Annotated in this window: 56 protein-coding genes (1 of these 56 cut by a window edge); 46 read left to right on the forward strand and 10 right to left on the reverse strand. The window is 57.0% G+C overall.

The genetic code is table 11. The annotated features are described in order from the left end of the window. The 9 genes from ACSEXW_RS11430 to ACSEXW_RS11470 form a co-directional block, all read left to right on the forward strand. On the forward strand, positions 1–649 hold the 3' portion of the coding sequence (locus tag ACSEXW_RS11430; RefSeq protein WP_438446271.1) for an ABC transporter ATP-binding protein. 68 nt of this gene lie to the left of the window's left edge; only the last 649 of its 717 coding nucleotides appear in the window; its start codon lies off the left edge, out of view; the stop codon is at positions 647–649. Then, entirely contained in the window at positions 646–1,860 is a 1,215-nt protein-coding gene (locus ACSEXW_RS11435) for an ABC transporter permease (protein ID WP_438446272.1), read from the forward strand. Before ACSEXW_RS11430 ends, ACSEXW_RS11435 begins: the two co-directional genes overlap by 4 nt. A 45-nt stretch (positions 1,861–1,905) precedes the next feature. Continuing rightward, positions 1,906–2,760, forward strand: coding sequence for a hypothetical protein (locus ACSEXW_RS11440; RefSeq protein ID WP_438446273.1), 855 nt, complete (start codon positions 1,906–1,908; stop codon positions 2,758–2,760). Positions 2,761–2,874: 114 nt separating this feature from the next. Continuing rightward, positions 2,875–3,357, forward strand: a complete 483-nt coding sequence (locus ACSEXW_RS11445; RefSeq protein WP_438446274.1) for a hypothetical protein — start codon at positions 2,875–2,877, stop codon at positions 3,355–3,357. 105 nt (positions 3,358–3,462) lie between these two features. Then, positions 3,463–5,304: a translational GTPase TypA gene (typA, locus tag ACSEXW_RS11450; RefSeq protein ID WP_438446275.1), complete on the forward strand. Its 1,842-nt coding sequence runs from the start codon at positions 3,463–3,465 to the stop codon at positions 5,302–5,304. Between the two features lie 50 nt (positions 5,305–5,354). Continuing rightward, positions 5,355–5,645, forward strand: a complete 291-nt coding sequence (locus tag ACSEXW_RS11455) for a YlaH-like family protein (RefSeq protein WP_438446276.1) — start codon at positions 5,355–5,357, stop codon at positions 5,643–5,645. 27 nt (positions 5,646–5,672) lie between these two features. After that, positions 5,673–6,116, forward strand: a complete 444-nt coding sequence (locus ACSEXW_RS11460) for a hypothetical protein (RefSeq protein WP_438446277.1) — start codon at positions 5,673–5,675, stop codon at positions 6,114–6,116. Between the two features lie 3 nt (positions 6,117–6,119). Beyond that, complete coding sequence (locus tag ACSEXW_RS11465) at positions 6,120–6,392, forward strand: hypothetical protein (RefSeq protein WP_438446278.1); 273 nt, start codon at positions 6,120–6,122, stop codon at positions 6,390–6,392. 239 nt (positions 6,393–6,631) lie between these two features. Further along, complete coding sequence (locus ACSEXW_RS11470) at positions 6,632–7,084, forward strand: pyridoxamine 5'-phosphate oxidase family protein (RefSeq protein WP_438446279.1); 453 nt, start codon at positions 6,632–6,634, stop codon at positions 7,082–7,084. Positions 7,085–7,149: 65 nt separating this feature from the next. Here the strand turns inward: ACSEXW_RS11470 and ACSEXW_RS11475 are convergent, their stop codons facing one another. Next, positions 7,150–7,695, reverse strand: coding sequence for a YhcN/YlaJ family sporulation lipoprotein (locus tag ACSEXW_RS11475; protein ID WP_438446280.1), 546 nt, complete (start codon positions 7,693–7,695; stop codon positions 7,150–7,152). 103 nt (positions 7,696–7,798) lie between these two features. Here ACSEXW_RS11475 and ACSEXW_RS11480 point away from each other — a divergent pair, with 103 nt between their 5' ends. After that, complete coding sequence (locus ACSEXW_RS11480) at positions 7,799–9,130, forward strand: PhoH family protein (protein ID WP_438446281.1); 1,332 nt, start codon at positions 7,799–7,801, stop codon at positions 9,128–9,130. A gap of 85 nt (positions 9,131–9,215) precedes the next feature. On the opposite strand, the gene ACSEXW_RS11485 is transcribed toward ACSEXW_RS11480, so the two are convergent. Next, the gene (locus ACSEXW_RS11485) at positions 9,216–9,713 is read right to left on the reverse strand and encodes a hypothetical protein (RefSeq protein WP_438446282.1); all 498 of its coding nucleotides are present in this window, start codon (positions 9,711–9,713) and stop codon (positions 9,216–9,218) included. A 136-nt stretch (positions 9,714–9,849) separates the two neighbouring features. Between ACSEXW_RS11485 and ACSEXW_RS11490 the strand changes: the two genes are divergently transcribed. Next, the gene (locus tag ACSEXW_RS11490) at positions 9,850–11,166 is read left to right on the forward strand and encodes a sugar ABC transporter substrate-binding protein (RefSeq protein ID WP_438446283.1); all 1,317 of its coding nucleotides are present in this window, start codon (positions 9,850–9,852) and stop codon (positions 11,164–11,166) included. A gap of 58 nt (positions 11,167–11,224) precedes the next feature. Here the strand turns inward: ACSEXW_RS11490 and ACSEXW_RS11495 are convergent, their stop codons facing one another. Further along, the gene (locus ACSEXW_RS11495) at positions 11,225–12,298 is read right to left on the reverse strand and encodes a coiled-coil domain-containing protein (protein ID WP_438446284.1); all 1,074 of its coding nucleotides are present in this window, start codon (positions 12,296–12,298) and stop codon (positions 11,225–11,227) included. 102 nt (positions 12,299–12,400) lie between these two features. Further along, positions 12,401–13,381: a hypothetical protein gene (locus ACSEXW_RS11500; protein ID WP_438446285.1), complete on the reverse strand. Its 981-nt coding sequence runs from the start codon at positions 13,379–13,381 to the stop codon at positions 12,401–12,403. Between the two features lie 82 nt (positions 13,382–13,463). Between ACSEXW_RS11500 and ACSEXW_RS11505 the strand changes: the two genes are divergently transcribed. Next, complete coding sequence (locus ACSEXW_RS11505; RefSeq protein WP_438446286.1) at positions 13,464–14,612, forward strand: class I SAM-dependent methyltransferase; 1,149 nt, start codon at positions 13,464–13,466, stop codon at positions 14,610–14,612. 42 nt (positions 14,613–14,654) lie between these two features. Here ACSEXW_RS11505 and ACSEXW_RS11510 read toward each other — a convergent pair whose 3' ends face one another. Next, a complete protein-coding gene (locus ACSEXW_RS11510; RefSeq protein WP_438446287.1) occupies positions 14,655–14,885 on the reverse strand; it encodes a DUF2626 domain-containing protein in 231 nt (76 codons plus the stop codon). Positions 14,886–15,203: 318 nt separating this feature from the next. Between ACSEXW_RS11510 and ACSEXW_RS11515 the strand changes: the two genes are divergently transcribed. From ACSEXW_RS11515 to ACSEXW_RS11555, 9 genes are all read left to right on the forward strand, one after another. Further along, entirely contained in the window at positions 15,204–15,851 is a 648-nt protein-coding gene (locus ACSEXW_RS11515) for an RsfA family transcriptional regulator (protein WP_438446288.1), read from the forward strand. A gap of 128 nt (positions 15,852–15,979) precedes the next feature. Then, complete coding sequence (locus ACSEXW_RS11520; protein ID WP_438446289.1) at positions 15,980–16,978, forward strand: ketopantoate reductase family protein; 999 nt, start codon at positions 15,980–15,982, stop codon at positions 16,976–16,978. Beyond that, positions 16,950–17,333, forward strand: coding sequence for a DUF3397 family protein (locus tag ACSEXW_RS11525; RefSeq protein WP_438446290.1), 384 nt, complete (start codon positions 16,950–16,952; stop codon positions 17,331–17,333). Before ACSEXW_RS11520 ends, ACSEXW_RS11525 begins: the two co-directional genes overlap by 29 nt. A 40-nt stretch (positions 17,334–17,373) precedes the next feature. After that, entirely contained in the window at positions 17,374–17,646 is a 273-nt protein-coding gene (locus ACSEXW_RS11530) for a late competence development ComFB family protein (protein ID WP_438446291.1), read from the forward strand. 500 nt (positions 17,647–18,146) lie between these two features. Continuing rightward, positions 18,147–19,808: a peptide ABC transporter substrate-binding protein gene (locus tag ACSEXW_RS11535; protein WP_438446292.1), complete on the forward strand. Its 1,662-nt coding sequence runs from the start codon at positions 18,147–18,149 to the stop codon at positions 19,806–19,808. Positions 19,809–19,906: 98 nt separating this feature from the next. Beyond that, entirely contained in the window at positions 19,907–20,839 is a 933-nt protein-coding gene (locus tag ACSEXW_RS11540) for an ABC transporter permease (RefSeq protein WP_438446293.1), read from the forward strand. Between the two features lie 3 nt (positions 20,840–20,842). Then, positions 20,843–21,763: an ABC transporter permease gene (locus ACSEXW_RS11545; protein WP_438446294.1), complete on the forward strand. Its 921-nt coding sequence runs from the start codon at positions 20,843–20,845 to the stop codon at positions 21,761–21,763. Between the two features lie 12 nt (positions 21,764–21,775). Continuing rightward, positions 21,776–22,807 carry an ABC transporter ATP-binding protein gene (locus ACSEXW_RS11550; RefSeq protein WP_438446295.1) on the forward strand — a complete coding sequence of 344 codons (1,032 nt, stop codon included), beginning with the start codon at positions 21,776–21,778 and terminating at the stop codon, positions 22,805–22,807. After that, a complete protein-coding gene (locus ACSEXW_RS11555; RefSeq protein ID WP_438446296.1) occupies positions 22,800–23,753 on the forward strand; it encodes an ABC transporter ATP-binding protein in 954 nt (317 codons plus the stop codon). Before ACSEXW_RS11550 ends, ACSEXW_RS11555 begins: the two co-directional genes overlap by 8 nt. 63 nt (positions 23,754–23,816) lie before the next feature. Here ACSEXW_RS11555 and ACSEXW_RS11560 read toward each other — a convergent pair whose 3' ends face one another. From ACSEXW_RS11560 to ACSEXW_RS11575, 4 genes are read right to left on the reverse strand one after another with little or no spacing between them, the layout of a single operon-like run. Beyond that, positions 23,817–24,299 carry an AbrB/MazE/SpoVT family DNA-binding domain-containing protein gene (locus tag ACSEXW_RS11560; RefSeq protein WP_438446297.1) on the reverse strand — a complete coding sequence of 161 codons (483 nt, stop codon included), beginning with the start codon at positions 24,297–24,299 and terminating at the stop codon, positions 23,817–23,819. Continuing rightward, a complete protein-coding gene (locus ACSEXW_RS11565) occupies positions 24,299–25,231 on the reverse strand; it encodes a polyprenyl synthetase family protein (RefSeq protein WP_438446298.1) in 933 nt (310 codons plus the stop codon). The genes ACSEXW_RS11560 and ACSEXW_RS11565 overlap by 1 nt, the downstream gene beginning before the upstream one ends. Beyond that, a complete protein-coding gene (locus ACSEXW_RS11570; protein ID WP_438446299.1) occupies positions 25,216–25,890 on the reverse strand; it encodes a response regulator transcription factor in 675 nt (224 codons plus the stop codon). The genes ACSEXW_RS11565 and ACSEXW_RS11570 overlap by 16 nt, the downstream gene beginning before the upstream one ends. Next, positions 25,887–28,208 carry an ATP-binding protein gene (locus ACSEXW_RS11575; protein WP_438446300.1) on the reverse strand — a complete coding sequence of 774 codons (2,322 nt, stop codon included), beginning with the start codon at positions 28,206–28,208 and terminating at the stop codon, positions 25,887–25,889. Before ACSEXW_RS11575 ends, ACSEXW_RS11570 begins: the two co-directional genes overlap by 4 nt. 74 nt (positions 28,209–28,282) lie before the next feature. Between ACSEXW_RS11575 and ACSEXW_RS11580 the strand changes: the two genes are divergently transcribed. The 4 genes from ACSEXW_RS11580 (at position 28,283) to ACSEXW_RS11595 (ending at position 31,953) form a co-directional block, all read left to right on the forward strand. Then, complete coding sequence (locus ACSEXW_RS11580) at positions 28,283–28,465, forward strand: hypothetical protein (RefSeq protein WP_438446301.1); 183 nt, start codon at positions 28,283–28,285, stop codon at positions 28,463–28,465. Positions 28,466–28,668: 203 nt separating this feature from the next. Continuing rightward, on the forward strand, positions 28,669–28,830 hold the full coding sequence (gene sda / locus ACSEXW_RS11585) for a sporulation histidine kinase inhibitor Sda (protein ID WP_438446302.1): 162 nt from the start codon (positions 28,669–28,671) through the stop codon (positions 28,828–28,830). 178 nt (positions 28,831–29,008) lie between these two features. Beyond that, positions 29,009–30,637, forward strand: coding sequence for a bacillithiol biosynthesis cysteine-adding enzyme BshC (gene bshC, locus ACSEXW_RS11590; protein ID WP_438446390.1), 1,629 nt, complete (start codon positions 29,009–29,011; stop codon positions 30,635–30,637). 53 nt (positions 30,638–30,690) lie between these two features. Next, positions 30,691–31,953: an adenosylhomocysteinase gene (locus ACSEXW_RS11595; protein ID WP_438446303.1), complete on the forward strand. Its 1,263-nt coding sequence runs from the start codon at positions 30,691–30,693 to the stop codon at positions 31,951–31,953. A 72-nt stretch (positions 31,954–32,025) separates the two neighbouring features. On the opposite strand, the gene ACSEXW_RS11600 is transcribed toward ACSEXW_RS11595, so the two are convergent. Next, the gene (locus ACSEXW_RS11600) at positions 32,026–32,598 is read right to left on the reverse strand and encodes a nitroreductase family protein (RefSeq protein WP_438446304.1); all 573 of its coding nucleotides are present in this window, start codon (positions 32,596–32,598) and stop codon (positions 32,026–32,028) included. A 218-nt stretch (positions 32,599–32,816) separates the two neighbouring features. On the opposite strand from ACSEXW_RS11600, the gene ACSEXW_RS11605 reads away from it, so the two are divergent. The 21 genes from ACSEXW_RS11605 (at position 32,817) to ACSEXW_RS11705 (ending at position 57,584) form a co-directional block, all read left to right on the forward strand. After that, a complete protein-coding gene (locus tag ACSEXW_RS11605) occupies positions 32,817–33,926 on the forward strand; it encodes a DUF4349 domain-containing protein (RefSeq protein WP_438446305.1) in 1,110 nt (369 codons plus the stop codon). 171 nt (positions 33,927–34,097) lie between these two features. Continuing rightward, positions 34,098–34,529 carry a division/cell wall cluster transcriptional repressor MraZ gene (gene mraZ, locus ACSEXW_RS11610; protein WP_438446306.1) on the forward strand — a complete coding sequence of 144 codons (432 nt, stop codon included), beginning with the start codon at positions 34,098–34,100 and terminating at the stop codon, positions 34,527–34,529. Positions 34,530–34,685: 156 nt separating this feature from the next. Next, a complete protein-coding gene (rsmH, locus tag ACSEXW_RS11615) occupies positions 34,686–35,660 on the forward strand; it encodes a 16S rRNA (cytosine(1402)-N(4))-methyltransferase RsmH (RefSeq protein WP_438446307.1) in 975 nt (324 codons plus the stop codon). Next, on the forward strand, positions 35,660–36,073 hold the full coding sequence (ftsL, locus tag ACSEXW_RS11620; protein ID WP_438446308.1) for a cell division protein FtsL: 414 nt from the start codon (positions 35,660–35,662) through the stop codon (positions 36,071–36,073). Before rsmH ends, ftsL begins: the two co-directional genes overlap by 1 nt. 34 nt (positions 36,074–36,107) lie before the next feature. Continuing rightward, a complete protein-coding gene (locus ACSEXW_RS11625) occupies positions 36,108–38,504 on the forward strand; it encodes a penicillin-binding transpeptidase domain-containing protein (RefSeq protein WP_438446309.1) in 2,397 nt (798 codons plus the stop codon). A gap of 113 nt (positions 38,505–38,617) precedes the next feature. Further along, entirely contained in the window at positions 38,618–40,546 is a 1,929-nt protein-coding gene (locus ACSEXW_RS11630) for a stage V sporulation protein D (RefSeq protein WP_438446310.1), read from the forward strand. A 52-nt stretch (positions 40,547–40,598) separates the two neighbouring features. Continuing rightward, positions 40,599–42,086, forward strand: a complete 1,488-nt coding sequence (locus ACSEXW_RS11635) for a UDP-N-acetylmuramoyl-L-alanyl-D-glutamate--2,6-diaminopimelate ligase (protein WP_438446311.1) — start codon at positions 40,599–40,601, stop codon at positions 42,084–42,086. After that, positions 42,086–43,474, forward strand: coding sequence for a UDP-N-acetylmuramoyl-tripeptide--D-alanyl-D-alanine ligase (locus tag ACSEXW_RS11640; protein WP_438446312.1), 1,389 nt, complete (start codon positions 42,086–42,088; stop codon positions 43,472–43,474). Before ACSEXW_RS11635 ends, ACSEXW_RS11640 begins: the two co-directional genes overlap by 1 nt. 94 nt (positions 43,475–43,568) lie before the next feature. Continuing rightward, positions 43,569–44,531, forward strand: a complete 963-nt coding sequence (gene mraY, locus ACSEXW_RS11645; RefSeq protein WP_438446391.1) for a phospho-N-acetylmuramoyl-pentapeptide-transferase — start codon at positions 43,569–43,571, stop codon at positions 44,529–44,531. A 3-nt stretch (positions 44,532–44,534) separates the two neighbouring features. Continuing rightward, positions 44,535–45,962, forward strand: a complete 1,428-nt coding sequence (gene murD, locus ACSEXW_RS11650) for a UDP-N-acetylmuramoyl-L-alanine--D-glutamate ligase (protein WP_438446313.1) — start codon at positions 44,535–44,537, stop codon at positions 45,960–45,962. Positions 45,963–46,017: 55 nt separating this feature from the next. After that, a complete protein-coding gene (gene spoVE, locus ACSEXW_RS11655; protein ID WP_438446314.1) occupies positions 46,018–47,115 on the forward strand; it encodes a stage V sporulation protein E in 1,098 nt (365 codons plus the stop codon). Between the two features lie 8 nt (positions 47,116–47,123). Further along, entirely contained in the window at positions 47,124–48,203 is a 1,080-nt protein-coding gene (murG, locus tag ACSEXW_RS11660; RefSeq protein WP_438446315.1) for an undecaprenyldiphospho-muramoylpentapeptide beta-N-acetylglucosaminyltransferase, read from the forward strand. Between the two features lie 173 nt (positions 48,204–48,376). Next, a complete protein-coding gene (murB, locus tag ACSEXW_RS11665) occupies positions 48,377–49,282 on the forward strand; it encodes a UDP-N-acetylmuramate dehydrogenase (RefSeq protein ID WP_438446316.1) in 906 nt (301 codons plus the stop codon). A 55-nt stretch (positions 49,283–49,337) separates the two neighbouring features. Then, the gene (gene murA, locus ACSEXW_RS11670; protein ID WP_438446317.1) at positions 49,338–50,651 is read left to right on the forward strand and encodes a UDP-N-acetylglucosamine 1-carboxyvinyltransferase; all 1,314 of its coding nucleotides are present in this window, start codon (positions 49,338–49,340) and stop codon (positions 50,649–50,651) included. Positions 50,652–50,776: 125 nt separating this feature from the next. Continuing rightward, complete coding sequence (locus tag ACSEXW_RS11675) at positions 50,777–51,625, forward strand: cell division protein FtsQ/DivIB (RefSeq protein ID WP_438446318.1); 849 nt, start codon at positions 50,777–50,779, stop codon at positions 51,623–51,625. A gap of 252 nt (positions 51,626–51,877) precedes the next feature. Continuing rightward, positions 51,878–53,116: a cell division protein FtsA gene (gene ftsA, locus ACSEXW_RS11680; protein ID WP_438446319.1), complete on the forward strand. Its 1,239-nt coding sequence runs from the start codon at positions 51,878–51,880 to the stop codon at positions 53,114–53,116. A 66-nt stretch (positions 53,117–53,182) separates the two neighbouring features. After that, entirely contained in the window at positions 53,183–54,298 is a 1,116-nt protein-coding gene (gene ftsZ / locus ACSEXW_RS11685; RefSeq protein ID WP_438446320.1) for a cell division protein FtsZ, read from the forward strand. A gap of 189 nt (positions 54,299–54,487) precedes the next feature. After that, positions 54,488–55,399, forward strand: a complete 912-nt coding sequence (gene spoIIGA, locus ACSEXW_RS11690) for a sigma-E processing peptidase SpoIIGA (protein WP_438446321.1) — start codon at positions 54,488–54,490, stop codon at positions 55,397–55,399. A 51-nt stretch (positions 55,400–55,450) separates the two neighbouring features. Further along, positions 55,451–56,173 (forward strand): RNA polymerase sporulation sigma factor SigE, encoded by a 723-nt coding sequence (sigE, locus tag ACSEXW_RS11695; protein WP_438446322.1) that lies wholly within the window; start codon positions 55,451–55,453, stop codon positions 56,171–56,173. Between the two features lie 156 nt (positions 56,174–56,329). After that, the gene (sigG, locus tag ACSEXW_RS11700) at positions 56,330–57,112 is read left to right on the forward strand and encodes an RNA polymerase sporulation sigma factor SigG (RefSeq protein WP_438446323.1); all 783 of its coding nucleotides are present in this window, start codon (positions 56,330–56,332) and stop codon (positions 57,110–57,112) included. A gap of 148 nt (positions 57,113–57,260) precedes the next feature. Continuing rightward, positions 57,261–57,584, forward strand: coding sequence for a YlmC/YmxH family sporulation protein (locus tag ACSEXW_RS11705; protein WP_438446324.1), 324 nt, complete (start codon positions 57,261–57,263; stop codon positions 57,582–57,584). Positions 57,585–57,671 lie beyond the last annotated feature (87 nt).

The raw sequence follows: 57,671 nt of genomic DNA on the forward strand, positions 1-57,671 counted from the left end.
CCCCGAGTGGACCGTCCGGGAGGGGGAGCGCTTGGCACTCCTCGGCCCCAGCGGATGCGGCAAGAGCACGCTTCTTCATCTCTTGAGCGGCATCTTGACCGCCGACGGGGGAGAGATCACGGTTTGCGGCATGCCGCTTCACCGGATGGGGGAGGCGGAGAGGGACCGGTTCCGCGCCTCGAGAATCGGGTACATCATGCAGGACTTTCACCTCATCGGTTCCCTGACGGCCCGGCAAAATGTGGAGCTGACGCTGGATGTCCGCCTGAAGGGCAAGTCGCGCCGCCGGCTGCTGGAGGAATGGTTCGGCCGGGTGGGTCTGGAGGAGCGGATGGACCACCTGCCATCGCAGCTCTCCCGGGGCCAGCAGCAGCGGGTGGCCATGATCCGCGCCCTCATCAACAGGCCGGCACTGGTGCTGGCCGACGAGCCGACGGGAAGCCTGGATTGGGAGACGGCAGGGGAAACCATGCGTCTCTTGCTGGAGCTGTCTCAGACAGAGGGCGCCACGCTGGTCACGGTCACGCACGATCTTCATTTGGCGGAGCTGTACCCGGTACGGGTACAGATGGAGAGCCTGAACGCCGCGGTTCATCCGGGTAGGCGACAGCCGGTTCGGCTTTTGGAAGATGAGGTGGTCGGGGCATGAAGGCTGGACATTTGGTATGGCGCAATATGCTGCACCGCAAGATGCTTTCCCTCCTGACCGTTCTGTCTGTGGCGCTGATCGTGGCCCTGGTGGTCTTCCTGATGCAGGTGTCCGAAGGGGTGGAGAAGGGAGCCGAGACGGGCTACGGTCCCTTCGAGCTGGTGATCGGAGCTGACGGCAGTGAGACCCAGTTGGCCATGAACACCTTCTATCATGTGGGAACCCCGACGGGCAACATTCCTTATTCGGCCTGGCAGACGGCCTCGCGGAGCCCGGAAGCGGAATCGGTGTTCGCCATCACGACGGGCGATAATCTGAACGGGCTTCCCATCGTAGGCATCGAGCCCGGTTACTTCCCGGTCCGGTACGGGGACAAGAAGCTCCGGGCCGGCAAGCTCTATGCGGCAACGGGAGAAGCGGTGCTCGGTTCGTATGCGGCCAAGGAATCGGGACTCCGGGTTGGTGACACGTTCCATGGCGGTCATGGACTGGCAGAGGACTCCCACGCCGGTGAAGAGGAGGGGGAGGAGCACGAGGAGGAAGAGGCCCATGAGCGGTTTGCGTACCGGGTTGTCGGCATCCTGCCAGAGCTTCATACGCCGGACGACCGGGCGGTCTTCACCACGCTGGATTACGCTTGGGCCGTGCACCACACCGAGAGTGCGGAGAAGCGGGAGGTTACGGCGCTCATCGTCAAGCCGAAGTCCTTAACCGGCGCTATGGCCATGCGGAATCAATTCGAGGCCATGGATAATATTCAAGCCGTCTTCTCCAGTAAGGCCGTGGCGGATGTGGTGAACCTGGTGGACTCCGGGTCCCAGGTGCTGCAGGTCGTCACTGCCCTGTGCGTCGTGCTGGCGGCGATGACGCTTATGCTTTCTCTGCTGGCGGCCGCCAAGGAACGGAAGCGGGACGCCGGGCTGCTGCGACTGATCGGCAAGACCCGAGGCTTCGTCTGGGCCTCCTTCATGGGGGAAGGCATGATGCTGACTGCAGCGGGGCTCCTGCTCGGGCTCCTGGCTGGCCACGCGGGGAGCTGGATGAGCGTCGATGTGGTGTACGGCTTCTCAGGGGTTCGGCTGGAGGCCTGGAGCGTCGCCCCCGGGGAAGGCCTGCTGGCTGCGGGCGCCCTCGTGCTGGGAGCGCTGTCCGCTGCCGGTCCGGCCTTCGGCATGTACAAGACCGATCCGCTTCAGCTGTTCCGGGCGTAAGATGGCCCGGTACAGAAACATCATCATCAAGGAGGCTGAACGCCTATGCGACGCCCCATTCAACCGGCCTGGATCCTTTACACGGCTCTCGCCATTGGTCTAACCGCTGCCACAAGCGGATGCGGCGATAAAAACCGGGACGCCGATGCGGCAGGCACCTTCGCAATGGCCGCTGCGCCGGCAGCCGTACAGATCACCATGACGGCTCCTGCCCCTGTTAATGCCTCTCCGCCCGCCGGTACGTCCGCGTCCCAGCCGCAAGCCGCGGAGTCGCCTGCCACTCCTGCCGCCGCTCCGGCCGCGGACACGGCTCAGCCTACGGCAGCCGCTCTTCAGCCGGCCGCCGCTGATGCTCCCGCGGGCTCTAGCGGCGGTCCCTCTTCGGCTGCGCCTGCGGTCAGCCCGGCATCGGCCTCAACCGCTCCGGCCGCGGCATCGGCCGCCCCGGCCGCTCAAGCGCCAGCCGGGCCCAGAGCCGAAGCTCCGTCCGCCGGCGCACCTGCCCCGTCCGCCGCTGCCGGCTCTTCCTCGGGCTCCGGGGACATCCATTGGTCCGAGTTCTTCGACAACGAGCAGCAGAACCGCCCGTCGGAGAAGTTCTGGGATATGAACGGGAAGACCGTCACCATCAAAGGTTATATGGGGGAGGTGCTCAGCTTCGAGAAGCATTGGTTTCTCGTCATTCCCCAGCCGGGCGCCGAATGCCCGTTCGACAACGGGGACGAGACCTATTGGAACAAGATCATGATCGCCTTCACCGACAAGGGGGAGAAGCTGCGCTATACCTCCGGCGCCTTGAAGATAACGGGACGGCTGGATGTCGGCGTCAAGGTGGACGAATCCGGCTACAAAACCATGTTCCGTCTCTACGACGCCTCGTTCGAGAAGCTGAAGGAGTAGCGGCTTACCGTCAGTGGAGGACAGGCCGGTCAATCCGGTGCTGGTAATTTTACCCCATTTCAGATAAACTAAAGCTTGAAGCATGTCGCATTCTGTCTATCTGGAGGGACTGTTATGGCCCGGAACAATTATTCGATCGGACTCTTGCTGATCGGCATCGCCGTCATCCTGCTGTTGGGCAAGCTCGGCGTATTCGCCGCCTTGGGAGCCTTCTTATGGCCGGTATTCGTGCTGCTGCCCGGTTTGGTATTCCACTTTCTCTACTTCTCCCGGATTGTGCCCGTAGGGGTGTTGGTGCCCGGCGGAATTCTGATTACGTATTCCTTGATGTTCTTCTACTGCAACCTGTTCGGCTGGGATTCGATGGTCTACCTGTGGCCCGGCTTCATCTTCGGCGTGGCGGTGGGACTTTACGAGCTCCATATCTTCAGCGCCCGCAGCTCCAAGGGAGCCTTCACGGCCGCCATGGTGCTGTCCATCATCTCCGGCGTGTTCTTCGCCTTTACCTTCATGTTCACCGTAGGCGTCTATTTCATCGCATTCGTGCTGATTGCCGTCGGGCTGTGGCTGATGATGTCCCGCAGACGTTCCTGGTAATTCAGTTCGCTTGATTTTTCGGCTTATAGATCGTATAATTAGACAAATGTCAAGCGTCGGAGCTGTCCGGCGCTATTTTCTTGGAATTGAGAGGGAACCCATACCATGCATGCAAGAGAGAAAATCCGCAATATCGCCATTATCGCCCACGTCGACCACGGCAAAACCACGCTGGTGGATAAGCTTCTCCAGCAATCCGGCATCTTCCGCGAGAACGAGGCCGTTCAAGAGCGGGCCATGGACTCCAATGATCTGGAGCGGGAGCGCGGCATCACGATCCTGGCCAAGAACACCGCCATCGAATACAAGGATTACCTCATCAACATCGTAGATACTCCTGGACACGCCGACTTCGGCGGCGAAGTGGAGCGCATCATGAAGATGGTAGACGGCGTGCTTCTGGTCGTCGACGCTTTCGAGGGCTGCATGCCGCAGACCAAGTTCGTTACCCGCAAAGCTCTGGAGCACGGCCTTCACCCGATCGTCGTGGTGAACAAGATCGACCGCCCCAACGCCCGTCCGGCGGAAGTGGTGGACGAAGTGCTGGATCTGTTCATCGAGCTGGGCGCCAATGACGATCAGTTGGATTTCCAAGTCGTCTATGCGTCCGCCCTGCAAGGCACCTCCTCCAAGGAGCCGGACTCCCAGCAGGACAACATGGAAGCCATCTACGAGACCATCGTCGAGCATATTCCCCATCCGACCGAGAGTGTTGTGGACCCGCTGCAATTCCTCGTTACGCTGATGGACTACAACGAATACATGGGCCGGATTGCCATCGGCCGTGTGAACCGGGGCGTGCTGCGCCAAGGCCAGACCGTTGCGGTCTGCACCCGGGAAGGAACCATCCGTCAAGCCCGCATCGAGAAGCTGTTCGGCTTCCAGGGTCTGAAGCGGATCGAGATCGAAGAGGCAGGCGCCGGAGATATCGTAGCCATCGCCGGCATCAAGGAGATCAACATCGGCGAGACCATCGCGGACTTCGCCAACCCGGAGCCGCTGCCGGTTCTTGAGATCGACGAGCCGACCCTGCAGATGACCTTCGTCGTCAACAACAGCCCGTTTGCCGGCAAGGAAGGCAAGTTCGTGACCTCCCGTAAGCTTCGCGAACGTCTCTACAAGGAGCTGGAGACCGACGTCAGCCTCCGGGTGGAGGACACCGACAGCCCCGACGCATTCGTCGTGTCCGGACGGGGAGAGCTTCATCTGGGCATTCTGATCGAGAACATGCGCCGCGAAGGTTATGAGATGCAGGTTTCCAAGCCGGAGGTCATCATCAAGGAGATCGACGGACAGAAGATGGAGCCCATCGAGCGTCTTGTGATCGACGTACCGGAAGAGAACATGGGAGCCGTCATGGAGAGCCTGGGCACCCGTAAGGCGGAGATGATCAACATGACCAACAACGGCATGGGCACCGTCCGTCTGGAGTTCCTGATCCCGGCCCGCGGCCTTATCGGCTACCGGACCTACTTCCTGACCCTGACCCGCGGCTACGGCGTCATGAACCATGCCTTCGAGAAATACGGCCCGTTCCTGGGCGCCGGAGTCGGCGGACGCCACCAAGGCGTGCTGATCTCTACGGAGAACGGCACCTCCACCCTGTACGGCATTCTGTCCGTTGAAGACCGCGGCATCCTGTTCCTCCAGCCGGGTACCGAGGTGTACGAAGGCATGATCGTCGGAGAGCATACCCGCGATACGGATATAGTGGTCAACATCTGTAAGGAGAAGGCCGTCAACAACATCCGCTCCGCCACCAAGGAAGAGACCGTGCGCATGAAGACCCCGCGTCTGTTCTCCCTGGAAGCGGCGCTGGAATATCTGAATGACGACGAATACTGCGAGATCACTCCGAAGTCGATCCGTCTGCGGAAGAAACTGCTCAACCGCGGTGAGCGGGAACGGGCGGAGAAGCAGCGGAAAATGGCGGAATCCAACGCCTAATTATCGTCTTTCGATCGGCGGCATCTGATCAATGAACCGGAGGTGGCGTTATGACCGCGTGGTTACGGGAGCATTCCCTTCTTACCTACCTGCTGCTGTATATCAGCTTGGCATTCGTGTATATCAAGGTGTTCCGGGCCCGGCGCCTGCCGGTTCTTAAGGAAGCCATGATCTACCTCCTGATCGGCGTAGGAGCTCTCATCCTCTGGCTGTTCCAGCTGGACCTTCAGATGCCGGTGGTACAGAGCATGGCTGCCGCGCTGTCACTGATGCTCATCGTCCGGATCCGCATGTTTTTCGTGAACCGGACGAAGCCGCAGGGGCAGACGGAACGCAAATAATTCCGACCGCGACAGGAAGTGATGGGCATGTCCTATTTTTGGCTGACTCCCGTGGAGTCCGATGATCCGCTGGTGCTTGGCGCCGAACGGCTCCGGATTCCGGGGGGACCTCCTCTGGATGGGTTCCGCCAGCGTCTGGCCGAGCGCTTCCATGCCCGGTTGCTTCCCCTAGTCAAGGCGTCCATTCTTCCTTCCGATCCGGAGGAGGAAGCTGCCCAATGCGGGAACGGAGAGGCGCCGGACTTGAACACGGCGGTCTCCATCGTTTTCGACGGCAGCTCATTCGGCTTGTCGGAATGCGGAAGAGCCTTCGTCGACAGGCTCCCCGGCTCGAAGGAGCAGGAGGACGCTTGTGCGAAGGCGCTAGGAGGCGAAGTCGGGGATTGGAGCGCGGAGGAGCGCGAATGGCTGCTCCGCATGCTCGAATGGGCCCGAATGGGACAACCCACCATGCTGGTGAAGGAGGACTGAAGAATGCGTCTTCAGGATGCGCTTTTGAATTGGCTGCAGATTCATCTGGTTGCAGAAGCCCGGCCGGAGGATCAGGCGGCGAAGGAAACCGTACGGTTCTTCGAGGTCATTCTCCGGGAGGACCACCACCTGTCGGATTTTCAAGTGGATGCCGAGGATGAGACAATGCTTCACGTCCGCTATACGCTGGACGGCAAGACGAAGCGTCAAATGTTCGACAAGGAAACGGCCGGACAGCTACTGGCCGATATCAATGCCGACATCCGGTATCATTGATTCATCATCATATCGGCTCCGGTCTGCCCGTTGGGCGGCCGGGGCTTTTTTGCGTGAATCTGTCCCTGCGGGGGACATATCCTTGTTCACGGAAGGATAAGATACAATATACGTGTGCAAAAGGGACCGGTCCTTACGATTCGGTGGCTGGTATTTTCTGCATATGTTATAATGATTCCAAACCCAATAGGGTTCCCTGCACTTAACCTACACCAAGCGCTGAAGGAGGACCAGAAGGAATGGCAGAAACCGTGACAGCACTGAACGAACAGCTATTCTCGATCCTGCAAAATTCTAGCTTAGTCATCCTGAATACCATGGATGCCGAGACCGGAGCGCCGGGCGTCAACGCCATCTCTTGGGTATATGCCAAGGATCCCGGCACGATTCGGTTTGCCGTGGACGGCCGTTCCCGCATCATCGCGAACGTCAAAGCTCATCCCCGCGTGGCGGTGTCGCTTTTTGCTGCCGGGACGCTGCATGCGATTCATGGCGAAGCGGCGGTGGTGACGGAGGAGCTGGAGAATGTTCCGTTCAAGCTGGCCTGCATCGACATCGGCATCCGCGAGGTGCGGGACGCCATGTTCTACGGCGCCCGCGTTTCCGTAGAGCCGGAAGTGGAGAAGACATACGACAAACGCGCCGCCGACAAGCTCGACGGACAAGTGTTTGAAGCCATGAGAAAAGCCTAACTGCGTGTGCAGATAGGCTTTTCCCATTTTTTGAAGGAAATCCGCGGTTAAGTGAGGAGTTTGTCTTAAAGATTGTTATTTTGGAATTGTTCGGAGCTCGGGTCATCGTTCCGGTGGTCATCCATCGGCTGGATGTCCCGGGGCAGCTGAGGAGCCACCCGTCCGATAATATCGCCCAGCTCCTGGGCGAAGCCGGAGAACGGTTTCCCGTTGCGGATGTCCTCCCGGACCTGTCGAATCCGCTCGCCCAACCCCATATCCGCCGTGACGAATGCGTTGATGCCCGCCGGATCCTTGCGGAATGCTTCCGCCACCGAGTATTTGATGACATTGACCCGGGAACGTTCCAGGGCAGGGTCCACCGTGATCCCGACGATGGCGGTTTTACCGAGTATGACACACTTGGCATCGGTGACCTGGGGGATGCTCTTCGCCAGATCCTCCAGACGGGTCTGGGTATCGGCATTCTGACCTCCCTGAGTTTGGGCGGCCTGCTTCGACTGAAGTCTCTGCTCCGTTCCCCGGGCTTCGTCCGCCTGGTCGTCGTTCCGGCCGCAGCCGGCGGATAGCAGCATGACGGCCAACATGCAACCAGCTATTGGCTTACGCACTTCAACATCGTCCTTTCTGTTGTCCGTGGTACACGATATTTTGTCCATGCAAGCCTTATCTATGTATGGCCGATAGAAACCGACAATCGTGGAGGGGACCCATATGAAAAAGATCTATGTTCTGGATACAAACGTACTGCTGCAGGATCCCAATGCTGTGTTCGCCTTCGAGGACAATGACGTCATCATTCCCGCCATCGTGCTGGAGGAGATGGATACGAAGAAGCGGATGGCGGATGAGATCGGCCGCAACGCCCGCTACGCGTCCCGGCTTCTGGACGGCTTCCGGGCCAAGGGGCGGCTGCAGGACGGCGTCCTCTTGGAGAACGGCGGAACCTTGAAGGTCGAGCTGAACCACCGCAGCTTTACCAAGATGCAGGAAGTATTCGGGGAGATGACCAACGACAACCGGATTCTGGCGGTCGCCCTGAATTATCATATGGAGGAGCAGGGCAAGGAGCATCCCAAGCCTGTGGTCATCGTCAGCAAGGATACGCTGGTCCGGATCAAGGCGGATGTGCTGGGCCTGCCCGCGCAGGATTACATGTCGGACCGGGTCGTCTCCTATTCGGAGATGTATACCGGATGCGTAACCTTAATGGTGCACCCTTCCATCATCGATGAATTCTATTCCTTCCGGTTCCTGAGCGTGAAGAGCTTGAATCTGGGCTACCCCCTCTTCCCGAATGAATTCGTCATCCTTAAAGATGAGATGGGCACCTCGAAGTCGGCGCTCTTGAAGGTGAATGCGGAGGGGCAGAAGCTGGAGCCCCTGTTCCTGAGCAATGATCCCATCTGGGGCATCGGAGCCCGGAATGCACAGCAGCGGATGGCGCTGGAGCTGCTCTTGAACGATGAGATCCCCCTGGTCACCATGACGGGCAAAGCGGGTACGGGCAAGACCCTTCTCGCTGTCGCCGCCGGTCTCATGAAGGTCGAGGACGACCGGAAGTACAAGAAGCTTCTGATCGCCCGTCCGGTCGTCCCCATGGGCAAGGACATCGGCTACTTGCCGGGAGAGAAGGAGGAGAAGCTCCGTCCCTGGATGCAGCCGATCTATGACAACCTGGAGTTCCTATTCGACACTAAGAAGCCGGGAGATATCGACAAGGTGCTGGCCGGATTGGGCAGCATCCAGGTAGAGGCCTTGACGTACATTCGCGGACGGTCCATCCCCGGTCAATTCATCATCATCGATGAAGCTCAGAACCTGTCGCGCCATGAAGTCAAGACCATCGTCTCCCGGGTGGGCGAGGGCAGCAAGATCGTGCTGATGGGGGATCCGGACCAGATTGACCATCCTTACCTGGACGCTTCCAGCAACGGGCTGACCTATGTGGTGGAGCGCTTCAAGGAGGAGAGCATCGCCGGTCACATTATGCTGGAACGGGGCGAACGCTCCAAGCTGGCGCAGCTCGCCGCGGATCTCCTGTAGCTAGCTTATATATCCAGCAAGAATAAACAAGCATCCCATGGACCGCTGCGGCGGGCTAGGGATGCTTGTTTGTTCTTGACGGCTATTATTCTTCCATTAGGTAGCGGATGCCGAAGCCGTAGGCCCTTGCCAGGCCCTCCATAAGCTCCGTCAGGCTGCGGTCAGCTGCTAGTCCGTCCGGCGCATCCGGAGGGCCCCAGGAGGCAATGAGGTGCTCCTCGAGCTGAAGCAGCAGCTGATGGAGTTCGGTGCGTTCTCCGGCGCCCTCCGGGCGGAACAGAACGGTCTGCTCGGCATACAGATAAGAGCGCTCCTGCCGGGAGGTGAAGCCATAATCCGTGAAAGCGGGATAGAGCCGGACGTCCTCCGGCAGGGCGTACAGCTCCAGCTCCTCGGACGGGACCTTATAGTCCGACAGCACCTCCAGCACGGCGTCCCGGTCTCCGGGCTGCTCTAGAACCAGCAGCTCCTTGTCCCGGTCCAGCAGACGGATCCGGGCTGCCAAACCTTTGACAATCTGGGCGTAATACCCCGGTGTCTTGCCTTCGGGAAGGTGCATCAGGATTCCGAGCCTTTTCATCATTCTTTCACCAGCTTCGCCTATAATATCATCCTAAAGTCCTTATTTTTATCTTAGCATAGGTAAAATTATACGCCAAACGCCGCGAAACTTGTGATATGATAAAATGTGGGGGGTTGAATCGAAAGGAGAGTTGATTGTGACAAAGAAAAAGAGCCTGCTCGTGATCCTTTGCATTTTCGGGCTTTCCGCTCTCGTATTCAGCCAATGCCTGGGGACTCCCGGAAAGGGAGGGCAAGGGGAGACGGTCGGCGTTCAGGGAGCCGGGGTGAATCCATCCGGAAGCGATTCCAAAACCGGCAGTCAAACCGTAAGAGCCTCCGTATCCATGGATCCGAAGGAGTTCGAGATCTTCTCCCGGATGTCCAAGCAATATGCGGACCAGCATGAAGGCATTCAGATCCAAGTAGAGAATATACCGGCCAAGGACGCTTACGACAAGTGGAAGAAGGCCGGCCAGATCGGAGAAGCTCCCGATCTGATGCTCCTCGACAATAACTGGGTCCAGGAATTCGCCGCCCTGGGCTTCCTGCAGCCGGTGGGGGACTTCTTCTCCAGCGACCAGCAGAACGGCCGGATCAGCACGCTGATGAACCAAGTGAAGTGGAATGGATACATATGGGGCGTACCCAAGGATGTGGATCCCTACATTATCGTTTGGAACAAAAAAACCGCCGCCCAGCATAAGCTGGAACAGGCGCCGCGCTCTCCGGACGAGCTGCTTCTCTGGAGCAAGTCCTTGCTGAAGCCTGAGGAAGGCAAGTTTGGCATTTATCTGGATCCGCTTGATCCGTACGGGTTCATTGCTCTGACGTCGGCGTTGACGGGAGCCTGGCTGGATGCCGAGAAGCTCTGGAAGGATCCGGCTGCGGCGGAGAAGAAGCTGTCGGCATTTCTGGCTCCACAGGAGGAGTCCTGGGCAGGCAAGGCATACCCGAAGAACTTCCCGGCTGCCTCCTCGGCATGGTCTCCCTGGGAGGAGCTGGCCAAGGGAAACATCGGCGCCATGGTGACCACCGTATCAGCCTTCAAGCAGCAGTCCAAGGATGATCTGGCCATCGCCTCCATTCCCGCGTTCAACAACAACGAACACCCGGTGTGGCTGAAGGGGAGGAGCTTCACGATCTCCTCGCGGACGCCCCATGCGCGCTTGCTTATGAATTGGATCAAGGAGATGACGGTGCCGGAGACGGAGATTAAGTCCTGGAACCAGACGAAGATCCTGCCCGCACAGATTCCGTCCTATAATCTGGCTCCTCTGCGGGGAGACGAGCACATCAATTCCTACGATTGGCTGATCCAGCAGGGCAAGGTATTCCCGCCCGCCGCCGAGCTGCCGAAGAATCTGAACATGCTGGCCTCGGAGCTTCAGAAGCTGTGGAAGGGCGAGAGCAGCGTGAAGCAGCTGATCGAGAATACGGACAAGGGCTGGGTATTCCCCTCCAAGTCCAAATAAACCAAGCAAAAAAGGCGGCCGCTGCCGCTTGAGCCGAAAGCGAACCGGGGTCCAACCCCTAGTTCTGCTTCAGCTTCAAGCTCAGCTTGCCGCCTTTCATCGTCATATCCGTTGCCTCCACACCCTTGATGTATTTACTCGGCATGAAGCCCAGATCGAATTCCTGCTCGAGGGCCCGGTTGGAGGTATCCGGGAGGACGAACCCGTTATAGGTCAGCCGCTCGACATGGAACTGCAGCCGGTTCGGCTCCGATTCTACAGTGTACTTTCCGATGATGGAGACCTGGGTGCCGTTGTCGGTTCCGAAGGCCTTGAAGGAATCGTCCTCGAACCCGAAGGTGATGTTGTGGAAGATCGGATCCTTCGTCCGGAAAAATTCCGTCAGCTTCACATCGGTAATGGTGAAGGTCAAGGTCCGCTTGGCGATGTTGATGTCCAGATTCTCCGCCGTCATGAGCTCGGGCAAGCTCTGCATGGCCGAAGAGATGGAAGTCAGGTAAGAGCGGAACAAGGGGACGCCCTTTTCCTTCCACTCCTGCGTAAACTTATCCAGCTCCGTCTTCAGGGCCGCCGCATTGGCGCTTGCCGCCAAGGCCTCGTCGATCTCCTTCTGGACGGCCAAAGCCTTCTCCCGCTGCTCAATGAAGCGGGCCTTCACTGCTTGAAGCTCCTGCCGCTCGTTCTCCAGCTTCGACTTGGAATCGGTCAGCGCCTGGTAAGAATCGGTATAGGCGTTCAGAGAGTGATGGTCGTTATGCACGATCATGTTGAGGTATTCATAGATGGACAGAGCATCCGATAAAGACTTGGCTGAGAACAACAGCATCCATAATTTGTCCCGGTCGCCCATATAATAGGCACGAAGCACCTTGGCCGCATGTTCCCGTGTCTTGGTCACATCGGCCTGGTTAGCGGCGATCAGCTCTTCCGTCCGGCCGATCTGCTCCCCGACCTGTATCTCTCGGCCGGATAGTCTGGCAATCTCTTGATCCAGCTCCGAGAGGGTCAGACCCTTCTGTAGCAGCTGCTTGATTTCGTCCAGGGTGGTGTCTGCAGAGCCGGGGCTGCTCTGGGACAGCAGAATGGCGGCGCACAGTATGATCAGGATGGTATAACGCAGAGGTTTTCCCATGATTCGCTCCTCTAAATCTCTTTCTCCATTAACTTTATCACAATTCAGAGAAAAAGATGACAAAAAAATGCTTCCCCGGCATAGGGAAGCAAGTGACACCGCTTATTTGGTTGTTTTCGGAGGCATGATCAGCTTCAGGATCTCCGACAGAGGACGGGCATTCTTCGGCTCTTCCTTCTGGAACTTGGGTGACTGGTTCACATCGTTGTAAGCCTGCGCCACCCGGAAGGAGGAGCTATGGCCCTTGCCGTCCTTGCCTTGGTAGGAGAGGGACAGGGATACGTTCTGCTCCCGGATGAATCCCGCGGAATCGACCTTAATCTCAATGGAGCCGGGAGCCTTCACGTCCAGCGTAGCGCTCTGCGCTTTCCATTCCTCCGCCTGGGAGCCGGTGAAGATGCCGGACGATTTCAGAGTATCCGCCAGTTGAGGCCATTTGGCCTTCAAGGCGTCGGTGATTTCCTTGCGGTTCTTATCCGTTATGTCGAGACGGTATGAGACGGCTTTGGTTCCGTCCTTCAAAGCGCCGGCGTCGGATTCCGCGAACCACTTGGGATTCACGTCGGATATAGCCAGCTTGGCGGCATCGGACATGGTCTTGGAGATGTTCTTCAGGCTGTCGGGACTCATGGGGTTGGCTTGGCCGGACAGCTTCGCCAGCTCAGCCATATCTACGGAGTAATATTCCCCGTCCTTATTCAGCATTGGAATGTGCAGGAACAATTTGTTATCCTTGAAGAGAACGGGAAGCTCCAGCGCTGCCGCGGAGCCGGCAGGCGTGCTCTTCAGGTCGGTCTCGAACCGTACGGGGTCCGTCGACGCCGCACCGTTCCATTCCAGCTTGCCCTTCATGAACATAGTCAGGAGGGCAGAGGTCATGGGATTGCTCCCTTCCTTCTGGGAGGGCATCTCCAGATTCAGGTCGGCGTTGCCGGTGAAGGAATAGGACTTCATCTCGGCTTGTTTGGTCAGCGCCTGATCCATCCGCTCTTTGGCATGGTTCTCTTCGGAGCAGCCTGCGGCGGTCAGAGAGGCGGTCATGAGTACGGCGAGCAGCAAGGTGGATTTCCTCTTATGCAGCATAGCGGACAAGCTCTCCTTTGCGTATACAAATCTTCACTTATTATAAACGTTCGGACACCATTTGTCTTTAGTGAAACCTTGCATGGTACTCGGACGGGAACAGGCGGTGAACCGGTTGGACAAAAAAGCGGCGGCAGCCAGCGGAGGGCTGCTGGTGGACAAGATCAAGAGCCGGATGGCAGCGGCACCCGGAGGGGTGCTGCGGTTCCGCGATTATATGGAGATGTGTCTGTATGATCCTGACGGGGGCTATTACACCGGGAATCGGCCGAAGGTGGGAAGGGAGGGGGACTTCTATACCTCGTCCCATATCGGAAGCGTATTCGGGGATGTGATGGCCCGCTATATCGCCCGATTGGCATCGGTACGGCAGGACGAACGCTTTACCGTCACCGAATGGGGGGGCGGCACCGGAAGGCTGGCGAAGCAGATCTTGGATCGGATCCGTCTAGAGAATCCGAGCTTGTATGCGAGATTGGAATACAAGGTGGTGGAACGAAGCCCCCATCATCAAAGCTTGATCCGCGATGCGCTGCAGGGGCATGCTGACCGGACTGAAGTGCTGGAGAACACACCGGCGGGCGGGTATGGAACCGGGCTGGTGTTCTCTAACGAGCTCTTGGATGCTTTCCCGGTCCATCGGATTCGTCAGCGGCCGCAAGGTCTGATGGAGCTCTACGTGGGCTGGGATCCGGAGTCCGGAAGCTTCACCGAGACAGAGCTTCCGTGCGGAGAGCCGTCCGTGCTGGAATATATGGCACAGAGCGGTATTCGGCTGGAGCAGGGGCAGACGGCGGACCTGAATCTGGATGCTGGCCGTTGGATCCGGGAGCAGGCAGCCCGGATGGACGACCGTACGACCCTCGTCACCGTGGATTATGGGGATGTGGCGGAGGAGCTCTTCGCTCCGCACCGGATGGCGGGAACCTTGATGTGCTACAGGGAGCATCAGGCCTACGACAATCCCTACGTATTCGCAGGCGAGCAGGATATGACGGCTCATGTGGATTTCAGCGCCTGCCTCCAGGCAGGCTTGGAGGCGGGGCTTTCCCGGTGGAATCTGACGACGCAGAAGCAGTTTCTGGTGGACAACGGCATTTTGGAGATGCTTCAGGAGCACGGAGGAGCCGATCCGTTCAGCGCCGCGTCCAAACGGAACCGGGCCATCCGCCAGCTTCTTCTTTCGGATTCCATGAGCGAGCTGTTCAAAGTCCTGATTCAGAGCGCATAAAGAAGGCGGATCCCGGAGGATCCGCCTTCTTTATGCGGGGTGCTAGACCGTTAATTCAAAGAATGACCAGTAGGTGAAGCCCGTAAATGCCAAAAGCATGTAACCCCAGAACAGCAATATGTAGGTCCGTTCGGACAGATTCAAGTATCCAAGGATGACGAATACCGCCGTTTGGAACAAGAAGATGAACGCCATCGGAACCATGTCGCCCGCCAATGCCATCAGGCCGATGGCCAAGGTCCAGAAGCCGAGAACGCGAAACATCCGTGCCACGCCGAAACTCCCCCTCTCTGTCGTTCGTTATCGATCATTTTTCTCATCTTATTATACCTATAGACATAGAGAGTGTAAACGCAATACGTGACCAAAATCAAAAATTTTTAAATCATTCTAAATAAAAATTCCAAAATGTGTCATCCAAGACCCTAGGGTCGATGTATGTTTCAAAGAAAAAATGTCAATACCAAATAGTATGAAATAGATTCTATGAACTCTACTATGGGCATATCAATAAGTATTGGGACATTTTCATCCAGAGACTCTTCATTGAAGCCCGTTTATGCCGGCATTACACGCTTAGGAGGTTATACGATGTCAGCAGTCAGACAAGACGCCTGGAGCGAAGAAGACGATTTGATATTGGCGGAGGTTACGCTCCGGCATATCCGTGAGGGCAGCACGCAATTAGCCGCTTTTGAAGAAGTGGGGGAGCGGATCGGAAGAACGGCGGCGGCTTGCGGATTCCGTTGGAACAGCTTCGTCCGAAAAAAATATGAAGCAGCCATCCAAATGTCCAAAGCGCAGCGTCAAAAACGCAGTCAGTTGAAGAAAAACTCCGCCGGTGTACCCACGGCATCCGTGGCCATGCTGGATTTGGCCGAACCGGGCTACTCCCGTCTGGACGCGTTTACCGAAGAATCCGTTTCCATCGATGGGGTCATCCGGTACTTGAGACAGTGGAAGACCACGTTCTCCGAGATGGCTCGACAGATCCGGACGTTGGAGAAGGAGCTTGCGGAAACGAAGCAAGAGTTGGAAGACTTGAAGCGAGAGAATGAAAAGCTCAGCTCAGAGGTCAGTGAGGTCTCTACGGACTACCGAGTGGTGAATGACGACTACAAGGCGCTGATTCAGATCATGGACCGGGCCCGGAAGCTGGCTCTTCTGGTGGAAGAGGACGAGGAGAGCAAATCCCGGTTCAAGATGGATGCCAACGGCAATTTGGAACGAATCGAGTAGCGGGATAAGAGGAAGGGCGGCTCCATAATGGGCCGCCCTTTTGAATATGTCCGGCTCCTTATGAGCCGGCGGATCGGTTTGGAAGAGGGCGGCTCTCATGCTATATTGGAGATAGAGGATGTGATGCCGTGCGAATCGATTGTATCGGAGGGGGCTCCATCGGCTTGCTGCTGGCCTCGAAGCTGGCGGCGGCAGGAGCAACGATCAGAGTGGTAACCCGGTCGGAGGAGCAGGCGAGCCGAATTGCCGGTTCCGGGCTGACGATCCGGGAAGGGGGCCGCCACAATCATACGGAGGCGGATTCCGTATCTATTGCGTCCTATTCCGGCGGGCCCGGGGCGGGTATTCCACGGCCGGATTGGATCCTGCTGGCGGTCAAACAGAAGGATATCACGGACGAGCTGATCCGAAGCCTTTCCATGTGGTGCGGGCCGGGTACGTCCATATGCTGCTTTCAGAACGGGATCGGACATGTGGACAAGCTGCGTGCCGCAGCTGTTGCCGCACCCGTCTATGCAGCCGTGACGACGGAAGGGGCCAGGAGAACAGAGCTTCATGCCGTGGACCACACGGGCAGCGGCAAGACTTGGATCGGCGAGCCTGGCGGTAAGGTCCGAGAGCCGGAACAGCTCCGTTCACTCTTGAGCATCCTGGTTCGGGCAGGATTTGAAGCGGAATTGTCGAATTCCATTGATAGAGAGATATGGAACAAACTGATCATCAATACCGTCATTAATCCAGTCACGGCACTGTTGGGCGTCCCGAACGGGAGGCTGCTGGATTCCACTGATGCTCTGGCGCTGATGCGGTCACTGTTCCAGGAGGCGTCCGGCGTGGCGGAGGTTTTGGGAATCGGGATTGCAGACGACCTGTGGGAGCGCCTCTTGGCAGTATGCCGGGCAACGGAGCGGAATCGATCCTCCATGCTGCAGGATATGGAGGCGGGAAGGCGGACGGAGCTGGAATGGCTCAACGGCAGCCTGCTCCGGGTGGCCGGCCGGCTGGGACTGGATCTTCCGGTTCACGGGGCGGTATACCGTCTGGTACGGTGCAGGGAATCCTGGAATGAGTGCACAGCAGGAACGGAGGGATCAAGCGATGACAGCCCTATTAATGACATGGTATGAGGGGCTGGCGGCGTATCCGTTCGTAACCTTCGGAGGAATTTGGATCGCGGCCTATCTGATCCGCCGGAACAAGAGAACGGCAACGCGGTCGGCCATGGACTTGTCTTTCTTCATCATGATCGGATCTGTTTCCGGTCTGCTTAATGTCTTGACGGGCGGCAAGTGGGGCTTCTGGCTACTGCTCTTCGTCATCCTGACGGCGGCGGGCTTGAAGGGAAGGGAGCTCGAAAACCGTTCGGGCCGGCTGGACCCGGCTGCTCTGTTCAGGTGGATCAGCAGGCCGGGCTTCCTTGTCTTAAGCGTGCTGTACGTCCTTCTGTGGCTGGTGCATCTGGCCACGGAATATACGTTATAACCGTACGCAGACTTAATTTATAATAGAAGGAGCGGATGTCATGCAAGTCCATAATCTGATGGAAGACATTGTGAAGAGCTGCCTGAAGGAGCTGATGAACCACAGAGCCGACCTGGCCGACTGCGGGGAGAGCAGTCAGGCGGATATTATGGCGATCGTGCTGAACGCTCTGCCTCCCCGATATGTCTCAACGGACAAAGGGGAGATGTTCGCCAAAACACAGCTCCGTGCCCAGGTGGAGACGGATGTGTACCGGGAGCTCTCGCTTGCGATCGATAAGGTAATGAAGTATACTAGACCCTCGGACTTCTGAAATGAAGGATATGGGAAAGTCCCTGGGAGAGGGCTTATCTTGCATAAGCTCTCTTTTTTTTGTATAAATATTAAAACTGCCATTCCAGACGGTACGAGAGTGATCGCGCTTACAGCGATTTGTAAATGTTTCCGTCAAAAAATCGTAGATTTTATTAACCAGTGGTTGTATAATTGAAAAAGGTTATATCCGGTAAGAATCTGCAAAAACTATATTTATCGGATTGTTGCAAAATTGTGAAAAACAACCCGATTTCGTGTAAAGATTGTGAAAAATAAGTTTACACACTCTTCAATATGTGTTAAATATAATGACATGGAAAATATTCGTGTTAGTATATCTGACATAAACAAACAAGCGTCCCGGATGGATTTGTATTTAACCGGTGTACAAATGTTCACGAATTAGGGCTAATGGTGTGACGATTGTCACTGCTGTACACTTGTCATGCCTTTACCATAAAAAACAATTCTACATATTTATCAAAGGGAGGGTATTCCATGAACTTCAAGAAAGTTCTCATCACCGCGTTTGCGTTCACCCTTGCGGCGACCGCAGCCGGTTGTGGCAAATCTGACAGCGAAGAAAAGGCTCCGGCCGACACTTCCGCTGCACCGAAAGCGGCTCAAGAAATCAAGATCAACATGAGTGCCGATCCGCCTGCTCTGGACGTATCCAAAGCAACGGCCAACGCTTCCTTCACCATCATCGCGGCGGTGAACGAAGGTCTGTACCGTCTCGACAAGGATCTGAAGGCTACTCCGGGTCTTGCAAAAGAAATGCCCAAGGTTTCGGCCGATGGTCTGACCTACACCATCACCCTGAAGGACAATCTGACCTATGCTGACGGCACTCCGCTGAAAGCTCAGGATTTCGTATACTCTTACCTCCGCACTTTGAATCCGGCTACCAAAGCTCAATACAGCTTCTTCCTGGAGTGGATCAAGGGCGGTAAAGAACTGCACGCCGCTAAGGACCAAGCTGAGTTCGACTCCCTGAAGAAGAACTTCGGCGTCGTAGCCAAGGATGACAAGACCTTGGAGATCACTCTTACCCAACCGAAAGGCTTCTTCACCGAGCTCCTGGCGTTCTGTACCTTCTTCCCGCAAAGTGAAGCTTTCGTAACGAAACAAGGCGAGAAGAACGGCGCAGACGCACCCAACGTTCTGGGCGCAGGTCCGTTCAAGCTCCAAAGCTGGGATCATGAGCAGAAGCTGGTTCTGGTAAAGAACGACAAATATTGGGATGCTGCCAATGTAAAGCTGAGCAAGGTTACCGTAAACGTGGTTAAAGACCCGCAAACCGGTGTGAACCTGTTCGAATCCAAGGAAGCCGACTTGACGCTGCTCCGCGGCGACACTGTCTCCATGTATAACGGCAAGCCGGAATACACCATTAAGAAGGAACTGACCAACTCTTACGTTCAGTTCCAGACTAAGAAGTTCCCGGCCTTCAACAACACCAAGATTCGTCAAGCTCTGTCGATGGCGATCGACCGCAAACCGCTGGTTGACACCATCCTGAAGAACGGCTCCACTCCTTCCACCGGCTTTGTACCGAACGGTACATTGGACGGCAACGGCGGCGACTTCCGTAAAGCAGCAGGCGACACTCAACCGGCGTTCGATGCTGCTAAAGCTAAGACTTTGCTGGCTGAAGGTCTGAAAGAGTTGAACATGACTGCACTGCCTAAGTTCAGTCTGATGGCGGATGATTCCGACGCAGGCAAGAAGACCATCGAGTACATCTTGGCACAATGGAAGCAAAATCTTGGGGTTGAAGCAACAAGCCAGCCGGTTCCGCACGAATTGCGTGTCGACAAGCAGCACAAGCATGACTTCGAAGCTCTGCTTGCTCTGTGGGGTGCTGACTACAACGATCCGATGACCTTCCTTGATATGTGGATTACAGGCGGCGAATTCAATGATAACGATTGGTCCAACGCCGAGTATGACGCCTTGGTGAAGGGCGCCGACAAGGAAAGCGACCGTGCGAAACGCGCTAAGATGCTGGTTGACGCAGAGAAGATTCTGATGAAGGAACTTCCGGTCTCCACACTGTACTTCCGTAACCAAGTTTATGCGAAGCGTACCAACATCGATGGACTCATTCTTCCGCCGTACGGCCAAGAGTGGGAACTGAAATGGACTTCCGTGAAATAAGCAGTTCCAATAATAGAAGATTTGCATGAACATGGAAGAGGCCGTTCCTGATCAGGACGAACGGCCTCTTCTCATGATTACGTAAAAGGAGGTGCCGCATGCTTAAGTATACAATACGGCGTATCATCTACATGTTCATTACATTGTGGCTCATCACGACGTTAACTTTCGTCTTGATGAAATGCTTGCCGGGGGATCCCTTCGGTGAGGCCTCCGCAAAGATGACTGACGCCCAACGTAAAATTTTGATGACCCAATATGGCTTAGATAAACCCATGTGGGAGCAGTATGTGAAGTACATCGGTGACGTGGCAAAAGGTGATTTGGGGGTATCATTCCAATTCCCGGCCCATACGGTCACGGATAAGATCAAGCAAGCATTCCCGGCTTCATTGGAGTTAGGCTTGTGGGCCATTACAATTGCTATTATTATCGGGTTATCGCTTGGAATTATTGCAGCCTTGAACCATAATAAAGCAGCGGATTACGGAGCTATGCTGACGGCGGTTATCGGGGTGTCGATTCCGTCCTTTGTTCTTGGTCCGATTCTGTCGTATTTTGTTGGCGTTAAACTAGGGTGGCTTCCGCCAGGCTTGTGGAACGGTCCTGAACACCGAGTTTTGCCAGCCATTGCCCTGTCTTTCGGCACGATGGCACAGTTGGCCCGTATGATGAGAACCTCCATGCTGGACGTGCTGAACCAAGATTACATCAAGACGGCCAAGGCTAAGGGCTTATCTCGAAGAACGACGGTTTTCCGCCATACGCTTCGGAATGCAATCTTGCCGGTTATCACGATTTTGGGTCCCATATTTGTAAACCTTATCACGGGTACACTGGTTGTCGAACGGATCTTCTCCGTTCCTGGACTCGGCACCCACTTCGTGCAGTCCATTTATTCCAATGACTACACCATGATTGCGGGATTGACCATTTTCTACTCGGCCATTCTTGTAATCGTGATCTTCTTAACGGATATTCTGTACGGATTCATTGATCCCCGGATCCGTTTGGCGAAAGGGAGGAAATAATCGATGGAGATCTTGTCGCCCAAAGACAGATTTAAACCGATCGAGCAGGGCTTGCTCTCACAAGATAAAATCGTGCGCCCTTCCTTAACCTATTGGCAGGATGCGTGGAGACGGCTTAAGAAAAATAAACTGGCGATGTCCGGTTTGATCATATTGATCGTTCTTACGATCATGGCGATTGTCATGCCTTTCTTCTCCTCTTACCAATACGATGTGCAGGATTACAACAATGTAAATTTGAGACCCAATAGTGACCATTGGTTCGGAACCGATGATTTTGGTAGGGATCTGTGGACGCGCGTATGGTGGGGCACCCGGATTTCATTGTTCATCGGTATCGTAGCAGCTATCATTGATCTTGTAGTTGGTGTGATCTACGGAGGCATCTCCGCTTATTACGGCGGACGTGTGGACAACGTTATGCAGCGTTTTGCCGAGATCATCTATTCCATTCCCTATCTGATCATCGCTATTCTCTTGATCATGGTATTGGGAGCGGGCATCAACTCCATCATTATCGCTTATGCCTTAACCGGATGGGTGCCGATGTCCCGTTTGGTCCGCGGTTCCTTGCTCGCCTTGAAGGAGCAGGAGTTCGTCATGGCCGCCCGTTCTCTGGGAGCCAGCGCGTCCCGGATCATCTTCCGCCACTTGATCCCGAACTCTCTCGGCATCATTATTGTACAGATCACATTCGTCGTGCCTTCGGCGATTTTCTTCGAAGCATTCTTGAGCTTCATCGGTCTGGGTGTCAAGCCGCCGCTGGCTTCCTTGGGAACCTTGATGAACGACGGTGCGCTGTCCATGCGACTGCATCCGCACCGGCTGCTGTTCCCGACCGCGGTATTCAGCTTGATCCTGCTCAGCTTCAACATGCTGGGTGACGGCCTGCGGGATGCTCTTGATCCCAAAATGCGTAAGTAAGGAGGGGAAAACATGAGCGAAAACATATTGGAAGTCAAGGATCTCAAGGTTTCTTTCTCCACTTATGCGGGAGAGGTCCAAGCGGTCCGCGGCGTTTCCTTTAGCCTGAAGAAGGGTGAGGTTCTGGCCATCGTGGGTGAATCCGGCTGCGGCAAGTCCGTTACGGCCCAAACCATCATGCGCTTGATCCCCACCCCTCCGAGCGTCATCAAGAAGGGCAGCAGTATTCTGTTCGATGGCAGCAAAGAGATCACGAAGATGTCCAATCGGGAGATGGAGAAGATCCGCGGCTCCGAGATGGGCATGATCTTCCAGGACCCGATGACGTCCTTGAACCCGACGATGACCATCGGCGTTCAGATCGCCGAAACCTTGATCAAGCACCAGAACATGTCCAAAAGCGCAGCTACGGCCCGTGCTGTGGAGCTGCTCGGCTTGGTTGGTATCTCCAATCCGGAAGGTCGGGTGAAGCAGTATCCTCATGAACTGTCCGGCGGTATGCGCCAGCGGGTCATGATCGCCATCGCCCTGGCGTGCAATCCGAAGCTCTTGATCGCCGATGAACCGACGACGGCTCTCGACGTGACGATCCAAGCTCAGATCATTGAGCTCATGAAGAAGCTTCAGGAGAAAACCGGCTCTTCCATTATTCTGATTACCCATGACCTGGGCGTCGTTGCCGATATGGCACAGCGTGTCGTTGTCATGTACGCAGGCAAAGTGGTGGAGCAGGGAACATTGGATGATATATTCTATCATTCGGAGCATCCGTATACATGGGGCCTGCTGCGCTCCGTTCCCCGTCTGGACCAGAATTCCGATGAGGATCTGGTGCCGATTCCGGGTACGCCGCCGGATCTGTTCGCACCGCCCAAAGGCTGTGCGTTCGCGGCCCGCTGTCCATATGCCATGGAAGTATGCATAAGCGAGGACCCCGAGCATACCACGATCTCGTCGAGCCACAGCGCAGCATGCTGGCTCTTGCATCCGGATGCGCCTAAGATTGAGAAGCCTATCGAGGCGGGAGGTCGCAGCCATGTCTGAGCATATCCTGGAAGTCAAGAACCTGAAGAAGCACTTTGACGTCGGCGGCGGCAGGCTTCTGAAGGCGGTTGACGGCATCAACTTTGCCATCAAACGCGGAGAAACCTTCGGCCTCGTCGGCGAGTCCGGCTGTGGCAAGTCTACAGCAGGCCGCACCATTATTCGTCTGTATGAAGCCACCTCCGGCGAGGTGCTCTTCAACGGAGAGAATATCTACAAGCTGAAGGGCGACAGCCTCAAGAAATTCAACCGCAGCATGCAGATGGTATTCCAGGATCCGTATGCATCCTTGAATCCCCGCATGACCATCGAGAATATTATTGGTGAAGGCATTGATATTCACGGCTTGGCATCCGGCAAGGAACGCCGCGAGCGGATCTATAAGCTGCTTCGTGACGTAGGCTTGAACGAAGAGCACGCTGGGCGATTCCCCCATGAATTCTCCGGCGGTCAACGTCAGCGGATCGGGATTGCGCGTGCCTTGGCGATCGAACCCCAATTTATCATTGCGGATGAACCGATCTCCGCCTTGGACGTATCCGTACAGGCCCAAGTGGTGAATCTGTTCAAGAAACTGCAGCGTGAGCGCGGTTTGACTTATTTGTTCATTGCCCATGACCTGGCCATGGTGAAGCACATTTCGGACCGGATCGGCGTCATGTACCTCGGGAAGATGATGGAGGTCACCACCTCCGAGATGCTGTACGCAAAGCCGCTTCATCCGTATACCGAGTCTCTGCTGTCTGCGATTCCGATTCCGGATCCGGAAGTCGAGCGCCAAAGAGAGCGGATCATTCTAGAAGGCGAGGTTCCGAGCCCGCTGAATCCGCCTAGCGGCTGTCCGTTCCGGACGCGCTGCCCGAAAGCGATGAAGCAGTGCGCCGAGTCCATGCCCGAGATGAAAGAAGTCGAGCCGGGACACTTTACCGCTTGCCATTTGTACTAATCCTAACCCGTATATAACGAACACCCCCCATGCCATCGGCATGGGGGGTGTTCGTTATATATGTCACTCGCGGGCCAGTGGACGTTCGTGAATCAGCTTCATCAGCTGACTGATGCGGCCTTGGGAAACGCCCAGCTTCTCCGCCAACCGCTTCTGGCGAATATCGGGCTCTTCCGCCAGTGCCTGCTCCAGTGCGGCGAGCAGCTCCTCCTGCTTCCTACGGCGAACCTTCATGGTTGACGTTTCCTGGGAGATGCTGGCCTTCTGTGGCTGCTCCGTTCGATTAGGAGTCCCGGCATTATTGACAGCGTCCTTCCCGCAGGAGCGGCAGATAAATTGGTTCTTAAAGAAGACCAGATCATCTGTGGTCTGGCAGAACATGCAGCAGGTGGTGCGGTACTTGCGGAGCATCAAGGTATGCTCCTCGACGAAGAATTCCAATGCGTCTTCTTCGCGTATCCCTAACAATTCACGGGTTTCCTTCGGTATGACGACCCTTCCTAGCGGGTCCAAAAGCCGGACGATACCGGTCGTTCTGTTGCTCATCAAACTTCCTCCTTTGTGTTCTCATTCGCATCGCCGCGAGGAGCATAAGCTGCATTCCGAAATGCTTCTTTCCATGGAGACAACGCATCCAACTGTTGGAACAGACGGTCGGCATGATCTATATGAAGGGCTTGAATAACCCGGGAATATTCGATGCTGCCGGATTGCTGGATGAATTCGAGAACCTCCGGACGATGCCGCTCGAAGGTGTCCCGGTCCATGCGTCCGCTGTAATAGTCGGATAGAGCAAGACAATCCTGTTCGGCCGTTTCCAGGGCGAATAAGAGAGGGAGCGTTCGTTTCTTCAGCAGAACGTCACTTTTTTCATCCATGCGGATGGCATCCCGAAGGTCATTATCCAGTTGGGCGATCACTCCGATCAAGGAAGCCAATTGATCCAACTGCTCCTGCTTCGCGGACTCCAGGCCGGGAATGAGGCTATAGCCCATGAGACAGGCGAAGCGGATCAAGGAGCCGGACTTGCGCGATACCATGTCCAGAACATCCTGCTCCGTCTCGGCCGTTCCCTCCAGATCGGTATGTTGTCCGCTGATGGAGAGGGAGAGCAGTTTGGCGGCTTCCGGTAAGACCGAGGGAGGTGCCGATTCCATAAAGACTGCATGAAGCGCGAGGAGTGCGTTCAGGGTCATCTCCGGAGGACAGGCCATCCAGCTCTTCGACGGGTTGTCACGGTCCTGCAGATCGTCGGCGATGTCATACGCAAGCATCATAAGCTCGGTCAGGGCGGCATTGCGGTAGATTTGCCCCGAATCACCGCCCAGCATGAAGTGGGTCTGGAGCGTGAGGGTGGACCATATGGTGGGCTCCGAACATTTGTCGTCGAGGAAGACACCCAATAACCTGCGAAGCTCTTGGTTAGGGACGCATCGGTCCAACAGGACCTTGCATTCGTCGATCACTCGGGGGTCCATGATCCGTTACCTCCTTGCCCGTGCTCCGAATAATATTTGCTCTGGATGAAAGCCTCTAACGCCTGAACCTTGTTCTTCACGCCGAGCTTCCCATAAATACGCTTCTGATAATTGTCCACGGAGCGTTTGCTGACGTGAATGGCGTCTGCGATCTGCTCAATGGTATCTCCGCGTATGAGCAGCTTCATGATGGTGATCTCATCTTCCGTCAGCTCCCCGTGGGGAACCGGCTGGGTACCGGAGTTGTGGTTCAACCGGTCCATGATAGAGGAAGGAAGGACATGATAGTTCTCCAACACGCATTGGATCAGATGGTGGATGGAGGTGTGGTTGGTTCCCTTGGAGATGACGCCGTGAACTTGAAGCTCAACCAGTGTCGAAGCCAGGTCGGAAACATCCACGCCCGTGAAGATGATGATCCGGATGTCCGGGTACCGGGCTTTGAGCTGTTTGGACACATCCGTACCGGTCATATCGGGGAGCTGGTAATCCAGGAATACCAGATCCGGCTTGTACTGTTCGGCCAGCGCCATACACTCTTCACCGGTATAGGCGATACCGGCGATGACGACGCCTTCGATCTGTTCCAGCAGATTCTTGGATGCCTGAGCCATAAGTGGATGGTCTTCCACGACGAGAGCGGTGGTTATTCGGGTCAAGCCAATTGCTCCTTTCGTATCGGGATGGAGGCTTCCAGTTTCATGCCCCGCCCGGGTGCGGAATCGATCCGGTAGGAGCCCCCCATGGATATGATCCGGCTCTTCATTTGTTCCAGACCGATTCCAGGGCCCCCGATTTCTCCGGTGTTCATCGATTGCGGATCGTAACCGATTCCGTCATCCTCATAGTCCAGTACAATTCCGGAGTAGCCGGCACGCAGAGACAGATGCAGCCGGTCGGCTTTGGAATGCTTCTTGGCATTGTTCAGCAGCTCTTGGATGAGCCGGAACAGGTGACGCTTGGTGTCTGGGTGCTCCTGCTCCAAGTGGGAGGCGCCGGAAACGGTGAATTCGATCTCGAACGGCACGGAGATGGATTCCAGGTCGATGAGCTTGCGGACCGTCTGGACCAGACCGATCTCCTTCAGCAGATAGGGGTGGAGCTCGAAACAGCTTTGGCGCAGATTGGTATTGATGATATCGATGTAATCCATCAGGCCGTCCATGGCTTCCAGATCCTCCTTGCGGAAGCTGTACTTCGTCAGCAGGTTCCGGAGCCGTTCCTTCAGGAAGAACAGGTCCTGCATGGTGGTGTCGTGAAGGTCCGTGGCGATCCGGGACCGCTCCTTCTCCTGCAGCTCGAACATCAGCTTGCGGAACCACGCAATCTCCCCGGCCTCGTGCTCCTCCGGCATATGGGAGGCGAATTGCTCCAGCTTGACCGTAAGCTTCCGGATCAGATGGATATTCTCGAGGCTGACGGCCAGATAGGTGATGATCAGCATCAGCCAATGAATTTCCTCGGAGTTCAGCACGGAACGGTTGTGACGCTCAGACAAGATGAGATAACTGGTAAATTCCTCATGCCGCGTAATCTCGTACAAGGTGTGAGTGGAGCTGGCCGGATTCCATTCCTTCACCAGCCGTCCGGCTTCGGATGGGGAGATATCTCCTTCGCAGATGGCTTCGGTATGGTCCGAATACTTGAAGACGATGGCTCCGCCATTCATTTCGAGGGTGTCGATAATGTCCAGCAGGATGATGTCCTTCATCTCCCGGAGACTGGAGATGGTTCTCAGATTCCGGGAGATATTCTTCAAGGCGATCGTCAGCCGGTACTTCCGGGGGAACATGACCGGCTCCAGCTTCGCGGACAGATTCTCAAGAGAGTATAGAATAAAGGTGATGGATGCCAAAAAAATCAGAAAGACGATTCCCAGTCTTTCATTCGAGGAGCTCTCCGAGAACAGCAGCCGGATCATGGCGGTGAAGACCAGACTCGGCACCAGGGAAATCAGGCCGGTAAACAGGATGCGGCGCATGACCATGTCTATGTCATACAGCTTTTTGGCTACGATCAGGTAAGCAAAGGTTAACGGGAGAATGAAGATGAACAAGCTTGTGTAAACCGAATCGACCCATTCCCGGCCGAAGAGCAGCTGGGGGACGAAGGAGAGCAGCAGGATGGGCGCTAAGGAAAAGATCATGGAAAACGTAACGGTCCGAAGGATCAGAGACAAAAAGTCCTTCCGGTTCCGATACCGGTAAGAGGTCGCGATCAGGATGGAGATGTTGGTCAGCATCCCGATGATCGTAATGGACACGGTGACCATAATCATGTTGCTGTACATCGTATAGGCTGTGGATGGGGGCAACAGGAAGATCAGATAGCTCAGGAAGAAGACCCCGGCCGTGAAGTAGGCCCACGGCAGAAAGCGCAAGGGCAGATGGATCTGGCCCTTCTGCTTCAGGAAGATGGAGATGAAGTGGTAGAAAAAAATGGGCAGCATCACCAGCGCCGTCGAGATCAGCAGCTTGCCCAGCATATCCCCCCGGACGGAAGCCGTCAGAGACATGAAGGCGACGCCGATGTCCACGAATACGGCCGACAAGTAGCTCGAGGAGGCGGAATTCCTCGCCTTCTTCAGCAGGAGGTAGGCAATGATGAAGCTTACGGATTCGGCAGCGAAGGCCACCAGATCGATTACGGCGGGAGTGGGATTCTTGGAGGCTTCATAATGCTGCATGCTGCCTTCCCGCATCACCGTAACGGACCTCGTCTGCTCCAGGCTCTTCCAGCGGAGGACCGATGGAAACTCGCCCGGAGGCTTTTCGTTGATGGCCACGATGGTATCTCCGACCTTCAGCAGCGGATAGGCGACGGAATGTCTGCCGTCAATCCGCGAGACTTTCCACTCGTTATGGTCTTCCGCCACATAAATCCAGTTGATAGGATAGGCAAAAGTCAGATAAAGGAACCAGGTCTGTAAGATTAGCAGCATCGATAGAGCGAAAATGGTAAAAAATTTCCGTTTCAAAGAGGTTTCCCCCTTTATTTTCGACATTATTTAGGCTAAAATGAGAATAACTTACAGAAAAGAGAGGTGATAGTATGCAAATGGTAGCCTGGTCTTCCGATCTGCAGCGTGCAGTCCGTATGGCAAAACAAAATGAAGGACTGCTGAACTCAAAAGAGTTCATGAAATCTCTTGGGTTGACTTCCTCCGAAGAGAGCACTCTCGTAAGTGTCTTCAAGAAAAAAATCAGCGACAGCAAGCAAAAAGCTTGGATCTAAGCTCTTTTACACCTTATTTTACCAAAACAAATAGAGATTGTATATGAAGATCTGGTATCTTCATGTGCAATCTCTTTTTGTTATTTTCTGCATAATCATGCAAATAAAACTTGCACGAGAATGCAGCAAAAATGTGCTGAAAACCCATAATATGACAGATAAAATTAGTTTCGAAAGAGAGATTGATAGGAGTTGGATGTTATATGGCAAGTTTTAGTTCCCTATCGGAGGAAGCGCTGATCCATTGTTACAGAATGGCTGTTAAGCTCAAGCTGGAGCCGGATTTTATCCATCTGGTCTCGAAGGAGCTGGAGAAGAGGAAGCTGCATCTGCAGGAGATCTTGGAGACGGACTGCTCGGTATAAGAACCGGGCGGCATATATAGGAGCGCATCGGAATCCGCCGCAGGGCGGATTCTTTTTTTTGGACGCCTAAGCGGTCAGGAGCTTTGGGATCTTTTGACTAAGCGGGGTGGCATGTGTACAATCGGTTATATGCCCGTAGAGTATATAGGGAACTTGGGGAAGGAGGGCTCCGAACGTGATGCTGAAGGAAGCGTACCGTGCCAAGAGCCAGCCGTTGGCGGAGGATTATGTGAAGGACGAACGTACGGCGAAGGAGCGGTTCGATTATTCACCCTGGAAAGCGGAGGATTGGGAAGCGAGAGCGGATTGGGTCTTGAACGGGGGCTATCCCAGGTCCGACCGTGCCGGGATAAGCCGTATTTTGAAGCTATATAATGAAGAGATGGGCAATACCAGTCCTGCTGCGGCTCGTTCGGCGGAGCTTCTGTCGGATGCGGGTACCCTGGTGGTGGCCGGAGGGCAGCAGGCAGGATTGTTCACCGGCCCGCTGCTGGTCATCCATAAGGCAGTGACCATCATCCGGCTGGCCCGGGAGGCATCGGAGAGGCTAAAGCGTCCCGTCGTCCCGGTGTTCTGGATCGCCGGCGAGGATCACGACTTCGACGAGGTGAACCACTGGTATGCGGCCCGGCCGGAGGGCGGCGTGGAGCGCTGGAGGCTGGAGCACCCCACAGGAGTGCGCACCTCCATCAGCCGTCTTGCGGTTCCGTCCTGGGAAGAAGCTCTCACGAAGATGGATGAGTGGCTGCAGCCCAGCGATTTTAAGCCGGAGCTCTTGCAGCATTTGCATCAATACGCAAGGGAATCGGGTACGCTGACCGAGTTTTTTGCACGGATCATGGCTTGGCTCTTCGGCCGTCACGGACTGCTGCTGTTGGATTCGGACGATCCGAGACTCCGCAGGGAGGAGGCTCCCATGTTCTCGCGGCTACTGGAACACCACGAGACTCTGAACAAAAGGTTCCTGGAGGGAGCCGACCGGGTCCGGTCACTCGGATACGCGCCTCAGGCGGATCAGGCGGAAGGCAATGTGAATCTGTTCGTCTATGACGACCGCGGCGAGCGGGTGCTGCTCCAAGCGGCGGATGGCGTCTATACGGACCGGAAGCTGAGCCTCCGGTTAGACGGGGAAACACTCCGGCAGTGGATCGCCCGCGAGCCGGAGCGCTTCAGCAATAACGTGATGACCCGGCCTATCATGCAGGATTACCTTCTCCCGGTGCTGGCCACCGTACTGGGACCCGGAGAGATCGCCTACTGGGCTCTGACCAAGGAGGCGTTCCACGAATTGGGGATGCGGATGCCTATCGTCGCCCCTCGGCTGGAATTTACCCTCGTTGAAGGGGCCATCCGGAAGAATATGGAGAAGTTCGGCCTTGATTTCACCATGGCCGTGGATCACTATGACGCATTCCGGTCCGAGTGGCTGGCAGGGCAAGGACAGCAGGAGATCGAGGAGCTGTTCGCGGATGTCAGAAGACGCTTCGGCGAGCTGTACGCGCCCGTGGTCGAGCGGGTGTCCGGCTTGAACCCGGGGCTGGCCAAGCTGGCGGAGACGAACCGGCAGAAGATCGCGGAGCAGATCGATTTCCTGCAGGCCAAGGCGGCGGATGCCGTGGAGAGCCAGTTCGCCACGGGGCTCCGCCAGCTGGACCGGATCCGTCTCAGCCTGGCGCCGTTGTCGAAGCCGCAGGAAAGAGTGTATAATGTGTTTGCTTATTTGAACAAGTACGGTAGCGCTTGGCTCGATGAACTGATCGACACGCCTTACGCCTACGACGGCGGACACCGTCTGGTTTATCTGTAATCCGGCAGCCGGTAGTTCCGGAAGGGCCGAATATTTGAAGGAGGCACCACACGATGACGGTTAAAGAGCAAAGCATCATCGCCGACCCGGCCCTTGCGCCGGAAGGGCATCTGAAGATTGATTGGGTAGACGCCCATATGCCGGTGTTGAACCGGATCAAGGAGCAATTCCAGAAGGAGCAGCCCTTCAAGGGTCTGAAGGTTGCCATCTCCCTCCACCTGGAAGCCAAGACCGCCTATCTGGCCAAGGTCGTTCAAGCCGGCGGCGCCGACGTGACCATTACGGGCAGCAATCCGCTCTCCACCCAGGACGACGTCTGTGCGGCCCTCGTAGAGGACGGCATCCGGGTCTATGCCAAGTACAATCCCACGCCGGAGGAGTACAAGGCGCTCCTGATCAAGACGCTGGAGGAAAAGCCGGATCTGATCATCGATGACGGCGGCGACCTGGTGACGATTCTCCACGGCGAGCGTCAGGATCTGCTGGCGCAGGTACGCGGCGGCGCGGAGGAGACGACCACCGGTATTTTGCGGCTCAAGTCGCTGGAGAAGGAAGGCAAGCTGCAGTTCCCGATGGTGGCCGTCAATGATGCGCTGTGCAAATATTTGTTCGACAACCGGTACGGCACCGGACAATCCGTGTGGGACGGCATCAACCGCACCACGAACCTGGTCGTTGCGGGCAAGACGGTCGTCGTCGTCGGCTACGGCTGGTGCGGCAAAGGGGTGGCGATGCGCGCCAAGGGCCTCGGAGCCAAGGTCATCGTGACCGAAATCGACCCGATCAAGGCGATCGAAGCGTACATGGACGGCTTCGAGGTCATGCCGATGATCGAAGCGGCCAAGCACGGCGACTTCTTCGTGACGGTCACCGGCAACCGCGATGTCATCCGGGGCGAGCATTATGCGGTGATGAAGGATGGCGCCATTCTCTCCAATGCCGGCCACTTCGATGTGGAAGTGAACAAGCCGGAGCTGGAAGCGCTGGCCCAATCCGTCCGGACCGTCCGCCGCAATATTGAAGAGTATAAGCTGAAGGACGGCCGCAGCATCTACCTGCTGGCGGAGGGACGTCTGGTGAACCTGGCTGCAGGCGACGGCCATCCGGCGGAAATTATGGATATGACCTTCGCACTTCAAGCCCTGTCTCTGAAGTATGTGAACGACCGGTATGAAGCCATCGGCAAACAAGTCGTAGATGTGCCTCATGAGCTGGATGAGCAGGTTGCACGCTATAAGCTGGCGTCCATGGGCATCGCCATCGATTCCTTAACGAATGAGCAAAAAGCCTATCTGGAGGGCTGGGCCGAGCATTAATCTGCGCCGACCCGACACCAAAAAGGGATGTTCCCACGCGGGGGAGCATCCCTTTTTGTTTTAACGAATCGATTAGAAATCCAACAGCAGGTCTTGAAGCTTCCGCTTCGGCACATGGTGGACTCCGTCGGCGTCGCGCCAATATTTCACATCCCCCGAGTCGCCGATCTCCTCCAGCACGACCCTCTCCTTGGGCTTGCCCAATGCGATGACGACGAGAATCTCGTATCGATCCGGAATGCGCAGATCTTCGGCCAGCCCCTTCTTGTCCACGGCTCCGAACATACAGCCGCCCAATCCCTTCTCGCAGGCTCCCAGCAGGATGCTTTGGCAGGCGATGCCGTGGTCCCAGGAGTAATGGGAGCTGATCTCCTTGTCTCCCAGCATGATGATGTAGGCGGCGGGACGTTCGCCTTCCTCCGGACCGTGCCAATCCTTCAGGTACCCGGCCCAGCGCAGGCGGGGAAAAATCAGTCCGTTGCGCTCTTCTCCGCAAGACAGGATATACTTCAGCGCCTGGAGGTTCCCGCCGCTGGAAGACAGCCTTGCCAGGTCCACCAGCTCTTCCAGCGTTCCCCGGTCCACGGGCACATGCTGCTCGAACCTCCGGTACGTGCGGTTGCTGCGGATCAAATCGTAAATCATGAAGCATCGCTCCTTCCATGCTATGTTTCTCCATTATAAATTCAATCGGTCCTGTGATGAACCGACGGTTGTGTGAACCAGACTGCCCTGCGGATTCTGGCTTCTGCAACATCCCGGCCCCGATTCACGTCGATAAGGGCAGGCAGACCGCAGAAGTCCGGACGTGGATGAAGGAACAGCACCTGCCGGCTGCCTAATGATGATGAGGGGGATATGGTATGGGGGGTACAGAGAGAAAGGTCGCTTGGGGCCGCAGACTGATGCCGGTGCTCTTGGCGGTGCTGCTGTTGGCCGCAGGCTGCTCGGCTGCCAACGATGAGGCGAAATCCGGTGAGGCTGCGGATGCCGTTGCGCCTCAGGCCGGGGCGGCAGCTGCGAAGTCTGAAGTGGCGGGAGCATCGTCCACATCGGCGGATGCCAAGGGGCAAGCCTCGGGAGCGGCGCAGACGCAAGAGAAGCTGCTCGCCGGGGCCGCTGCGCCCGGCATGACGCCGTTGGCCGGCGCGGCGGATGCGGAGGGGCTGAACCGGAAGCTGATCTATAAGGCGAACCTGACGATGAAGGTGAAGGACTACACCAAGGCGCAGGCCGACATCCGGGATCTGACGTCCCAAGCCGGAGGCTACGTGCTTCAATTCACGGAGAACAGCTCCACGAAGGAGCAGGGCGGGCACTTCGTTCTTAAGATTCCTTCCAGCGGATTCTCCTCCTTCCTGAAGGAGCTGGAGAAGATTCCCCACACCAGCCCCCAGCGCAACATGCAGACGCAGGACGTCTCCGAGGAGTATGTGGATCTCGAGGCTCGTCTCAAAGCAAAGCAGGTGCTGGAGGCCCGCTATCTGGAGTTTATGCAGAAGGCGTCCAAGACGGATGAGCTGGTGGCCTTCACCAATGAGCTGGGCAAGATCCAGGAGGAGATCGAACGGATCAAGGGCCGCATGCGTTACATTGACCAGAATGTGGCCTTTAGCACCGTGGAGATCCGGCTCTATCAGCCGGATGGGGTGCTGGCCGAGACACCGGATGAAGGGGATGGCGGCGTGTTGGACCGGGCGGGACATGCGATGGCCGTCAGCCTGCGCTTTTTGTCCACCTTTGCCCAAGGCCTCTTCGTAACGGTGGCAGCAGTGCTGCCGGTTGGGGCTGTAGCTGTGCTGATCGGCATTCCCGTCTGGATGGGTCTCCGCAGAGCGAGAACGAAGCGGGAGAAGCTTCAGGAAGCGGAAAAAACGCGGCGTCTGGAGTACAACCGCCGGCTTGCAGGGGAGGCTCGGGACCGCCAGGATTCCGGCGAGTCCGACAGCGAAAGACAGGGAATCGGGGAGTAAACCGGGGAATCGGATGGTTTTTCCGCGAAGTTTCTAACAAATCCGACAAAAATGAGAGAAAGAATTTTGAAAATCCTGCTAAGCTTAGCAGGATTTTTTGTTTGGGTGGAGAATTCATATAAATTAGTGGTGGAAAGTGGGGCGAAGTGGAGGAAAGGGGGAGAGGGCATCGTGTTTATGGGGGAATACCAGCACACGATCGATGAGAAAGGCCGGATGATCATACCGGCTAAGTTTCGGGAAGCCCTCGGACCCAACTTCGTCGTTACCCGCGGACTGGACCAATGTTTGTTCGTCTACCCCATGGAGGAGTGGGCGGTTCTGGAGCAGAAGCTCAAGACTCTTCCTCTTATGAAGGCGGATGCCCGCGCATTCACCCGGTTTTTTTTCTCCGGGGCGACGGAATGCGAGCTGGACAAACAGGGAAGGGTAAATATACCGAACACGCTGGTAGACCATGCCAAGCTGACCAAGGATTGTGTGGTGCTGGGCGTCTCGAACCGGGTGGAGATCTGGAGCAAGGAGGTTTGGGAATCGTACTTCCAAGCCTCGGAGGAATCGTTTAATGAAATCGCCGAGAAATTGGTCGATTTTAACTTTTAGATGTATTTTCAGGGATGCAGGGGCGGAAGAACAGAGCGGGCAGAAGACCCGGCGGCTTCCGTTCCCGGCATGCCGGCCAACGCACGTGCGCCCTGAGGGAGCCGGAGGCGGAATGGCTCGAGCAAGACCATGATCGTTAAGGGAGGATGCAAGCCGGTGTTTCATCACGTGACGGTTTTAAAAGAAGAAGCGGTCGAGGGTCTGGACATTAAGCCGGATGGAATCTATGTAGACTGCACCTTGGGCGGAGCCGGACACAGTGAACGGATCGCATCCCGGCTGGGACCGGAAGGCCGTTTGATCGGATTGGATCAAGATGATGTGGCGCTGGCTGCTGCCAAGGATCGTTTGGCTCCCTATGGAGATAAAGTTACGCTTGTGAAGACCAACTTCCGCTATCTGGAGCGGGTGCTCCGCGAGCAAGGGGTTCCGGTGAATCCGGAGGGGATTCCCCAGGTGGACGGCATTCTCTTCGATCTTGGAGTGTCATCCCCGCAGCTGGATGAAGCTGAGCGGGGCTTCAGCTACCACCAGGATGCCCCGCTCGACATGCGGATGGATCAGGCCGGAATGCTGACGGCAAGAGAAATCGTAAATGAATGGGACGAAGCGGAGATCGCCAAGATCCTCTTCGAATACGGCGAAGAGAAATTCGCCCGCAGAATCGCCGCCGTCATCGCGAAGACACGGGAGAAGACTCCCATTGAAACGACGGGCCAGCTTGCCGAGCTGGTGAAGGAAGGGATTCCCGCTGCGGCCAGAAGATCGGGCGGCCATCCGGCGAAGAAGAGCTTCCAAGCCATCCGAATCGCAGTGAACGACGAGCTGGGCGTGTTCGAGGATGCTCTTGAGCAAGCCATCCGCTGTGCGAAGCCCGGCGGCCGGATCTCGGTCATCACCTTCCATTCCTTGGAGGACCGGATCTGCAAGATGACCTTTGCCAAATATGTGGAGACGTGTACATGTCCGCCTGATTTTCCGATGTGTGTATGCAAGAAGAAGTCCCTCCTCCGGCTGGTGAACCGTAAGCCCATCGTGCCGGGAGAGGAAGAGCTGGAGAGCAATCAACGGGCTCGATCGTCCAAATTGAGAATTGCCGAGAAACTGCCCATAGAAGGAGATGAAAGATAGTGGCGTCCTATGTACATGGAAATTTGGCGGTGGAGGAGAGACAAGCCCACGCCCCGCGTGTTAAAATCAAGGAGACCCGCAAGGTCGTCTACAAGGCAAGCCGTCTTCCGGTGCAGGAGAAGCTTCTGTATCTCTTCACGGTGCTCCTGTGTGTGGTGGTAGCCGGCACCATCGTTTGGCGGTATGCCCAGATCTATCAGATCAACACCCGGATTCACGAGGTGGAGAAACAGATCACCAAGCTGGAGTCGGAGAACAGCGCCCTGAAGGAGAAGATCTCCAAGATGTCCGATCCGGAGCGTCTTCGCACTGAGATGTCGAAGAACGGCTTGAACGATACGAAGGACAAGGATTCCGTGTGGGTGCCTGCGGGAGCCAAGGGCGGAAACATCGGCGTGGCGTTGAAGCCGTAAGACCAACTACATATGCTTGAAGCAGGGTGAAAACATGGAGAAGAAAGTGCGAAGCCGGACGCTGGCCGCCGGCCTGTTTTTTACCCTTTTTTTTCTTGGACTGATTGTTCGGATCTATTGGGTGCAGGTGGCGGAGAAGACTTGGCTCATGGAGCGGGCGGAGCAGAATTGGCAGGAGTCGGAGACGGTTCCGGCCAAGCGGGGGATCATATCCGACCGTAATGGCAAAGTGCTGGCGGAGGATGGAACGGCTTTCATCGTGAAGCTCAGTCCGGTGCAGCTCCACGCCAAGGGGCTGGAGCGGGACGCGGCCAAAGGCCTGGCGGCTATCCTGGCTGCTCCGGGAGATGCGGCGGAGGTATCCAGGCTGGAGAACAAGTTCTACGAGATGGCTACCCGGAAGAAGAAGGACTCCGATGAATATCTGATCGAGGTGGAGGTCCAGACCGAAGGGTATAAGATCGACGCCGAGGCCAAAGCCCAGATCGACGAGCTGATCAAGGAATTGAAGGCAAAGATCGTGCTGAAGAATGAGCAGGATGGAACCAAAACCAAGCTGGATACGAGGCAGGTCGGCATCACGCTGTATGAGACGGAGAAGCGTTATTATCCGTACAACCGGCTGGCGTCCCATGTCCTGGGTTTTGTGGATAAGTGGGGCAAGCCCAGCGGTTACGGTCTGGAATCCTCCTTGGACGAGCTTCTGAAGGGTACCTCCGGCAAGCTGGAACGGGAGCGGGATCTGAAGGGAGTGGAGATTCCCAATGGCAAGCTCTCCTATACGGCCCCCGTCAATGGCAAGAATGTCACATTGACTCTCGACCAGCAGATCCAATATTATGTCGAGAACGCAATCCGCAAAGTGTATGACAAATGGAAGCCGCGCGGCGTAACCGCCATCGCAGCCGACCCCAAGACCATGGAAATTTTGGCCATGGCCAACATGCCGGATTATAATCCGAACCGTTATTGGGATTCGAAGGACATCTCCGTATTCCGGAATAATGCCATCTCATATACCTACGAGCCAGGGTCCACCTTCAAGGTCGTCACACTGGCGGGATCCATGCAGGAGAAGCTATTCAATCCGAATGATACGTACCAGTCCGGCAGCATCCGGGTAGGCGACGCCACACTGCACGACCACAACGTCGTCGGCTGGGGCCGCATCTCCTATATGGAAGGGCTGCTTCGTTCCAGTAACGTGGCGTTCGTCAAGCTCGGGGTGGAAAAGCTGGGGCAGGAGAAGCTCAGGCAGTACATCAAGGACTTCGGCTTCGGCGAGAAAACCGGCGTCGACCTGCCGGGTGAGCTGGGCGGCGTCGTTCAGATGAAATACGCTTCCGAGTTCGGCACCTCCACTTACGGTCAAGGCTTGACGGTCACCGCGATCCAGCAGCTGTCGTCCTACGGCGTGATTGCCAACGGCGGCAAGCTGATGAAGCCATACATCGTCAAGGAGATCGCCGACGCGGATACGAACGAGACCATTCAGACCGGCAAGCCGGAGGTGATCCGACAGGTCATCTCCGAGGAAACCGCCAAGCAGGCGTCTCTGGCTTTGGAGCAGGTTATCGCCAATCAAGAGATGGGAACCGGACGCAGAGCCTTTATCGAGGGTTACCGGGCGGCGGGAAAAACAGGTACGGCCAACATCGTCTTGCCCGGTGAGAAGGGCTACTCCTCGAACCAGTGGCTGATCTCTTTTGCCGGCTTCGCGCCGGTAGAGGATCCGAAGATCGTCGTCGTGCTCATCGCCGATGTGCCTGATCTGGGAGGGGATTACCATAAAGGGGGCGAGGTGGTGGCGCCCGCCTTCAAGGAGATCGTCTCCCAGACCTTAAGCTATATGGGCGTCCATTCCATGGCGACGGCCGCCCAGAAATCCCGCTTCGATCAAGCGCCGGATGTGCCGGAGGTGACGGGGCTGGCGGTATCCGCCGCCAAAACCACCCTCTCTCAGAAGGGGCTGAAGGCCGAGGTCATCGGCAATGGAACGGACGTGTTGAAGCAGATTCCGGGGCCGGGCACCCGGGTGTCCGAGTCGCAGCGGGTGTACTTGATGACCCAAGAGGAGGAAACGGCCAATGTACCGAATCTGGCCGGCAAATCCCTCCGGGATGCCCTGGAGATCTGCGATCTGCTGGGCATCAAGTGCAAGACGGACGGAGAAGGATATGTGGTCAGCCAGGTTCTGTCGGGAGATGAAGCTTCCCGGGAGCTGGCGCTGATCCTGAAGCCGGCCGAGGAGGCGGAGAAGGTGCTGGAGCAGGCGGCATCCGCCGCCAAGGACGTGAAGAATACGGCCAAGCCGCCCGCCGCCGCCAGTCCGACACCGAAGAAGGCGTCCGCTTCGCCCAGCAAGCCGCCGACTGCTTCGCCGACGCCAAGTCCGACGAAGGCTCAACCCAGCCCGTCCAAAAAGCCTTAACGTTATAGCCATACGTCCTGAACGATCCCGCAGGAGCTTGTTCTAACCCCTGTTTGTCCCGAATAGTCATGGATAAGAATGATTCTGACTATGAAGCTAAGGGGAGAGCGCTCGTGCGGGTTTCCAATGTTACCATACGTCGCCGTATTTGGTACGCCATGCTGGGAGGGACGGTGCTGTTCGCAGCCCTCCTGCTGCGGTTGGCGTACGTGCAGTTGTGGATGGGGCCGGGACTGGCCGAGAAAGCGGAGGACAACTGGCGGAGAACCGTCCCCTTCGAGCCCAAGCGCGGGGAGGTCTGGGACCGCAACGGGGTGAAGCTGACCTATAACGTATCCACCCCTACGGTCATGGCCATACCCGCCCAGGTGAAGAATCCGGAGGATACGTCCCGGCAGCTGGCGCAAATTCTGGGAGTACCCGCAGAGGGCATCCTTCAGGATATTACGAAGAAGTCGCTGATCGAGCGGGTACAGCCGGGCGGGCGGAAGATAACCGCCGAGAAGGCGGAGGAGATCAAGAAGCTGAACCTGCCGGGGATCCGGGTGGCGGAGGACAGCAAGCGCTATTATCCTTTCGGCAGCTTGGCCTCCCATATCCTTGGTTTTACCGGCATCGACAACCAAGGCTTGACCGGCGTGGAGGCGTCCTACAACAATCTGTTGAAGGGTATCCGCGGAGGCGTCAGCTTTCTCTCCACCGCCAGAGGCGGCACAATGCCGGGCTCGACCGACCAATATCAAGCGCCCCAAGACGGACTGAATTTGCAGCTGACACTCGACCACTATATACAATCCGTGATGGAGCGGGAAATGGACCAGGCCATGGTTCAGCATCAGCCGGACCGGATCATCGGAATCGCCATGGATCCCAACAGCGGGGAGATTCTCGCCATGGCCAGCCGGCCGACCTATGATCCGGGACAATTCCGGGAGTACCCCTCTGAAGTCTACAACCGGAATCTTCCCATCTGGATGACCTATGAGCCAGGCTCCACCTTCAAGATCATCACGCTGGCCGCCGCTCTGCAGGAGGGCAAGGTGGATCTGAATGCGGCGTTCCATGATCCGGGGGCCATCGAGGTGGCCGGTGCGCGTCTGCGGTGCTGGAAGCGGGGCGGACATGGCTCCGAGACATTCCAGCAGGTGGTGGAGAACTCCTGCAACCCGGGGTTTGTGGTGATGGGCCAGAACTTGGGCAAGGACAAATTGTTCGAATACATCTCGAAGTTCGGCTTCGGCAAAAAAACCGGAATTGACTTGAACGGCGAAGAAAACGGCATTATGTTCAAGCCGGAGCGGGTAGGGCCGGTGGAGCTGGCGACCACAGCCTTCGGTCAAGGCGTCTCGGTCACTCCGATCCAGCAGATTGCAGCGGTATCCGCCGCCGTTAACGGCGGCAAGCTTTTCAAGCCTCATGTCACCAAGGGATGGTATCATCCGGTAACGGGCGAGATGGTGGATACCACGGAGCCTGAACTGATCCGTCAGGTCATCACGCCTGAGACCTCCAAGCAGGTGCGTGAATCCCTGGAGAAGGTCGTGGCGCTCGGAACCGGGCGGAATGCCTTCGTCGACGGCTACCGGGTAGGAGGCAAGACCGGTACGGCCCAGAAGGTCGTCAACGGGCGTTACTCCTCCAGCGAGCATATTGTTTCCTTCGTCGGCTTCGCGCCGGCGGACGATCCGAAGATTGTGGTCTACATTGCCGTCGACAACCCAAAGGGCATACAATTCGGCGGGTTGATCGCTGCGCCTATCGTCAAGAACATCATGGCCGATTCGCTGCGGTATATGAAGGTGGAGCCCCGCAAGGATCAGATCCAGAAGGAATACAAGTATCCCGATATCCCCGATGTGGAAGTGCCGGACATGGTGGGCATGAGCATTCAGGATATCTACGAGGATGTGCGGTCCGATCTGGTGCTGGCCAAAGCGGGAACGGGGTCGTACGTGGCAAGCCAGCTCCCGGCTCCGGGCACCCGGGTCCCACAGGGCTCCACGGTCCGGATCTATCTAAGCGATAAACAAACGGATAAGTAGGAAAATCCATGTATCTTTTGTCTATACTAGGGGAATAAGGAGAGGATGCAGCATGAACCTGAAAGAGCTTGCCGGTCTGTTCGCCGTTTCTGCCATCATCGGTGATGGAAATGTGGAGATTACGGGAATTCAATCGGATTCGCGCCAGGCAGGGCCTGGGGATTTGTTCATCTGCGTAAGGGGCTTCAAGGTGGACGGTCACCGGTTCGCGGACAAAGCCGTGGAGCAGGGGGCTGTGGCGCTGGTGGTAGAGGAGCGTCTGCCGCTGGATGTGCCGATGCTGGTAGTGAAGGACGCCCGCTTCGCCATGTCGGTCATCGCCAATCACTTCTACGGGTATCCGAGCCATGACATGAAGGTTATCGGAGTGACGGGCACCAACGGGAAGACGACCACCACCTATATGTTGGAGAAAATCCTGAACGACTGCGGCTTCCGCACCGGGCTCATGGGAACGGTCCGCATGCGGATCGGCGACGAGATATTCCCGACCGAGAATACGACCCAGGAGGCACTGGATCTTCAGCGTAACTTCCGCCGGATGGCCGATGTCGGCACGCAGTATTGCATCATGGAAGTGTCCAGCCATGCGCTGGATCTGGGGCGCGTTAAGTCCACACGGTTCCGTTCCGCCTTGTTCACGAATCTGACCCAGGATCATCTGGATTACCATAAGACCATGGAGGAATACCGGGCCGCCAAGGGGCTGTTCTTCTCCCGGCTGGGCAACGGCATTGCGTCTTCGCCGGAGGAGAGAAGCTACGCCTTGTTGAACGCGGATGATCCGGCCAGCGTCTATTACGCGAAGCAATCGGCTGTGGAAACCTTAACCTACGGCATCGAGAATGACGCGGACGTCCGCGCGGCCGATATCCGGATCACCGCCAAGGGTACCCGGTTCCGATTGACTGCGTATGCGGGCGAAACCGACGTGCATTTGAAGCTCGTGGGCAAATTTAATGTCTACAATGCTCTGGGGGCCGTTGCAGTAGCCCTTTTGGAGGGTGTATCCTTAGAGCAGGTCAAAGAAAGCTTGGAAGCCATGCCTCCTGTAGAAGGGCGGATGGAAACGGTGGACGAAGGTCAGGATTTCCTGGTGCTGGTCGACTATGCCCACACGCCGGATGGCTTGGAGAATGCGCTTGCCGCCGTCAAAGAGGTGGCCGAAGGACGGGTCATCACCGTGTTCGGCTGCGGGGGGGACCGGGACCGGACCAAGCGTCCGAAGATGGGCCGTATTGCCGCGCTGTACAGCGACTACGTCTTCATCACCTCGGATAATCCGCGTTCGGAGGATCCGGAAGCCATCCTGTCCGATATCGAGCCCGGCGTGACCGATGCGGGCTTGACCCGCGAACGGTATGCGATGATTGCGGACCGGCGGACCGCCATCCAAAAGGCTATTGAAATGGCAAGCCCCAAGGATGTAGTATTGATTGCGGGAAAAGGCCATGAGACCTATCAATTGGTGAAGGGCGCCACGCTTCATTTTGATGACCGGGAAGAAGCAAGAATCGCGCTAAGGAGTCGGAACGAGTGATGAATCGGAAGCTGGATGAGATCGCCCGGATGTCGGGCGGCAGTGTGCCGGAGCTGTTCGGCGAAGTGGAGGTCCGCGGGGTGGCCTGCGACCTGAAGAATGTAAGAACCGGCTGTTTGTATATTCCGCGGGTAACGGAGGGCGGAGACGGCCATTATGCCGCCGAGGAGGCGATCCGCAAGGGGGCGGCCGCCATGCTCTGGCAGAACGGGCATCCGTCCCCTTATCCCGGTCATATTCCGGCGGTGCGCGTGGACGACTTGGCCGCAGCCGTAGTGGAGCTTGCGCGGGCATACCGCAAGGAGCTGCCGGTGCGGACGGTGGTTGTCGCAGGAAGCGACGGAAAGACGACGACCAAGGATATGCTGGCCACGCTGTTGACCTCCACCTACAAGGTCCACCAATACGGGGCGGATACCCGCAGCCCGATGGTGGATTTGGCGTATTCGATCCTGGAGATGGATGAAGAGACGCAGATGGCCGTATTCGAGCTTCCATGGAACGGGGAGACCGGCATCGGGGAGCAGAGCCGTCTCTTGGCACCTGAGATTGGGGTCATCACCAACGTGGGGGAAGCGAACCTGCAGTTTCTGGCAACGCGACGGGAGATTGCCCAAGAGGCTGTGAAGGTGCTGGAGGGCTTGATACCGGGAGGTCTTCTGATCTATAACGGCGAGGAGCCCCTATTGGAAGAGGCGCTGGCCGAAGCCGTGCATCCCGAAGGGCTGTTAACGTACCGGTTCGGCTCCGAGGGACACCTCGACATGCATCCGATCGCCATCATGAATGAGCCCGAGGGCACCTCGTTCAAGACCAATCTTCCTATGATGACGTATTATAAGATTCCATTATTGGGACTTCATAACATTATGAATGCTATGGCGGCCCTTGCCGCTTCCAAGTATCTGGGCGTCCTGGATCAGGACGCGTCCGACGGCTTCCGACGGCTCGACCGGTGCTACGCCCGGCTGACACCGATGAGGACCCGGTTCGGGGCCGTCATCTTGAACGATGCCATGAGCGCGAGTCCCACCTCTATGAAGGCGGCGATCGAGCTCTTGAAGGATCTTCCCGGCTATCAGCGGAAGATCGTCGTCCTGGGCGACATGGTGGACCTGGGGCCGGATGAGGTCCGGTACCACAAGGAGATCGGAGCGATGCTGACCGCGCCCGAGATCTACAAAGTATTCGCTTACGGAACCTTAGCCAAGCATATTGCGTCTGAAGCCAGTAAAGGGCTGCCTTCGGGGAGAGTCCGCTGGTTCCACGAGAAGGCGGAGCTCATCGATGCCGTTGCGGCGGAAGCGCGGGAGCGGGATGCGATCTTGGTCAAGGGCTCCCGGATGATGGGCTTGGATGAGCTCGTGGATATTCTGACGGGTGTATGAACGGGCAAGCGAATCGGACGGATTGAGATTGGGGTCGCGTTGGTCCGGACTTGCGTCCGGAAGACGCTGATCCTCGCAGGGGGCTAAGGTTGTGATCGATATCAAGGAAATTTTATTCCCGATGGGCGTGGCGTTTCTTTTCGCCCTGTTGGCGGGACCGCTGCTCATTCCCGTGCTTCGGAGAATGAAGTTCGGCCAGCAGATCCGCAAGGAAGGCCCGCAGGGCCATCAGAAAAAAGCAGGCACCCCCACCATGGGCGGCGTGATCATTTTGCTGGCGTTGGCGGTAGCCACCCTGCGCTTCGCAGACAAGAACACGGAGCTGGTCATTCTCCTGGTGGCTACATTAGGCTACGGGCTGGTCGGCTTCCTGGATGACTACATCAAGATCGTATTCAAGCGCTCGCTGGGCCTGAATGCCAAGCAGAAGCTGCTGGGGCAGCTGCTGGTCTCGGGCGTCGTCTGCTATCTCTTGTATGATATCGGACATTCCACGGATCTGTCCGTTCCGCTGACGGATTGGTCGATTCCGCTGGGCTGGCTGTATTATCCCTTCGTGATCATCATGATGCTGGGCATGTCCAACGCGGTGAATTTCACCGACGGGCTGGACGGATTACTCTCCGGGACCAGCGCGGTGGCATTCGGGGCTTATATCATCATCGCCATGAAGGTGCATGATCCGGAATCCGCCATACTGGCGGCTGCCATGGTAGGCGCCGTTCTGGGCTTCCTGGTGTTCAATGCCCATCCCGCCAAGGTATTCATGGGAGATACGGGCTCCTTGGGCATCGGCGGCGGTCTGGCGGCCGTAGCCATTCTGACCAAGGCGGAGCTATTGATCCTGATCATAGGCGGCGTATTCGTCTTCGAGCTGTTGTCCGTCGTGATTCAGGTGGCCTCCTTCAAGACGAGAGGAAAACGCGTCTTTAAGATGAGCCCGATCCATCATCATTTCGAATTGTCCGGTTGGTCCGAGTGGCGGGTCGTCATCACCTTCTGGGCTGTCGGACTGCTGTTGGCCGGTCTCGGACTATATATTAACGAGGTGTTCTAACGAATGAGGGCTCCAAACTGGTACAAGGATAAGCAGGTTGTGATTTTGGGGCTCGCACGAAGCGGCGTGGCCGTGGCGAAGCTGTTCCAGGAATGCGGTGCGGCGGTTACCGTCAATGATCAAAAGAAGCGTGAAGAATGCCCTGAGGCCGACGAATTGGAGGCTCTGGGTATTTCTGTTGTTTGCGGCGGACATCCGCCGGAGCTCATCCATGAAGAGGTGGCGCTGGTCGTCAAGAACCCCGGCATCCCCTACAAGGCGGAGCCGGTGGCTCGAGCGGCTTCCTTCGGCATCGAGATCGTGACGGAGGTGGAGGTGGCATCGCATATCTCCCAGGCTCCGATGATCGGCATTACGGGCTCCAACGGCAAGACCACCACCACCACATGGATCGGCCGTATGCTGGAGCAGGCGGGCATGAAGCCCATCGTGGCCGGGAACATCGGCCGGGCGCTCTGCGATGCCGCCATGGAGGCAGACGCAGACAACTGGCTTGTGGTGGAGCTGTCCAGCTTCCAATTGAAGGGCACCACGGACTTCCGTCCGCGCGTCGCCTGTTTGCTGAACGTGTATGAGACCCACCTGGACTACCATGGGACCATGGAGGATTATGCCGGTTCCAAAGCCAAGCTGTTCGCCAGCCAAGAGGCCGGCGATATTGCCGTGCTGAATTGGGACGACGCCTATTGCCGTTCACTCATTCCCTCCCTGCATGCGAAAGTGGTTCCCTTTTCCATGAAGGAGGAGCTGGAGTCGGGAGTCTATCTGTCGCTTCTGCCTGCCGCCGCAGCGGATGGTTCCACGGTGGAGAAGCGTCATATCGTATGGAAGCAAGAAGGGCGCGGGCCGGTGGCGGTCCTTCCGACGGAGGAGCTCGGCATTCCGGGCGAGTTCAACGTGGAGAACGCCCTTGCTGCCGTGGCGGCTGCCCTCTCGGCCGGCGCTTCCGTCGAAGCGGTGGCCCGGGCGCTGCGGGAGTTCCGCGGCGTCGAGCATCGTCTCGAGTATGTGCGGGAGAAGGACGGCGTGGTTTATTACAACAATTCCAAGGCAACGAATCCGGCGGCCACCATCAAGGCGCTGGAGGCCTTCGAGCAGCCTATTGTCCTGGTGGCAGGCGGTTTGGACCGGGGAATGGAATACACGGACCTGCTTCCTTACTTCCGGGAGCGGGTCAAGGCTGTGGTCGCCCTGGGCGAAACGCGGCAAAAAATCGCCCGGGTGGCGGAGGAGGCCGGATTGAGCTTAGTCAAAACCGTCGATACTGCTAACAATCCTGCAGCAGCCGTTGCGGAGGCCGTGGAAGCGGCCCATGCTTTTGCTGAAGCGGGAGACGTGGTGCTGTTATCGCCGGCCTGTGCCAGTTGGGACATGTTTGCATCCTATGAGGTCCGGGGTAGCATGTTTAAAGAGTCCGTGCATAACCTTTAAGAGAGGGAACAAGCCCCGCTTGTCCCTCTAACGAATGCTTGAAGAGGTGACGGGCATGGGTAAAACTCGATCTTCTCCGGATCTGATCCTGCTGATCTGCACGCTTTCGCTCCTGACCATCGGTGTGATTATGGTCTACAGCGCCAGCGCGGTGCTCTCCTATCATGATTTCGGAGACTGGTACTATTATTTGAAGCGTCAGCTGCTGTTCGCCGTACTGGGCATTCTCACCATGACCGCCGTGATGAACGTCGAATATTCCGTCTGGAAGAAATTCGCGAAGATCGCGCTTATCATCGGGTTCACTCTGCTGGTGCTGGTGCTCATTCCCGGCATCGGGGTGGTCCGCGGCGGGGCGAGAAGCTGGCTCGGCATCAGCTCCTTCGGCATTCAGCCTTCGGAGTTCATGAAGATGTGCATGATCCTGTTTCTGTCGAAGATGCTGTCGGAGGATCAAGGCAAGATCACCCATTTCACCAAGGGGCTGCTTCCGCCGCTCGGGGTTATGGGCCTGGCCTTCGGCCTGATCATGCTGCAGCCCGACCTGGGTACCGGAGCGGTTCTGTGCGGAGCATCGCTCCTGATCATCTACGCCGCAGGCGCAAGAACGGCCCATCTGGCCGGACTCGGCATGATCGGGGTGGCGGGCTTGGTCGGGATGATCGCCGCTGCACCGTACCGGCTGAAGCGGATCACCGGCTTTCTGGATCCGTGGTCGGATCCGCTAGGAACCGGCTACCAGATCATCCAATCCCTGTATGCCATCGGCCCAGGCGGTCTGGTGGGTATGGGACTCGGAGCCAGCCGCCAGAAGTACAGCTATTTGCCCGAGCCGCAGACGGACTTCATCTTCGCCATCATCAGCGAGGAGCTGGGCTTCATCGGGGGAGGCTTGGTGCTGGTGCTGTTCGCCCTCCTGATCTGGAGAGGCATGCGCACCGCCATCATGGCGCCTGATTCGTTCAGCAGTCTGCTGGCCACCGGCATTACGGGCATGATCGCGGTCCAGGTCATTATCAACATCGGTGTCGTCATCGGCATGTTCCCGGTCACGGGGATCACTCTGCCCCTGATCAGCTACGGCGGCTCCTCGCTGACGCTGATGCTGGCGTCCATCGGCATCCTGCTCAACATATCCCGTTATTCGAGGTGAATCCTCATATGTCCAAAATCGTATTCACCGGAGGCGGTTCGGCGGGTCATGTGACGCCGAACCTTGCTCTTATTGGGGAACTTCGCTCGTCCGGCTGGGACGTGGATTATATCGGCTCCGCCGACGGCATCGAGAAGGGCATCATCGCCGAAACAGGCGTGCGCTTCCATGCCATCTCGTCCGGCAAGCTCCGCCGTTATTTCGATCTGAAGAATCTGAAGGATCCCTTCAAGGTAGCCAAAGGGGTCTGGGACGCCTATCGGGTGCTCTCCAAGGTGAAGCCGGACGTGGTCTTCTCCAAGGGGGGCTTCGTGTCCGTTCCCGTCGTAGCCGCCGCCAAGCTGAAGGGGATTCCGGTCATCGTCCATGAGTCCGACATCACCCCGGGGCTGGCCAACAAGCTGTCCGCTCCCATGGCCCGCAGGGTCTGCGTGACGTTCCCGGAAACGGCGCGGCATATCAAGGGCGACAAAGCCCTGTGCACCGGCGTCCCTGTCCGTCCCGAGCTGTTCCACGGTCGTGCGGACAAAGCCCGGCTGGAGCTGGACTTCGTCCGCTCCCGGCCGGTTCTGCTGGTGATGGGAGGAAGCCTGGGGGCCAAGGCCATCAACCTGGCGGTCCGGCAAGCTCTGCCGGAGCTTCTGGCCCAGTTCCAGATCATCCATATCTGCGGGAAGAATAATCTGGACCCCGCATTGGAGGGGACCCGGGGCTACCGGCAGTTCGAATATGTCTCCGCCGGGCTGCCGGATCTATTGGCGTTGGCGGATGTGGTGGTGTCCCGGGCGGGTGCGACCTCCATCTTCGAATTTTTGGCGCTCCGCAAGCCTATGCTCCTCATCCCGCTCAGCCGCCAGGCCAGCCGGGGTGACCAGATTTTGAATGCGCGCTCCTTTGCGGCCCGGGGCTTCGCCGAGGTGGTGGAGGAGGAGGAGCTGAACGCGTCGGTTCTGGCGGAACGCGTCGCTACTCTCTACTCGCAGCGGGACCGCTATGCCGAGAAGATGGGTTCGGAGCCGGCGGGACGGGATGCGGTGGACCGCATTGTGGCGCTGATCCGGGAAGCGGCCGGAACCGGACGGACTTAGTTTGAAGCAATGAATGGGCATTTGTCACACTCTCGGGTCTTTTACATAAAATACACTATAACCGTGACAGACACCCGGCAGAAGCGAGAAAAACGGAGAAATCTCCAGAAATCCGGAGAATTTCCGAATGCTTCTTGCGAACCGGTGCGTTCTGTGAAGGAGGTTTGCTACCCATGCAGAAGTTGGTGAACGAGCTGAAGGCGGCAGATGTGGGGGAATTGCTGCTGAATGAGTCCATGGCTCCCTATACGACATGGAAGATCGGAGGTCCGGCCGATGTGATGATCGTGCCGTCCTCGAAGGAGAAGCTGTCGGAGACCGTCCGGATTCTGAACGAGTCCGGCACTCCCTGGCTCCTTCTGGGTAGGGGCTCGAATCTGCTCGTAACCGACAAGGGATGGAGGGGGGCCGTCATTCGGCTGGGGCCGGCCTTCGAGAAGGTCCGGTTCGAAGGTCCCGTCATCCATGCCGGAGCCGGCCATTCCTTCATCAAGCTGTCGGTTCTGGCCGGCAAGGAAGGACTGACGGGACTGGAGTTCGCTTCAGGCATTCCGGGCAGCGTGGGTGGCGCCGTCTACATGAACGCCGGGGCACACGGGTCAGATGTGTCACGCATTATTAAGCAGGCTGAAGTGTTGCTCGGTTCGGGTGAGAGGGTCATCATGGAGAAGGGCGATCTGGAATATGCCTACCGCCATTCCGTGCTGCACCACACTCCCGGAATCGTGATGGAAGCGGTGTTCGAGCTGACGTATGGCGACCGCAAAGAAATCGCAGCCGCCATGGCAGCATACAAGGACCGCAGGCTGCGGACGCAGCCCCTGCAGCTGCCTTGCGCCGGAAGCACCTTCCGCAATCCGCCGGGGCAATTTGCCGCCAAGCTGATTGAGGAAGCGGGCTTGAAGGGCAAGCGCATCGGGGGAGCGGAGGTTTCCGGCCTGCACGCCAATTTCATCATCAATACCGGGCAAGCGAAGGCTCAAGATGTGCTTGATCTGATCGCTCATATCCAATCTTCCGTGAAGGACCGCTTCGGTGTGGAGCTGGTGCCGGAAGTGATGACGGTCGGGGAGCGCTAACCGCTGCAGGACCCGGTCCCGGGGCTTGCACGGCAAGCTTTCAGGAGGTGGAACTTTGGAGAAGTTGGTCATCGAAGGCGGCAGGCCTCTATCGGGAACGATCCGGATCCAGGGAGCCAAAAACGCCGCACTGCCGATCTTGGCGGCGTGCATCATGGCCGAAGGAACGCACCGGATTCAGAATGTGCCGGATTTGCTCGATATTCATGTCATGCTGAACATTTTAAGGTCACTCGGATGCCAAGCGGAGCTTGTAGACGGTACTGTAACCATCGATACGGCTCCGATGCATTCGGCGCACATCCCGGAGCATCTGATGCGTCAGATGCGCTCCTCCATCTTCCTGATGGGGCCGCTCCTGGCCCGGTTCGGCGAGGTCCATGTCTACCAGCCGGGCGGCTGCGCCATCGGGGAACGCAAGATCAATCTTCATCTTCTGGGGCTGGAGGCTCTCGGGGCCGAAGTCCAGGAGCAGGGGAATCAAATCGTATGCCGCTCCGGCGGGCTTATCGGCAACGACATCGTGCTCGACTTCCCCAGCGTCGGCGCAACGGAGAACATCATGATGGCGGCGGCCAGGGCCGATGGCATCACCATGATCCACAACGCGGCCCGTGAGCCCGAGATCCAGGATCTCCAGAACTTCCTGAATGCCATGGGGGCGGAGATATACGGAGCCGGAACGGATACCATCACCGTAAAAGGCGTCAAGAGGCTTCAACCCGTCACCTACAGCGTGATTCCCGACCGGATCGTAACCGGAACGATCATGATCGCCGCCGCCGTAACACGGGGCAGCGTCACCTTGGAAAATACGAACCCCTCCCATCTCACATCCGCCATACACGCACTACGACGCGCCGGTGTTCAAATCACCATCGACGGTGATATAATGAACGTAAGCTGCCACACCAGACCGAAGGCTGTGGAACGGATCGTCACATCCCCCCATCCGGCATTTCCTACGGACCTGCAATCCCAAATCATGGTTCTACTCTCTTTGGCAGACGGACTCAGCATCATCAAAGAAACGATCTTCGAAGGACGCTTCAAGCATGTGGATGAACTGGCCCGCATGGGCGCAGACATCCGTGTCGACCAGACCAATGCCTATATCCGCGGCGTTCCGCGCCTGTATGGCGCCACCGTGGAAGCGACCGATCTCCGGGCAGGGGCCGCTCTCGTGCTTGCGGGCTTGGCTGCGCGCGGCATTACGGTCGTGGAGCAGATTCATCACATTGACCGCGGATATGATAGAATAGAAGAAATGCTCGGCCGCTTAGGCGCCAATATCAGCCGGATCGATACCGCTGCCAACGCTCCCGTCTGGGGCGGCGGAGCAGCCGACAAGCTCGTATCGGAGGCATAAGGCCATCCAACCAGAAGAGTCTTCCGAGAGGCCCGTATCCCTTCCCGCCCGGCGGGGAGGGATGCAGTGCGTTAGGAGACCGATTCACAACCCACCCGGACTGCCGGGAAGATGAGGTGTTAGGCTTGTCCGTTGAAACCACTGTGCCCGCCATTAAGCCTTCTCCTTCGAAGCCGAAGAGGGGAGGAGGCAAGCTTCTGGGCCTCGTGATCGTTTTTTTTATAACGGTCTTCATTATTCTGTTCTTCCAATCGTCCATCAGCAAGATCAGCGAGATTCGGGTCGAAGGCAATGAGCTCGTGCCGGCGGAGGAGATCATCGCTGCCTCCGGTGTGGAGCCGGGTGACCATTTCTTCACCACAAGCACCCACAGGGCCCGTGACAAGGTGAAGCTCCATCCGTTCCTGGAGAGCGTCGAGATCAGCAAGAGCTTCCCGGGAATGGTGAAGATTCAGGTCAAGGAATACCGGAGGGTGGCCTTCCAGCTGGCGGCGGACGGCACGAAGGAAGTGCTTCTGGCGGACGGCAGCGCGCTGCCCGTAGCCGGACAAGCCGCCCATGTGCCACTGGACATGCCCATCCTGTCCAACTGGAATGCTGACGATCCGATGAAAAAAGCGCTCTGCGCCGCGTTGGCCCAAGTGCCGGCGCACCTGCTGTCCGACATCTCGGAGATCAAGCCGGAGCCGTCCGTAGCCTATCCGGACAAGATTAAGCTCTATACCCGTTCCAGGTACGAGGTGTATACGACCATCGAATATTTGCCCGGGAATGTGGAATATTTGGGCTATATGACCGCAGAGCTGATGGAACGAGGCAAGACTACGGGAGTGATCACCATGCTGGAGCAGATCCGCCACGCGCCGTTCGAGTCGGACAAGTCTCAGGAGCCGAAGACCCAGCCTACGAAGGCTCCGGTGAAGGACCAGCCGGCAGGGCAGCCCCGAAACACGAATAAGCCGGCCAACGGCTGAAGTCTCCACGGGATAAGTTACGGGAGTTTCCATATAATCTCGTAAAAAGGACTACTAATCGTTTGGAAATAATGTTAAAATTATAATTATGGAGTTTCATAGAGAACCTTCTCCCACCGGGAATATTTGCCAAGCAAAAAAAATGTAGAAAAAAGAGGGAATAACGCGCTTCTGTTGAATACTTACAGAGGTGTTCAAGGTATTTCATCCGAAAGGCCGCAATCATGATTACGAAACAGGAGGTGCCACCGGTTGAGCAGCAATGACGTCATTGTGAGTCTGGACATCGGTACATCCAAAGTGCGAGTTATTATTGGCGAAGTGACCAACGGCGCCATTAATATAGTTGGAGTGGGATCCGCAGAATCCGAAGGCATTCGCAAAGGAGCCATCGTGGATATCGACCAGACTGTCCAATCCATCCGACAGGCGGTTGACCATGCGGAGCGTATGGTAGGCATTCAGATTTCAGACGTGTTCGTCGGTATTTCCGGAAGCCATATTGCACTTCAATCCAGCCACGGAGTTGTAGCCGTATCCAATGAGGATCGCGAAATCGGAGATGAAGACATCGACCGTGTGCTCCAAGCCGCGCGAGTGATCGCGCTGCCCCCCGAGAGAGAAATTATCGGCGTGGTGCCGAAGCAGTTTTTGGTTGACGGCCTCGAAGGCATCCAGGATCCGCGCGGGATGATCGGCGTCCGGCTCGAAGTCGAAGCCACCATCATCACGGGGACCAAGACGGCCATACATAACTTGAAACGCGTGGTGGACAAGGCCGGTCTGCATATTACGGGATTGACGCTCATGTCATTGGCCGCTGGCCAATTGACATTGTCCAAGGACGAGAAGTCTATCGGCACCGTTCTGGTGGATATCGGAGCGGGAGCCACAACCATCGCCGTCTTCGAGGAGGGGAATCTGGCTGCCACCTCCACCATTCCGATCGGCGGCGATTTCGTCACCAACGATATCTCCATCGGACTTCATACCCAGACCGAGCATGCTGAGAAGATGAAGCTGAAGTTCGGCTGCGCCTCCATCGAGGATGCCGCGCCGGAACAAGTGTTCAAGGTACCCCGGATCGGCAGCAATGTGGACAAGGAGTTCTCCCAAGTGGATCTGGCCAGCATCATCGAGCCCCGCGTGGAAGAGATCTTCCATCTGATCCGCAGTGAGGTTCACCGCATGGGCTTCGGCAATGCGGCAGGCGGGTATGTCCTAACGGGAGGCAGCGTGAATATGCCGGGCGTGCTGGCCGTTGCCAAACGGGAGCTGGACACCTCCGTTCGCATCGCTTCCCCCGAATTCATCGGCGTAAGGGATCCTTCCTATACGAGCGGTGTAGGAATCATCAATTATGCAGCCAAGACCGTTAAGATTCGACCATCCGGCAATTACCGCAAGTCCGCCTCCAAGGCGGTGGCGGCCACCTCCGAGAAAACCGGCTTCTTCGAGAAGATCAAGAACTGGTTGAGCGAATTGATCTAATCTTGTACGGCTGCTGCCGGCAGAGCAATACGGAACACAAGGACCTAGTGAGGGGGACATATACGCATGTTGGAATTTGATATCGACCACGACCAGCTTGCCACGATCAAGGTTATCGGCGTGGGCGGCGGCGGAAGCAATGCGGTCAACCGGATGATTGAATCCGGTATCCAGGGCGTTGAATTTATTACGGTGAATACCGATGCGCAGGCGTTGAACCTTGCCAAATCCGAGACGAAGCTGAAGATCGGGGAGAAGCTGACCCGGGGCTTGGGCGCAGGTGCGAATCCGGATGTGGGCAAGAAGGCGGCCGAGGAATCCCGGGAGATGCTGATCCAGCAGCTGAAGGGCTCGGACCTGGTGTTCGTCACCGCCGGTATGGGCGGCGGCACCGGTACCGGAGCGGCTCCGGTCATCGCGGAGATCGCCAAGGAATGCGGCGCGCTGACCGTAGGCGTCGTAACCCGCCCGTTCACCTTCGAAGGGCGCAAGCGCGCCATGCAGGCGGAGCAGGGGATCGCCGCACTGAAGGAAAAGGTAGACACGCTGATCGTCATTCCGAATGACCGGCTGCTCGAGATCATCGATAAGAAGACGCCGATGGTGGAGGCGTTCCGCGTGGCGGACAACGTGCTTCTCCAAGGTGTGCAGGGCATATCCGACTTGATCATGGTACCGGGTCTCATCAACCTGGACTTCGCCGACGTGAAGACCATCATGTCCGAGCGCGGCTCCGCTCTGATGGGGATCGGAACCGGCACCGGCGAGAACCGTGCCGCAGACGCGGCACGCAAGGCAATCCAGAGCCCGCTGTTGGAGACCTCCATCGAGGGTGCCCGCGGCGTCATCATGAACATTACGGGCGGCATCAACATGAGCCTGTACGAGGTCAACGAAGCGGCGGAGATTGTCATCGCGGCATCCGACCCGGAAGTGAACGTCATCTTCGGTGCTATCATCGACGAGAACCTGAAGGAAGAGATCAAGGTTACCGTTATCGCCACCGGCTTCGAACACAAGGCCGGAAGCTCCATCCCGCAGCGCAGACCGTCCGCACAACCGCAGCAGCAGCATCAAGAGCCTGCGGATAACCGGACCTCGGGCATCCGTCCCTTCGGCACCCAGCCGGCGGGAGATCAATTGGATATCCCGACCTTCCTGCGCAACCGTCCGAGAAACTAAGCTCCAGCCTACACAAAGCTCCGCCAGCGGTGCATCCGCGGCGGAGCTTTTCTGTTTGTCTGTTCGACAAAAAAACTGGCTGACAGGCAACACGTTTAGACAGACAATAGAGGTTTCGGGGCGTATACTGAGTTCATGCGTCCAACCTTGACGGCCCGGCATCCACATTATCGAGAAGAACGGGGGGACGTGCGGCAAGCGATGATCTACGCGGACTTGATGTTTCTGGTCAACTTTCTGGTGGACGGGGCTCTGCTCCTGGCTACCGCCTGGACGAGAAAGCTGAAGGTCCGGCCGTGGCGGATCGCCTCGGCAGCGGCTCTCGGCTCCTTGTATGTGATGGCGCTGCTGGTGCCCGAGTGGGCAGGGCTGTTCAGCTTCGCCGCCAAGCTGTTGGTATCCATTCTCATGATGCTGATTGCATTCGGCTTCGGCCGGGTCCAAGCCTTCCTACGGAATCTGGCGGCCTTCTATCTCATCGCCTTCGCAGTGGCCGGCGGAATCTTCGGGATCTATTATTATTTCCTGCCGTCCGGTCAATTGGCCTCGGAGCTGTGGACCGGGATCTTCAGCTGGACCATTGGCTACGGCCTTATTTTCGGAGCGTTCTTGTTTATGATCTGGTTCTACTTTCAAGTGTTCCACGGCTCCAAGCAAAAAGAAGCCATCGCAGCGCATATGGCGGAGGTCCAGGTTCGGGTCGGCGAGACCGGAGTCAGCTGCACGGGGCTGGTGGATACGGGCAATCAGCTGTATGACCCGCTCACCAAGACGCCCGTCATGATCATGGAGGCGGCCTTGTGGAAGGAAGTGCTGCCCGAGCGATGGCTGAAGAAGATCCAGACCTCGGATGCGGATCAGATCGTGTCGGCTATGGGCGGCGAGGATTTCATCTGGCAGGACCGGCTCCGTATCGTACCCTACCGGGGCGTCAACCGGGGCACGCAATTTATGCTGGCGATCAAGCCGGATGCTGTCCGGGTGAAGCTTCCGGATAAGGAATGGGAGACGGGCAAGGTGCTGATCGGCTTTGACGGAGGGACCTTATCGTCGGACGGTTCGTATCATGCCATAATCCATCCTATGCTCCTGCAGGACTAAATAGTAGGTCTGACCACGAGAAACACGAACAGCTTTCGGGAGGTACCTGGCATGCTCGTAAAATGGCGGCTGACGCTGCAAATCTATTACTACAAGCTCCTCATGTTGCTGCGGCTCAAAAGCGACGAGATCTACTATATCGGAGGCAGCGAGGCCCTTCCGCCTCCTCTCACGAGGGAGGAAGAGGAATTCCTGCTGTCGAAGCTCTCGTCCGGCGACTCCGCGATCCGGGCCATGCTCATCGAGCGCAATCTCCGGTTGGTCGTCTACATCGCCCGCAAATTCGAGAATACGGGCATCAACATCGAGGACCTGGTTTCGATCGGTGCCATCGGCCTGATCAAAGCGGTGAACACCTTCGATCCCGAGAAAAAAATCAAGCTGGCCACCTATGCATCCCGCTGCATCGAGAACGAGATTCTCATGTATCTGCGTCGCAATAGCAAGATCCGGACCGAGGTTTCCTTCGACGAGCCTCTGAACATCGATTGGGACGGCAACGAGCTCCTTCTGTCGGATGTGCTGGGAACGGAAAATGACACGATCTACCGCAATATCGAGGAGCAGGTGGACCGGAAGCTGCTGCACAAGGCGCTCGACAAGCTTACGGAACGGGAGCGGGTCATTATGGAGCTCCGCTTCGGGCTGACGGACGGAGAGGAGAAGACCCAGAAGGACGTGGCGGATATGCTGGGTATCTCGCAGAGCTACATCTCCCGTCTGGAGAAGCGGATCATCAAGCGTCTCCGCAAGGAATTCAATAAGATGGTTTAAACAGAAGCGCCCATTCCATCCGGAAGGGCGCTGTTTTTTATGGACACAGACCGTGTCAGCCCGCGGTGGGATCATCTGCAGCCAACCGGCCAACGCATAAAAAAGCCACCGGAGGAGATAATGTACAGTAATGTTGCTCCTTGGGAGGTAATCACGGTGACCCGAAACAAAGTCGAGATTTGCGGCGTCGATACGGCCAAGCTGCCCGTTCTGACCAATGCGGAAATGCGCGAGCTGTTCGTCCAGCTGCAGGAAAAAAACGACCGTTCCGCCAGAGAAAAGCTGGTAAACGGCAATCTTCGCCTGGTGCTGTCCGTCATCCAGCGCTTTAACAACAGAGGCGAGTTCGTCGACGATTTGTTCCAGGTGGGCTGCATTGGCTTGATGAAGGCCATTGATAATTTTGACCTCGGCCAGAACGTGAAGTTTTCCACCTACGCCGTACCGATGATCATCGGGGAAATCAGAAGGTACTTGCGGGACAACAACCCCATCCGGGTCTCCCGTTCGCTGCGCGACATCGCCTACAAAGCCCTGCAGGTTCGCGACAGTCTGACGAATAAAAATTCACGGGAGCCCACCATCTTCGAAATCTCGGAGGCGCTCAATGTGCCTAAGGAGGACGTGGTCTTCGCGCTGGACGCCATTCAGGACCCCGTATCCCTGTTCGAGCCCATCTACCACGACGGCGGGGACCCGATCTACGTGATGGACCAGATCAGCGACGACAAGAACAAGGACGTATCCTGGATCGAGGGCATTGCCCTCCGGGAGGGCATGCGGAAGCTGAATGACCGGGAGAAGATGATCCTCTCCATGCGGTTCTTCGAGGGCAAGACGCAGATGGAAGTGGCGGACGAAATCGGCATTTCCCAAGCCCAGGTCTCCCGTCTGGAGAAATCGGCGATTTCCCAGATGCAGAAGCATGTGAAATCATAAGTTTCCCCATATCGGAACCCGGGCGGCGGCCCCGGGTTCTTTTTTTGCGGCAAGGGACATTTTGGGCGCCTGATTCATATAATGGGTAGTAATACATGGCCGTGCTGCGGCCTGACCCATCCTGAAGGAATCGTGGTGATGTACGGCGATGAAGATTTCGGATTTTCAATCCAAGGATGTCATCAATATCGTCGACGGCAAAAAGCTGGGACAGATCAGCGATCTGGAGCTGGATTTGCGTCAGGGGCGCATCGAGTCCATCGTCGTTCCGGCCGGAGGAAGGATCTTCGGGTTCTGGGGGGGAGGAACCGATGTGGTCATTCCCTGGCGGAACATCGTGAAGATCGGGATGGACGTGGTGCTGGTGAAGCTGGACGATACCCGGGCTTACCGGGAGGAGAACGAAGGCGAGCGGGACCGTGACCGCGTGCGTGAACGGGAGTATGCCCGCAATGATTACCGGGACCGGTGAAGGGTTCCGGTATTTTTTTGTTCCGCTGTCCCGCACGATTTGCCGCTTTTTGTGCTATGATGAAGAATATTTTCCATACGATATCAG

It is taken from the genome of Oryzibacillus soli (assembly GCF_051594765.1).
Classification (GTDB): domain Bacteria; phylum Bacillota; class Bacilli; order Paenibacillales; family NBRC-103111; genus Paenibacillus_AR.

Coding starts and splice junctions, on each gene's coding strand:
- ACSEXW_RS11500 (WP_438446285.1), bottom strand. CDS start 13,381: ATGCTGCATAAGAGGAAATCCACCTTGCTGCTCGCCGTACTCATGACC.
- ACSEXW_RS11545 (WP_438446294.1), top strand. CDS start 20,843: ATGGAGATCTTGTCGCCCAAAGACAGATTTAAACCGATCGAGCAGGGC.
- ACSEXW_RS11525 (WP_438446290.1), top strand. CDS start 16,950: ATGACAGCCCTATTAATGACATGGTATGAGGGGCTGGCGGCGTATCCG.
- ACSEXW_RS11605 (WP_438446305.1), top strand. CDS start 32,817: ATGGGGGGTACAGAGAGAAAGGTCGCTTGGGGCCGCAGACTGATGCCG.
- ACSEXW_RS11460 (WP_438446277.1), top strand. CDS start 5,673: ATGTCCTATTTTTGGCTGACTCCCGTGGAGTCCGATGATCCGCTGGTG.
- ACSEXW_RS11465 (WP_438446278.1), top strand. CDS start 6,120: ATGCGTCTTCAGGATGCGCTTTTGAATTGGCTGCAGATTCATCTGGTT.
- ACSEXW_RS11495 (WP_438446284.1), bottom strand. CDS start 12,298: ATGGGAAAACCTCTGCGTTATACCATCCTGATCATACTGTGCGCCGCC.
- ACSEXW_RS11640 (WP_438446312.1), top strand. CDS start 42,086: ATGAATCGGAAGCTGGATGAGATCGCCCGGATGTCGGGCGGCAGTGTG.
- ACSEXW_RS11625 (WP_438446309.1), top strand. CDS start 36,108: ATGGAGAAGAAAGTGCGAAGCCGGACGCTGGCCGCCGGCCTGTTTTTT.
- murB (WP_438446316.1), top strand. CDS start 48,377: ATGCAGAAGTTGGTGAACGAGCTGAAGGCGGCAGATGTGGGGGAATTG.
- ftsZ (WP_438446320.1), top strand. CDS start 53,183: ATGTTGGAATTTGATATCGACCACGACCAGCTTGCCACGATCAAGGTT.
- ACSEXW_RS11530 (WP_438446291.1), top strand. CDS start 17,374: ATGCAAGTCCATAATCTGATGGAAGACATTGTGAAGAGCTGCCTGAAG.
- sigE (WP_438446322.1), top strand. CDS start 55,451: ATGCTCGTAAAATGGCGGCTGACGCTGCAAATCTATTACTACAAGCTC.
- ACSEXW_RS11580 (WP_438446301.1), top strand. CDS start 28,283: ATGCAAATGGTAGCCTGGTCTTCCGATCTGCAGCGTGCAGTCCGTATG.
- ACSEXW_RS11595 (WP_438446303.1), top strand. CDS start 30,691: ATGACGGTTAAAGAGCAAAGCATCATCGCCGACCCGGCCCTTGCGCCG.
- murD (WP_438446313.1), top strand. CDS start 44,535: ATGAGGGCTCCAAACTGGTACAAGGATAAGCAGGTTGTGATTTTGGGG.
- ACSEXW_RS11540 (WP_438446293.1), top strand. CDS start 19,907: ATGCTTAAGTATACAATACGGCGTATCATCTACATGTTCATTACATTG.
- ACSEXW_RS11560 (WP_438446297.1), bottom strand. CDS start 24,299: ATGAGCAACAGAACGACCGGTATCGTCCGGCTTTTGGACCCGCTAGGA.
- ACSEXW_RS11435 (WP_438446272.1), top strand. CDS start 646: ATGAAGGCTGGACATTTGGTATGGCGCAATATGCTGCACCGCAAGATG.
- ACSEXW_RS11600 (WP_438446304.1), bottom strand. CDS start 32,598: ATGATTTACGATTTGATCCGCAGCAACCGCACGTACCGGAGGTTCGAG.
- ACSEXW_RS11440 (WP_438446273.1), top strand. CDS start 1,906: ATGCGACGCCCCATTCAACCGGCCTGGATCCTTTACACGGCTCTCGCC.
- ACSEXW_RS11550 (WP_438446295.1), top strand. CDS start 21,776: ATGAGCGAAAACATATTGGAAGTCAAGGATCTCAAGGTTTCTTTCTCC.
- ACSEXW_RS11565 (WP_438446298.1), bottom strand. CDS start 25,231: ATGGACCCCCGAGTGATCGACGAATGCAAGGTCCTGTTGGACCGATGC.
- typA (WP_438446275.1), top strand. CDS start 3,463: ATGCATGCAAGAGAGAAAATCCGCAATATCGCCATTATCGCCCACGTC.
- spoVE (WP_438446314.1), top strand. CDS start 46,018: ATGGGTAAAACTCGATCTTCTCCGGATCTGATCCTGCTGATCTGCACG.
- ACSEXW_RS11515 (WP_438446288.1), top strand. CDS start 15,204: ATGTCAGCAGTCAGACAAGACGCCTGGAGCGAAGAAGACGATTTGATA.
- ACSEXW_RS11635 (WP_438446311.1), top strand. CDS start 40,599: ATGAACCTGAAAGAGCTTGCCGGTCTGTTCGCCGTTTCTGCCATCATC.
- bshC (WP_438446390.1), top strand. CDS start 29,009: ATGCTGAAGGAAGCGTACCGTGCCAAGAGCCAGCCGTTGGCGGAGGAT.
- ACSEXW_RS11470 (WP_438446279.1), top strand. CDS start 6,632: ATGGCAGAAACCGTGACAGCACTGAACGAACAGCTATTCTCGATCCTG.
- murG (WP_438446315.1), top strand. CDS start 47,124: ATGTCCAAAATCGTATTCACCGGAGGCGGTTCGGCGGGTCATGTGACG.
- ACSEXW_RS11485 (WP_438446282.1), bottom strand. CDS start 9,713: ATGATGAAAAGGCTCGGAATCCTGATGCACCTTCCCGAAGGCAAGACA.
- sda (WP_438446302.1), top strand. CDS start 28,669: ATGGCAAGTTTTAGTTCCCTATCGGAGGAAGCGCTGATCCATTGTTAC.
- ACSEXW_RS11480 (WP_438446281.1), top strand. CDS start 7,799: ATGAAAAAGATCTATGTTCTGGATACAAACGTACTGCTGCAGGATCCC.
- ACSEXW_RS11455 (WP_438446276.1), top strand. CDS start 5,355: ATGACCGCGTGGTTACGGGAGCATTCCCTTCTTACCTACCTGCTGCTG.
- ACSEXW_RS11535 (WP_438446292.1), top strand. CDS start 18,147: ATGAACTTCAAGAAAGTTCTCATCACCGCGTTTGCGTTCACCCTTGCG.
- ACSEXW_RS11555 (WP_438446296.1), top strand. CDS start 22,800: ATGTCTGAGCATATCCTGGAAGTCAAGAACCTGAAGAAGCACTTTGAC.
- ACSEXW_RS11705 (WP_438446324.1), top strand. CDS start 57,261: ATGAAGATTTCGGATTTTCAATCCAAGGATGTCATCAATATCGTCGAC.
- ACSEXW_RS11505 (WP_438446286.1), top strand. CDS start 13,464: ATGGTACTCGGACGGGAACAGGCGGTGAACCGGTTGGACAAAAAAGCG.
- ACSEXW_RS11445 (WP_438446274.1), top strand. CDS start 2,875: ATGGCCCGGAACAATTATTCGATCGGACTCTTGCTGATCGGCATCGCC.